The organism is Hippea alviniae EP5-r, assembly GCF_000420385.1.
GTDB lineage: Bacteria > Campylobacterota_A > Desulfurellia > Desulfurellales > Hippeaceae > Hippea > Hippea alviniae.
The window spans coordinates 979,946-1,035,747 of record NZ_ATUV01000001.1 but is presented as its reverse complement, the minus strand read 5'-3'; the positions used below and the strand labels follow the sequence as shown (position 1 = coordinate 1,035,747).

Here is a 55,802-nt window from a genome sequence, read left to right as displayed (position 1 = left end):
CAGATGCATTTTAGTTTAAGGAGTGATGAGCGGGTTGTTCTGTTTGAAGAGACGGACATTCGCTATTTTAAGCCCGATGAGAGATTTGACTTTGCATCTATTGATGTAAGCTTTATTTCGCTAAGACTTGTGCTTAAGCCTGTGAAGGATTTACTTAAAAATGGTGCTGAAGTTGTTGCTTTGATTAAACCACAGTTTGAAGTTGGAGTTGGTGGAACAAAGAAGGGTATTGTTAGAGATGAAGATAAAATAAAGGGCGTTATTAATGATATAAAAAATTTTGCTAAAGCGATTGGTTTTGAGTATAAAGGGTTAATTGAATCACCCATTAAGGGTAAAGAAGGCAACAGGGAGTTTTTAATCTGGCTGAAAAATGGATAATATTTTGGCTTTTGTTGGTTCTTTAGCTGAAAAGTATGGCTTTTTTGTCTATCTTGTTGTGTTTTTTGTCTCTTTTTTTGAATCATTCTTTATAATTGGTGAGTTTGTGCCGGGTGCTGTTTTTGCCGTAGGCAGTGGGTATGCTGCAAGCAAAGGTTTGTTGAATATTTATGCTTTAATTGTTTTTGGTTCCTTGGGTGCTATAGCTGCAGATTTTGCAAGTTTCTATTTGGCTTTTCTGTTTTACGATGAGATAAAGGATAAACCGTTCTTAAAAAGACATAAACAGGCTTTCGAAAAGGGTGTTGATTTTTTTGAAAAGTTCGGCGGTGTAAGTGTTTTTGTTGGCAGGTTTGTTGGTGCTTTAAGGCCTGTTGTTCCATTTGTTGCTGGAATTTTCAGAATGAATCCGTTGCACTTCTCATTTTGGGCTATTTTAAGCGGCATTTTGTGGGGCATTGCCTATTTTGGCGCAGGTTTTCTCTTTGGTAATAATATAGACATGATAAGCTCTCTGTTTAGAAGATTTAATCTGATTTTGATTGTTTCTGTCTCTGTGTTGGTTTTTGTTTATCTTTTGATAAGGGGAGAGGGTGATTGATTATCTCTTTGTTGTTTTGATATCGTTTTTTGCATCAGGCATTGGCGCTTTGCTTGGCATAGGTGGTGGCGTTATAATGGTGCCGCTGTTTGTTTTATTTGTTAAAATGCCTATACAAAATGCCGTTGCTATAAGTTTGTTTACGATTGTTGGCACAAGCACACTTGTGAGTTCCAAGTTTATAAAAAATAAGGCATTGAATTTGGAATTGGGTTTGTCTCTTGAACTTGCAACAACAGTTGGTGCAATAGGTGGCAGTTTGATAGCTTTAAGGCTTACCCATCGTACTCTATCTTTGATGTTTGGTCTGTTTCTCTTTTTTGTTTCGTTTTCAATGTTTAGGAAGGTTAAAGAGACAGATACCAAAGCTGGAAAATACTCCTATTTTGATGAGAAGGAGAAAAAAGAGATATTCTATGATGTTAAAAATATGCCTGCTGCCTATCTGCTTTCGTCTGTTGCTGGTTTGGCGTCTGGTATGTTTGGCATAGGTGGTGGTGTTTTAAAAGTGCCGCTACTTGTTAAGGTTTGTAAAATTCCAATCAAGGTTGCAACGGCTACAAGTGGCTTTATGGTTGGTATAACGGCATCTGCTGCTGCTTATGTCTATTTCTCAAAAGGAAGTCTCAACCCATATTTTGCATTTTTGGGTCTTGTCGGCTCGCTGTTGGGTTCTAAATGCGGTGTTGTTGTGCATTCAAAGATAAAAGCGGATTTATTAAGGAAGGTTTTTGCTTTTTCACTTATAGCAATAGCACTCTTTATGATTGCAAGGGCGTTGTAATGAGAGAGCTATCCTTTCTATTTAAAGTTGTGTTTTTTGCAAGCTTTAGCTTGCTCGGTGTATCCTTTTGTATGCATGTTTTAGGTTATGATGTTAAGCTGTTTGCTAAGTCTGGAATAGTGGTTCTTCTGCTTTCGCCTATTTTAACGGCTCTGTTTTCGGCTTACTCATTTGCAAAGGATAAAAACATAAAAGCCGTTCTTCTCTCTCTTCTTCTTATACTCGTCTTGATTTTGAATGTTGTGATTAGCTAAAAAAGGGAGCTTAAAGCTCCCTAATTAGATTTCGAATGACTCGCCTGGATTTATGATGATGACTTCTGCTTTGCTGCCAACAAGCTCTTTGAATTTATTTGGGTCTTGTTTAATTAAAGGCCATGCAAGATAGTGCATTGGCATAACCTTTTTTGGTTTTAAGAACTCAACAGCCTTTGCTGCATCTTCAGGTCCCATTGTGAAGTTATCGCCAATAGGTAAGAGTGCAAGGTCAAGTCCAAGTTCACCTATCAGTTGCATGTCAAGGAATAATCCTGTATCACCTGCATGATAGATCTTTTTGCCGTCAAGTTCAACAACAACGCCACAAGGATTGCCCGTGTATATTATGTTGCCGTTGTCTTCAATTACAGCACTTCCGTGATGTGCAATAGTCAATTTTACCCACAAGTCGTCGAATTTGTAAGAGCCGCCTATGTGCATCGGATGAACATTCTCAACGCCTTTGCTCTGGCAATACATTGCAAGCTCGTAGGGTGCGATTAATGTTGCTTTTGTTCTTTTTGCTATATCTATTGCATCGCCTAAATGATCTCCGTGTCCATGCGTTACGATTATGTAGTTTACATTAATATCTTCTGGTTTTGTATCCTTTACATCTGGGTTGCCAGTGATGAATGGGTCGATTATTAGCTTTGTTTTAGAACCTTCGATTAAAATGGTTGAGTGTCCTATCCATGCGATTTTTGGCATAGCTCACCTCCTTCAGTTAATTTTTCTAACCTTTATAATATCCCGTTTAAGTTAAATATCAAGTCCATCTAAAAAATCTATTTTTTTATAAACCTGCTGCCCGGTTTCTCAAGTGGAATACCTTTTTTGCACAGCGGGCAGTTATCTGGTTCGTAATTTTCAATTTTTAGCTTAATTAAAGGGAAGTAATCTATGCCTTTTGGGTCGAAATTGCCGCCTCTGTCAACTAATGCGCCTACGCCAACGATGTTGTCTGTGTATTGCCTTACGACATCCAATGTTTCATTTACGCTTTTTCCTGTAGTTACAACATCTTCAACGACTAAAACCCTTTCGTTTTTGTCGATTGTGAAGCCTCTCCTTAAGGTGAGCTTGCCGTCAACACGCTCTGCGAATATGCTTCTTACATTGTTTCCCAAAGCCCTTGCAACATCGTAAGAGACTAAGATTCCACCCATTGCTGGTGCTATAACGACATCGATCTCTTTATCCTTGAAATACTCTGCGATTGAAGAGCATAAAAGCCATGCGTCGTGTGGATACTGCAAAACTAAAGCGCTCTGCAGATAAAACTCACTGTGCAAGCCACTCGATAATAAGAAGTGTCCCTGAAGATATGCGTTTCTTTTTTTGTAAAGATTTAGTGCTTCATCTTGTGTTAACATCTTCTATCTCCTTTCTAATTTTTTCAAATGCTTCTTTTGGATTTTCTGCTTTGTAAATTGGTCTTCCAATGACCATATAGCTGCTTCCTAACTCTATTGCGTCCTTTGGTGTTGTTACTCTCTTCTGATCACCCTTGCTTGCCCAAGCTGGCCTTATGCCCGGTGTTACGATTGTGAAGTAATCGCCAAAATTGTCCCTTAACATCTTTGTCTCTTTTGCTGATGCTACAAGTCCTTTTATGCCAGCTTTTTTGATGTTTTCTGCAAGTTTTAGCACAGTCTCTTCAACTGTTTGATTTATAAACATGTAATCCTTTAGGTTGTCGTTGTTAAAGCTTGTAAGAACGGTAACTGCAAGGATTAAAGGACCCTGTTTTGAGTGTTTGTCTTCAAACTCCTTTACTGCATCGCAGGCTGCCTGCATCATCTCAATGCCGCCAAATGCATGAATTGTCAGCATATCAACACCGAGTTCACTTGCAGCATAAACGCTCTCTTTGACTGTATTTGGTATGTCGTGATACTTTAAATCTAAAAAGAGCTTTTTGTTTCTCTTTTTTATCTCATCAATTAATTTTGTTCCGTATGCTGTGAAGTTTACTGCACCAAGTTTAAACCATACAGCATTTTCTAATGAGTCAATCAGGTTTAGAATTTCGTTAAATCCTCTTAAATCTAATGCTGTTATTATTTTCTCATTCGCTTTCATTTTCCAACTCTCCTTTGTAAACTCTGTCTAATATTGCATTTACCAAAGCCTTCGATGAGTCTTTTGAGTACTCTTTTGCTATATTTACATACTCGTTGATTGTAATTATAGGATGTGCCTGTTTTAAGAATAAAAGTTCGTATATACCAACTCTGAGAATTGCCTTGTCAATTAAAGACATTATGTCATCGCCAGATTTTGCATATTTTTTTATTAAAGAGTCTATATAAAGCAGGTTCTTTAATGTTCCTTTTATCAGCTTTTTTGTTAGCTCTTTCTCATTCTCTTTTTTTGGATGACCAACAAATTCTATGAATGAGTCTATATCGTCTTTATTGTCAAACTCTGTTGAGTATAGGTAGTGGACTGCCGTTGCTCTTGCTTTTCTTAAAGACATGTCTATATGTTTCTGTATAGGTTAATCATCTCAAGCAGAGAAACCATAGCATCAAATCCTTTGTTGCCCATTTTTGTGCCTGCTCTCTCTATTGCCTGTTCAATTGTGTCTGTTGTTAAGACACCGAATGAAATCGGCATCTTGCTTCTTAAGGAAACCTGGGCAATTCCCTTTGCCGTCTCATTTGCTACAAAATCGAAGTGCGGTGTTGAGCCTCTTATTACTGCACCAAGACACAATATACCGTCGAAGTCCTTATCTGCAAGTTTTGATAGAAGCATTGGTATCTCAAAGGCACCGGGAACCATATAAACAGTTAGGTTTTTCTCATCTCCGTTGTGTCTAACAAACGCATCGACTGCACCATCAAGCAGTTTCTGAGTTATGAAGCTGTTAAATCTGCTTACAATAACCGCAACTTTTAAATCTTTTGCATCAAGCTTTCCTTCAATGATATTCATTTTCTTCTCCTTACACTTTTGTTAATAAATGGCCCATTTTTTGCTTTTTTGTCTCAAGATAACACTTATTAACGGCATTGGGTGGTATCTCTATTGGCACTCTTTCAACGATTTCAAGCCCATACCCTTCAAGTCCTATTATCTTTTTCGGGTTATTTGTCATGAGTTTTATCTTTCCAACGCCTAAATCAACCAAAATCTGAGCACCTATGCCGTAATTTCTTAAGTCTGGTTTAAAGCCCAATTTTATATTTGCTTCAACAGTGTCGTATCCCTGGTCTTGCAAAGCATAGGCTTTGATTTTGTTTGTTAGGCCTATGCCTCTTCCTTCTTGCTGCATGTATAAGACAACGCCTTTGCCTTCTTTTTCCACCATTTCCATTGCTGCATGCAGCTGGTCTCCACAATCGCACCTTAGTGAACCTAATATGTCTCCGGTTAGGCAAGATGAGTGAACCCTTACAAGTGTCGGCTCGTTTTTGTTTATTTTGCCTTTAACAAGAGCGACATGCTCAAAATCATCAACCTTACTTTTGTAAACGATAATTTTAAAGTGGCCATATTTTGTTGGCAGGTCTGCTTCTGCTGTTCTCTCGATAAGTTTCTCTTTTTTTAGCCTGTATTCTATTATGCTTGCAATTGTTATCATCTTTAGGTTGAATTTTTTGGCTATCTCTTCAAGCTGCGGCCTTCGTGCCATCGTTCCATCATCATTCATTATCTCACAAATCACAGCAGCTGGGATTAGTCCTGCCATTTTTGCTAAGTCAACGCTGCCTTCTGTATGTCCTGCTCTGACTAAAACGCCGCCTTTTTTGGCTTTTAATGGGAAGATGTGGCCTGGCTTTACCAAATCTTCTGGTTTTACATCTGGCCTTATTGCGGTCTGGATTGTTGTTGCTCTATCAAATGCGGATATGCCTGTTGTCACACCAAATTTAGGATGAGCATCTATTGAGACGGTGAAAGCCGTCTTGAATTTATCATTTTCATCAACTGTCATTAGTTGCAAATCTAATTTTTCTATCAGCTTCTCATCCATCGGAAGGCAGATTAATCCACGACCGTATTTTGCCATGAAGTTTATTGCTTCTGGTGTTACAAATTGGGCTGCCATTACAAAGTCGCCTTCGTTTTCTCTATCTTCATCATCAACCATTATAATCATCTTACCAGACCTTATCTCGTTTATGGCTTCTTCGACAGTTGCAAACATTTCGCTTCTCCTTCCTTTTTCTAAAATCGCACCATTTTATAAAAGGTTTTCGATTGTTTCAATAAAAACAGCAAAGACGATTAAATAAAACCGTGCTCCTTAAGAAACTCTTCGGATATTTGATTATTTTTTGCTTTTACAAACTTCTCAACATACTTTCCGATGATGTCTGTCTCTATGTTTACTGCGTCTGAAGGCTTTTTAAACTTTAGGTTTGTGTGCTCAAATGTGAATGGTATGATAGCGACGCTTAGTCTGTCAGGTTTTAGGTCTGCTATGGTTAGGCTTATTCCATCTATGCAGATTGAACCCTTTTCAACACTGTGCTGAAATGTATAACCATCAATTTTTATCGATAGAATATAAAAATCTCCTGCTTTTGTTATATTTTCTATTGTTGCTGTTGTGTCAACATGACCTAAAACAATGTGTCCATTTAGCCTTTCGCTTAACTTTAGAGCCCTTTCAAGATTAACCTTACTGCCGATGTTTAATTTTCCTAAATTTGTTCTTTTTATCGTTTCAAAACTAACATCAACGCTAAAGGTTGACTGAGTTTTATCTGTTACCGTTAGGCATGCACCATTTGTTGCGACACTATCGCCTTCTTTTAATTCTGAAGACAGAAACGATTGTATTGTCAATCTTATGCCGTTTTGAATGGTTTGAATGTTTTTTATCTCTCCAACATCTTCAACTATGCCAGTAAACATTAGAAGTATCCTTCAATTAGAAAATCTTTTCCGATTCTTTGGCATCGTGCATCCTTTAGCTGAATGGCATCTTCTATAGAAGATGGAGCTTCACATCCTGCAACATTGAAAGCACCGTATGAACCTGCTATCTTTGGAGCATAAAAGAGATAGGCTTTATTGTAAAGTTTGTGTTTTAGAAAATAGCCGTGTGTTCTGCTGCCACCTTCAACGACAACAGAGCAGATTTCACTTTTTAGAAGTTTTTCTGATAGTTCTTTTGGTTCGAACTCGCCTTTTTCATTTAAGGAACATTCTATAATGTTAACATCCATCGCTTTTAGTATTCTCTTTTTTGCACTGTCTGACTCTTTTGTTGTGATTATATAAACATTTTCTGGATATTCGGACAAAAGTTTTGCTGATACAGGAATTCTTAGATTTGCATCTAATATAACCCGTTTGGGTTGTTTGTATCTCGGGATACGACAGGTTAGGAGTGGGTCGTCCATTAAAACCGTATTGATGCCAACGAGAACGGCGGAGTGGGTTCCTCTTAATCTGTGTGTAAACCTTCGTGCAAGCTCGCCTGTTATCCATTGAGATATGCCGCCTTTTACGGCAATTGAGCCGTTTAGAAGCATAGCTGCCTTCATTATAAAGAACGGCTTTTTGTTGACTATGTTTTCTATGAATATCTCGTTTAGTTTTTTTGCATCTTCTTCTAAAACGCCGACTTTTACTTCTATACCGGCTTGTTTTAGTCTCTCTATGCCGCCACTTGCTTGTTTGTTTGGGTCTCTCATTCCTATGACGACACGCCTTATGCCGCTGTTTATTATAGCAATAGAGCAGGGTGGTGTTCTACCGTAATGGTTGCACGGTTCAAGGTTTACATATATTGTGGCATTTTTTAAATCGTTTTTATTTTTTACTGACTTTATTGCCACAACTTCGGCATGTGGCAAGCCTGCTTTTTTGTGATATCCTTTGCCGATAATCTTGTCATCTTTTACGATTACAGCACCAACCAGTGGGTTAGGGCAAGTTTTACCCTTTGCCTTCTTTGCCAGTTTTATGGCTTCTCTCATGAAAAATTCATCTGTTTTTCTCATCTTGCAACCAAAATACTAAATGTGGATTAAATTGTCAATTCCAGAGTAAATAGTGTTTGAAAAAGTAATTATGATTGGTATAATCTTCACCAAAAGGAGCAACCTATGCAAACCCGCTATTTTCGTGGCGAAAAACTCATAGACAGAGACAACGAAATAAACTTCTTCCTTGATTGGTTTAGAAGTTTACCCAAACTAATCCTTTGGGTTTATGGCCCAAAATCTTCAGGCAAAACAACACTCATTGAGTATGTTGTTGAAAAAGAGTTATTTGAAGATTTTGAGAACTTAAAACCCAAAGGTAATTGGTGGGTGAAGTATATAAACTTAAGAAGATATCTAATAAGCAATTACTCAAGTTTTATAGAAGCAATACTAACACCAGAGAAAGATGACAAAGGCAAGAAAGAAGAGAAACTCTCAGCAAGCTTCAATATTGGAGTATTCAACATAAAAGCAGAACTGCTAAATGAAGTAAAAAACAAAGAGAAAGACTTATTCAAAGTTCTAATGGAAGAGATACAAAACAGAACAAAGAAAAACAGACAACCTATAATCATCATAGACGAAATCCAAACACTTGAAGATATATACATAAATGGAGATAGAGAACTACTCAAAGAGTTCCTAAACTTCTGTGTCTCTTTAACAAAAGAGACACATCTGTCTCATGTTGTTATCCTAAGCTCAAACACTGTGTTTATAGATAGGATTTATAATGATGCAAAATTGAAGAAGACAAGTAAATTCTTCAAGGTTGACCATCTTGATAAGAGTATAGTTGTAGAGTGGTTAAGTTCTGAAGGATACACAGAAGAAGAGATAAATCTTATCTATGACTATCTTGGTGGTTGTATTCCAGATATACAAAGAATGATGTTTGAGAAGAAAGAGTTTAAGACATTGAAAGAGTATTTAGAGCATAGGGCGTTTTTGGCATATACTGAGATTATGCACTTTCTGAATTTCTCAGGTAAGATAGACAAAGAAGAGAGAAAGTTGTTCTATGATGTTTGTAGAGAAATTGTTAATAAAGGCTATTTTGAGCCAGATAACGATAAATACAGAACAGTTATTGAGAAGTTTGCAGAAGTTGAGATACTCTTCTATGACCCACTTGACTTGAAAGTCAAAGGCAACAGCAGGATTTATGAGAAGGGAATGGAGAGATTAGAGTTGTAAAATAGGTGAATTAATATGGCTTTTGTTCTTTTAACTGGTGCAACAGACGGCATAGGATTAAAGAGTGCTGAAGAGTTTGCAAAACTCGGTATAGACTTAATCATTCATGGCAGGAGTAAAACGAAGCTTGAAAACATAAAAGAGAGACTGCTTTCGCTAAATCCATCGGTAAAGGTTTTAACGCTTAAGGCGGACTTTTCAAACCTAAGTGAAACAAAAGACACTTTTGAATGTATCAAAAGTGAAAAAATACATACACTTATAAACAACGCTGGTTGCTTTGACTCAAAAGGCGTCATTACAAAAGATGGATTTGGTTTAAGCTATCAGGTTAATCATCTTGCTCACTTCTTAATAACACATATTCTACTTGATACCCTAATAAAAAACGCACCTTCTAAAATTATTATTGTCTCTTCAATGGCTCATGCTTCAAGTGTGAATTTTGAAAAGATAGAGAAGAAAGAGTTTTCCTATTCACATGAAGGATACTCATGCTCCAAGTTATGCAATATTCTCTTTGCGTTTAAGATGGCTCGACTTTTAAAACATAGAAATGTCTCCGTAAACTGCCTGCATCCGGGTGTTATAAATACAAAGCTCTTAATTGAAGGCTGGTCTGCCTGTGGTTTAGATTTATCTTCTGCCCACAAAATGATAATGTATGCTTACAACCTGCAAAACAGTGTAAGCGGTGAGTATCTAAAAGATTTTGAAATTGCAAGAGCCACTCTTTTTGCTTACGAGATTAAAAATCAAGATATATGCTACAAAATAGGGCTTAAACATTTGGAAGGTTATCTCAACGGCACAAAGGCAAATCCATAAAACTCTTCTTTTAGAAGGTTGCCATTTTTTTTCTCTATAAGGAATATCGACGATTCTATCGGTATAACCATTCTGCCACCTTCTTTTAAAGCGTTTGTTAGTTCTCTTGGCAGTTTGTATGCAGATGCAGAGACTAAAATTCTATCAAACTCTTTCTCATCTGGCGGCAGTTTATCGGCATTGTAAATCTCAACATTGTCAAAATTATATTTTTTTAGATTATCCTTACAAAACTCAACAAGCTCTGGGATTATCTCAACACCTATTACCTTGCCCTTTTTGGCTATACTTGCAAGAAGTGCTGTTGTATAACAGCTTCCACATCCAACATCTAAGATTATGCTATCTTCCAAAGGTTGCAAAAGCTCAAGCATAAATGCAACGGTATATGGCTGAGAGATAGTTTGCTCATGTCCTATAGGCAAGGGTCTATCTTCGTATGCATGCTCTTTGAATGCCTTTCTTACAAAATCAGCCCTATCAACCTTCTCAAACGCTTCTATAATTCTTTTTGTCTTTAAAACCCTTCTATATCTTTTTAAGTGCTCAACCAACTCATCATTTGTGCTCATCATCGTTAAAATATTAAGCCTTGCTTACAATAAGTCAATATTTGACATATCACTGTTAAATTTTATATTATTTTTTAGAATAATATTTACAAAAAAGGAGGACAACACTATGACAGAAGAGTTAAAGGATGTAGCTGCTGATGAGAAAAACGCAAGGATTGTCTATTATCTATACCTTGCATCGTTGGTTGTTGGAATTACGGCGATAGTTGGTGTTATTATGGCTTATGTTAACAAAAATGAAGCAGCAGACTGGGTAAAAACCCATTACAGATTTCAGATTAGAACCTTTTGGATAGGACTTGCCTTTGGTTTAGTCTCTGCTCTACTTTGCATTGTTATAATTGGGTATCTGCTTCTTATTGGAGTTGCCATCTGGTTTATCTTTAGGTGTGTGAAGGGCTTAACCTATCTTGAGAAGAAGCAACCCTATCCTGACCCTGAAACCTGGCTTGTCTAAAATATAAACCCGCCGTTTGGCGGGCTTTTTTATCCGAAACTCTCGTGTTCCGTTCTTCTTATTATCTCATCCTGCAGTTTTTCGTTTAAATGGCAGAAATAGTCGCTATATCCTGCAACCCTGACAATCAAATCACCGTATTTTTCTGGGTGTTTTTTTGCATCTTTTAAAGTCTCTGCGCTTACGACATTGAACTGAACATGATGTCCATCAAGCGTGAAGTATGTTCTAATCAGCTTGACCATTGCATTAATGCCCTTTTCGTCTTTCAATAAGTCTGGTGTGAATTTTATATTGAGAAGTGTTCCACCTGTTTTTATGTGGTCCATTTTTGCTGCGGATTTTAAAACAGCCGTCGGGCCATTTTTGTCCATTCCCTGAACGGGCGATATACCTTCTGAGATTGGTTCAAACGCTTTCCTGCCATCGGGTGTCGCACCGATTTTTGAGCCGAAATAGACATGAACCGTTGTTGGAAGCATGTTTATCCTAAACTGACCACCCTTGTATGTTGGTCTGCCGTCTATGTTCTTGAAGAACTCTTCAAATACTTCTCTCATCAAGCTATCTGCATAATCGTCGTCGTTTCCGTATTTGTGTGTTTTGTTTAGAAGAATCTGTCTTTGAATCTCGTATCCTTCAAAGTTTTTATCAAGCATCTCTTTAAACTGCTTTGGAGTGAATATTCTATCTTCAAATACCGTCTGCTTTATTGCGGCTAAAGAGTCTGTTATCGTTCCTGTGCCAACGCCCTGAATGTATGATGAGTTATACCTTGCACCGCCGTTGTAATAATCTTTGCCCTTCTTGATGCAATCGTCTATCAAAATTGACAAAAACGGTGCCGGCATGTGCTTTGCGTAAATCCTTTCGATTATCAGGTTGCCTTCAATTTTTATGTCAATAAAGTATTTGAGTTGCTTTTTAAATGCGTTCATTAGCTCATCGAAGCTTTTGAAATCTTCAAAGTTGCCCGTTTTTAGTCCGATTTGCTTACCTGTAAGCGGGTCTTTGCCGTTGTTTAGTGTTATCTCAAGCACTTTCGGAATGTTGAAGTATCCTGTTAGAGTATAATTCTCTTTGCCAAACGCCCCGGATTCAACACATCCGCTTGTGCCACCACATCGTGCATCGATGATATCCTTGCCCTGTCTTAAAAGCTCCTGCACGACGGCATCTGAGTTAAATACAGATGGCTGACCGAAACCCGTTTTTATTATGTCAATCGCCCTTTTTATGAAAGCATCGGGATTTTTCTTGCTTACATGAATTGAAGCATTGGGCTGGACGAGTCTCATCTCTTCGATAACATCAAGCAGAAGATAGCTCAACTCGTTTACATTATCTGAGCCATCTTCCTTTATGCCCCCTATGTTTATCTGGGCAAAATCGGTGTACGTTGAACTCTCTTCAGCCGTAACGCCAACCTTTGGAGGTGCAGGGTGGTTATGGAACTTAATCCACAGACACTCCAAAAGCTCTTTTGCTTTTTCCTTTGTTAGTCTACCTTTCTCTATGTCCTTTTTGTAGAACGGATATAGGTGTTTATCCAGCTTACCGGGACTAAAGGCATCCCAGCCGTTGAGCTCCGTTATAACGCCAAGATGAACAAACCAGTAATACTGCAATGCTTCGTGGAATGTGTCTGGCTTGTATGCTGGGACTTTTTCGCAAATTCGGGCAATCTCAAGCAGCTCTTCTCTTCTTTTTGGGTCTTTTTCTTCTTCTGCAAGCTCTCTTGCCTTTTCTGCATGCCTTTTTGCAAACTCAATTAAGGCATTTGCCGCTATCTTCATTGCTTCGAGCTCTTCTTTCTTATCCAAAGCTTCAGGGTCATGTTCAAAGTCAAGATTTTTAATTGACTCATCAATCTCCTTTATAAAATCCAGCATACCCTTTTTGTAAATTTTCCCATCTAAAACTGTATGACCTGGAGCCCTCTGTTCCATAAACTCCGTAAAGACACCAACTTCAAATGCATCAATCCAGCGCTGCGGCACGGATTTAAATATCATCTCTCTAATTGTTTTACCTTCCCAGTAAGGGATTATCTCTTTCTCATAAATTTCAAACACTTCGTCTGAAACCTTGTATGAGACTTTTGGTCTGTTGTTTAGGGCTTCTAAGTCTTCCCTTTTATGAAGTGTTATCTCTGGGTATGTCGGCGTTGCTTTTGGTGCTTCCCCTCTTTCACCGACTATGAGTTCGCCATCGCCTATATAGATTGTCTTGTGCTTTAAAATATACTCAAATGCCTTCGCCCTTTTGATAGGAATAGAAGTCTCTTTGCAGTTTTTGTAAAACTCTGTTAAAAGTTTTGCCCTTTCAACTGATACTCTCTCAACGGCTTCGATTGACTGCCTTCTGAGTTTTTTGATACGCTCGTTCATTCCACGCTCTTCTTTTACTATCTTTGTGTAATCTATGATTTTGCAGCTTGTGTTTTCCATAGCTAACCTCCTATATTCACATTAAAACCTGCATTTTTGAATGTTTCCTTCAGCCCTTCCATCTGTTCATCCGTTGGCTTTTTTATATCTGAAAGCATAAATGGTATTTTTAGTCTTCTGTATTTATCGACCATCATCGAATGATAGGGAAGAAGGCTCACACTCTTTATGTTTTTTAACTTTTTTAAAAACTCAATAGTCCTTCTGATATTCTCTTCATCGTCATTGATTGTTGGAATAATAGGAATCCTTATATCCGTCTTGCCACCGTTTTTATCAAGTTCTTCTAAATTTTTCAGTATCAGCTCGTTATTAACGCCAGTGTATCTTTTGTGTTTTTTTGAATCCATAATCTTTAAATCGTATAGGTATGTATCACAGAACTCAATCGTCGATAAAAGCTTTTTGGTCTGTGTATAACCTGTTGTATCAATGGCTATATTTAACCTTTCCTGTTTCAATCTTTTTAAAAGCTCCATCAAAAACTCATACTGCATAAACGGTTCGCCGCCTGAAATTGTTATACCGCCACCATCTTCAAAAAACGCCCTATCTTTTAGAAGCTCTTTTGTTAACTCTTCAACATCATAAAATTTTCCGATTACTTCAAGTGCATTTGTCGGACAATTCTGCCAACATTTGCCACACATCGTGCATCTTTTTGTGTTTATCTCAATCTTATTCTCAATAAACTCGATTGCATTCTCTTCACAAACGGCTCTGCAGGTTAAACACCTTATACACCTATTCTCGTAATACATAATCTCCTGATACGGCTTTTGGCTTTCGGGATTATGACACCAGAGACATCTCAACAGACAGCCTTTGAAAAATACCGTTGTTCTGATACCTTCACCGTCGTGTATCGAATATCGCTTTATATCAAAAATCAAGCCTTTTATTGGGTTTTTCATTTTACTGCCTCACCTTTTAACTCTCTGATATCTGATATATCACAGAATTAACAAAAAGTCAACAAAAAATGAAAATTATTATTTGTTGCCATTGAGAAAATCCCTGATTTTGTATATAGTTTATGGGTAAAATGCAAGGCAGGGGAGTTGGTTATGTATGAGAAGATAAAAGCTGCGGCTGATGTTTTGAAAGAGAAGTTTAAAAAGGTTGATGTTGTCATAGTTGGCGGGACGGGAATTGATATAAAGCTCGAAGCTGAAAGGATTGAAGAGTTGCCATACTCGAATGTTCCTTATATGCCTGTGCCTTCGACTAAGTCGCACAAGGGATATTTTGAACTTTTTAAAAGGAACGATTTAAGCATAGTTGTTGCTCACGGCAGGTTTCACTATTATGAGAGATACACGATGCAGGAAGTTGTATTCATGGTAAGAGCTTTGGGTGTTGCAGGTGCAAAAATCGTTATACTGACGAATGCCGCAGGCGGGCTTAATCCAAATTTCAAAAAAGGCGATTTGATGATCGTTAAAGACCACATAAATATGATGGGAGCCAATCCTTTAAAAGGTGATAACATTGATGAGTTGGGCGAGAAGTTTCCAGATATGAGCAAGCCTTACACCATCAAACATATAGAAAAATTTAAGGAAATTGCTCTAAAAAAAGGAATAGATTTAAAAGAAGGTGTCTATGTAGGCGTTGCTGGGCCTTCAATGGAGACGCCAGCAGAAACCCGTTTCTTTAGAATGATAGGCGGTGATGCGATAGGTATGTCAACGGTGCCTGAGATTATAGCTTTAGCTCACATGAACATTGATAGGGTTGCAATATCTGTTATAACGAATGTAAACAAGCCAGACTGTATGGAAAAAGCAGAGATTGATGATGTGATAAAAGCCGCAAGCAGTGCAAGTGAAAAGCTGAGCACGCTTATAAACGGATTTTTGGAGGAGTTATGCTTTTAATCAAAAACGGCTATTGCATAAATTCAGAAAAGGAAGGGTATTTTGATATACTTGTTGATGGCAATAGAATAGTCAAGATTGATAAGGATATAGAAGGCGGTTTTGATGAGATCATAGATGCCAAAGATTGTGTTGTTATGCCGACATTTTGCAATGCCCATACGCATCTTGCAATGAGTCTATTTAGGGGGCTTGCGGACGATTTAGAGCTTATGGACTGGTTAAACAATCATATCTTCCCTGCTGAAGCTAAGTATGTGAATAAGGATATGGTTTATATCTGCTCGAAACTCTCCATGCTTGAAGGTATAAGGTCAGCAACGGGTTGCTTTGGTGATATGTATTTTTTTGAAGAAGAAGTGGCAAGAGCTGCAATTGAGATAGGTGTTAGAGCGATAATCGGTGAAGGTATTATTGACTTTCCAACGCCGGATTGCAAAAACCCAAAGGAAGCAGTAGAAAAGACAAAATCTTTGAAAGAAGAGTTTAAAAATAGCGAGCTTGTAAAGGTTAGCTATGCGCCACATTCGACATATACGCTCTCTGAAGACACGCTTAAAATGGTAGCAAATTCCTTAGATGAAAATGATATTGTCCAGATTCACATAAACGAGAGCGAAAGAGAAGTTGAACTTGTGAAATCCCAGAAGGGCAAAAGACCGTTGGAAGTGTTAAATGATGCAGGACTTCTAACGGATAGGACATTTATGGCTCACTGTGTTGCAACAGACGATGAAGAGATAGAGCTTATAAAAAATAAAAATGCGAAGGTAATCAATGTGCCGCAGAGCAATTTTAAGCTTGCAAGCGGTATTGCTCCAATCTGCAAGATGGTAAAGATAGGCATTGATGTTTATATAGGAACAGATGGGCCTGCAAGCAACAACAATCTTGATATGATTGAAGAGATTAGAACATCGTCGCTTGTCCAAAAAATTAAGTTTGGCGAGAAGGCGATGGATTCAAAAACTATACTGAAACTTGCATCAAACTTTAACGGTTTGTTCGACGGTATTGGCTATCTAAAAGAAGGCAATTTGGCTGATATAGCCGTTGTCAGCCTTGAAGGGATAGAGTCTGTTCCGATTTACAATCCGTACTCGTTTATTGTTTATGCTTTGAATTCTCGGGATGTTAGAGATGTGATTGTAAACGGCAGAGTTATACTTAAAAACAGAGAGTTTGTTGATATAGATGAAGAAGAAGTCAAGTTTAGGGTAAAAGAGCTTTCTAAATCGCTTGGTGGATTATGATTGTAAAATCGTTTGCAAAGATAAACTCTATTCTTGGGATTCTAAGGAAAAGAGATGACGGATATCACGATATATTTAGTATAATGCATAAGATAAACCTTTATGATGAGATTGAGATTGAAAAGAACAGTGGCGGGCTTTATGTTGAGACAGATATTGAAGAGCTTAACAATAAAGGCAATTTATCCTATAAGGCTGCAGAGCTGTTTTTTAAAAAGGCATCAATAGAGCCGCAGGTTTCCATCTATATAAAAAAGCATATTCCTATAGGTGGCGGATTGGGTGGTGGCAGTTCGAATGCTGCCTATACGCTTAGGGCTTTGAATGAGATGTTTGATTATCCGTTGAGTATTGATGAGCTTTTTGAACTTGCTTCTAAAATTGGCAGTGATGTTGCGTTTTTTATCGTTGACGGCTCGGCTATTGCAGAAGGTAAGGGTGAAAGGATAGAAAAAATAGACTGCGACTATGAAAATCATAAGGTTCTTCTTGTTGTGCCTGATTTATCGATATCCACAGCCTATGTTTATTCAAAATTCAAGTTGACAAACCCAAAAGGCATAAATAAAATGGCAATTACTGTTAAGGGTGGATGCAGGATGTCCACTCTAAAGCAACACCTTCACAACGACCTTGAGAGCGTTGTGCTGAAGGAGTTTGGTCTTTTAAAAGAGATAAAAGAAGAGATGATTAAGAGCGTCGGTAATGGGCTTGTTTCTGGAAGCGGCAGTAGTATATTTTCAATTATCGGTGCGGAGGTGTTGCGGAAGGGTAGGGAGTTGAAAGAGTTTTTCAAGGAGAAGGGTTTTTTCTGTGAAATTTTTGATTTTGCTTAAGAAATCTTGAGGTAAGGAAGGTAGCATTTATGGAGATCACAGAAGTAAGGGTAAGCCCAATCGAGGGTGATGAGAAGTTGAAGGGTTTTGCAACGGTAATCTTTGACAATGAGTTCGTTGTAAGGGATTTAAAAATCATTAGCGGCCAGAAGGGTCTGTTTGTTGCCATGCCTTCAAGGAAGATGAAGGATGGCAGCTTTAAGGATGTTGCTCATCCATTGAACAATGACATGAGACAGAGACTTGAGAAGGCCGTTTTGGAAGAGTACGAAAAGGCCAAAGAAGCAAAGCAACAGGAAGAGCAGCAGTAATTTAAATAACAATCAATTAGCCGCAGGCTAAGGCTTGCGGCGTTTTTTGATTACTGGGGCGTAGCCAAGCGGTAAGGCAGAGGACTTTGGATCCTCGATCGCTGGTTCGAATCCAGCCGCCCCAGCCATTTTTATTTATGAGGGGTAAAAAGGGTATGTCTCAGCTTAAATTGATAAGTGGAACAGCTAATAAACTGCTTGCCGAAGAGATTTCCAATTACTTGGGCATTCCATTGGCAAAGGCTCAAATCTCCCGTTTTAGCGATGGCGAGATATATGTTCAGATAGATGAAAGCGTAAGAGGGGCTGATGTATTTTTGATTCAATCGCTCTCTTCACCTGTGAACGACAATATTATGGAACTTCTGGTGACGCTCGACGCTTTAAAAAGGTCGTCTGCAAGTTCCATAACCGTTGTTGTTCCATATTATGCCTATGCAAGGCAGGATAGAAAGGTTTTACCGCGGGTGCCTATATCGGCAAAGCTTTTGGCTGATCTTATTACAACGGCAGGTGCAGACCGTATAATGTCTATGGATTTACATGCAGGCCAAATTCAAGGGTTTTTTGACATACCTGTTGACCATCTCTATGCTGCACCAATAATGCTTAAATATATCAGAGAAAACATAGGAACAGAGAATATAGTGATTGTATCGCCTGATGCTGGTGGTGTTGAAAGAGCAAGGTATTACGCCAAAAAGTTGGGTTGTTCTATAGCTATAATAGATAAAAGAAGGCCAAAGCCCAATGTTAGTGAGATAATGCACATCATAGGTGATGTAAAGGGTAAAAAGGCAATTATTGTTGATGATATAGTTGATACTGCAGGCACACTGACAAACGCTGCAAAAGCTATAAGCGAAGAGGGAGCAGAAGAAGTCTATGCCTGCATAACACATCCTGTTTTGAGTGGAAATGCTATTGAAAAGGTAAATAATTCACCGCTTAAAGAACTTGTTGTCACGAACACGATAACATTTAAGAAACCCGTTCCGACAGATAAGATAAAGGTTCTTTCTGTGGCTGAGATTATAGGTGAAGCCATAAGAAGGGTTTTCCATAAAGAGTCATTAAGCGTAATTTTTGAATAAAAGAGAAGAGGTGGTAGGCTAAAATGATTATCACGGCAGAGAAAAGGGAAGCAGGAACGCAGAAGGCTAAAAGATTAAGAAGAGAAGGTAAAATTCCAGCTATTATTTATGGAGCTGATATTGAAAATCAGCCTATAGCTGTTGACAGGTCTCAATTTATGGCTGCCATAAGAAGGAGTCGCAGAAACGATAAATTCGAACTGCAGGTTGAAGGCGGCGAGAAATACGAAGTAATAGTAAAGGAAGTTCAGTGGCATCCGGTTAAAGATGAAGTTGAGCATGTTGACTTTTACAAATTAACTGAAGGAAGGCCTGTTGTTGTTGATGTTCCTGTTAAGGTTGTTGGTGAGTCAAAAGGCGTCAAGATGGGTGGTGATTTGTATCAGCCACGAAAGAAGATTAAGGTTGAAGCACTGCCTGAAGCCATACCAAATGAGATAGTTGTTGATGTTACAGAGCTTCAGATAGGCGATGTCGTTCATGTTTTTGACCTTGATATGCCAGAAGGCGTGAAGGTTAAATCGTCTAAGAACTTCACGGTTGTTGCTATCTTAGGTAAAGCATTAGAAGAGACAACTGAAGAATCCGAAGAAGAGGAAGAAACCGAAGAATAGCCTTTAATGGATTGGCTTGTCGTTGGGCTTGGTAATCCAGGGAGGGAATACGAACTTACCCCACACAATGTTGGGTTTATGGTTTGTGATTCCCTCTCTTCTTTTTTTAAGTTTGATTTTTCCTTAGAAAAAAAGTTCAAAGGGCTCTTAGGGGAGTTTAGAATAAAAGATAACCATATAAGGGTTTTAAAACCATTGACTTATATGAATTTGAGTGGTGAGAGTGTATATCTTGCGCTTAATTTTTTTAAAATTTCCTTAGATAATCTTGTTGTTATCCATGATGATTTGGATTTGCCGCTGGGCAGGATAAGAATAAAAAAGAACTCATCAAGTGGTGGACATAAGGGCGTTCAATCTATCATTGATTTAGTTGGCAGTAAGGATTTTATTAGAGTAAGAATTGGTGTTGGAAGAGAAAAAGATGCTGCAAGGTATGTTCTTTCAAGGTTTTCTGAAGATAAGCTTGAAATGTTGGATAGAGTGATTTTAACATCGACAGATGCGGTAGTAGATGTTATAATTAAAGGATTAAATTACTCTATGAGCAAATATAATGGTTTGAGTATGGAGGTATAAAGTGAAAGAGTATAATGTTGCAGTTGTTGGAGCCACAGGTGCTGTAGGTGAAGAGATGATTTTGACTTTGGAGCAAAGGGATTTTCCTGTTAAAAGTTTAAAGCCATTGGCTTCTGATAGGTCGTTAGGAAAAACTGTAAAATTTAAAGGAGAAGAGATACCCGTTGAAGTGCTTGATAAGGACTCTTTTAAGGGAATAGATATAGCTCTGTTCTCTGCCGGTGGAAGTGTTAGTGGTAAGTTTGCTCCGATTGCAGCAGAGAGTGGCGCAATTGTTGTTGATAACACGAGCTATTTCAGAATGGAGAAGGATGTTCCTTTGGTTGTTCCAGAAGTTAACCCAGAAGATATAGCTCAATACAAAAACAGAGGAATTATAGCCAACCCGAACTGTTCAACAATTCAAATGGTTGTTGCGCTAAAACCAATTCTTGACAATTACGGCATTAAAAGAATTGTTGTTTCAACATATCAGGCGACATCTGGAGCAGGAAGAGCAGCGATGGAAGAGCTTGTTGAACAGACGCGCGCCTGGTTTGAGTTTAGATATGATGAGTGCAAACCAAATAAGATTCCAAAAAAGATAGCATTTAACTGCGTTCCGCACATAGATGTTTTCTTTGACAACGGATACACAAAAGAAGAGATGAAGATGATAAACGAAACAAGAAAGATATTCCATAAACCGGAATTGCCTGTTACGGCAACATGCGTAAGAGTTCCAGTATTTAGGGGACATTCTGAATCTGTAAATGTTGAGACAGAAAAGCCTTTTGATTTAGATGAAGTGAGAAAGTTGCTCGATAGTGCACCTGGTTGTAAAGTTGTGGACAATCCTAAGGAGTTGGAGTATCCTACACCTATAGACGCAGCAGGTAAAGACGAGACATTTATAGGTAGAATCAGAAGGGATGAATCTGTTGAGAACGGTTTGAATTTGTGGGTTGTATCTGATAATCTAAGAAAAGGTGCTGCTTTGAATGCTGTTCAGATTGCTGAGATTTTGATTAAAGAGTATTTATAAGGAGGCGTTATGAACGGTAGTGTTTCAATTAAGAAGATTCTCGCTCCGACGGATTTTTCGGAAGCTTCAGTATATGCTTTAACCTATGCAAAGGCTATAGCTGAGAAGTTTGATGCAAAGTTGTATCTGTATCACTGTATAACGGACATAAACAGCTATGTAGGTTATGTGCCATCTTTTCCTTCCGAAGAAGTGATAAAAGGTTTAAGAGAAGATGCTATAAGACAGATGGAGCATTTGAGAAACAGATATAACCTTAAAAATGTCGAAGATGTGATAGAAATAGGCGATGCTGCAAAAAGGATTGTTGAGTTTGCAAAGCATAACGAGATAGATTTAATCGTAATTGGAGCTCACGGTAAGAGTGGCATAGAGAGATTTATGTTTGGCTCTGTCACAGAGAAGGTGATGAGAACAAGCGATATTCCCGTTTTAGAAGTAAAAGCTCCACACTAATAAAATTAGGGGGGGCTTAAGCCCCCTTCTTTATTTTTTCTCTTCTTCTTTCTTTGACTCTTCAATAATTTTCTCTGCTATCTGTGGTGGCACTTCTTCATAGGTTGAGAACTGATACTTGAAGAAACCACGACCGCCAGTTAAAGACCTTAAAGATGGTGCATACTCTAAAATTTCTGCTTCTGGCACAAGAGCTCTTATGCGTTGATATCCCTTTTTCTCTTCATATGGTTCCATACCCAAAACTCTGCCGCGCCTTGAGTTTAAATCACCTATAACATCGCCCATCGTCTCGTCAGGCACATACACTTCCATCTCAACAATTGGTTCAAGCAAGACGGGTTTGCATTTTACTACACCTTCCTTGAATGCTATTGAACCTGCCATTTGGAATGCCAAATCGCTCGAGTCAACAGGGTGATATTTACCGTCTATTAGTCTGATTTTGATGTCTATCATCGGATAGCCAGCCAATATTCCCTGTTCCATTGCATTTTTGATGCCTTTTTCTACTGATGGTATAAACTGTTTTGGTATTGCACCACCAACGATTAAATCTTCAAACTCGAAACCTTTGCCTCTTGGGAGTGGTTCTATTTCGATTGTGCAGTCGCCAAACTGACCATGACCACCTGTCTGCTTTTTGTATCTTCCGTGAGATGTTGTTTTGCCTTTTATTGTCTCTTTGTATGCAACTTTTGGTTTCTTCAATTCAACTTCAACGCCGTATTTTTTCTTTAGCCTTGATACAACCGTCTCAAGGTGCAATTTACCCATTCCTGTTAGTATAAACTCACCCGTCTCGTTGTTTCTTGTAAATGATAATGTTGGGTCTGACTCTATAATCTTGCTTATTGCTGCACCAATTTTTTCTTCGTCTCCCTTGCTTGAGCCGTAAATTGCTGCAGATATGTATCTTAACGGCATCTCAACAAAGTCGCATTTTACTTTTGAACCCTTGTTTGCAAGTGTATCGCCTGTCTGGGTTATTTTTAGTTTTGCAACAGCGAATATGTCGCCTGTTGTTGCTTCTTCTATTTTGGAGAGAGTTTTACCCTGCATAAGGTTTATCGTGCCAAGTCTCTCTTCTTGGTCTTTTGTCGTGTTGTAATATGTTGTATCTGCCTTAAATGTGCCTGAGCAGACTTTAATCAGACTGATTTTGCCCATCTGTGGGTCGTTGTATGTTTTAAAGACCAAAGCTGCATCTTCATCGAATGCTTCTTCTGGTGCTGGCAAGAGTTCCACTATCTCATCAAGCAGCTGCATTGTTCCGTAACCTTTTAGAGCAGAACCGATAAGCATCGGATATAAAGAGCCTTCTTTTACAGCTTTTTTGAGTGTTTCGTTGATGGTTTTTTTGTCTAACTCTTCACCTTCTAAATACTTCTCCATCAACTCATCATCATAGGTTGAAATCTCTTCAACCAATTCCATATACTTCTCTTCAAGCTGGTCTTCTAAGTCTGACGGTATGTCAATCTCTTTGCCTTCGAAGTCAAATGCCTTCTTAGATAGAATATCGATATATCCTGTGATGCTGTTATCTTTAAAGATTGGCAGATGAAGAAGAAATGCTTTTTCTGAAAGGTTTTCTTTGATTGATTGAAGTGTTTTGTCAAGGTGTATGTCTTCTTTGTCTATGCCGTTTAAGAAGAATAGTGTTGGTTTTTTCTCTCTCTTTATTTCATCAAGCAGTCTTTCGTTCTGAGCATCAGGACCATCTTTTATGTCTATTAACATTACAGTGCTGTCTGCTGCCTTTATGCCGCACAGTGCATCCGCTATGAAATTATGATACCCTGGTGTGTCTATTAGATATATTCTGTGTTTTTTGTGGTCTGTATATCCGACTGCAAGCTGAAGTGAGATTTTTCTTTCGATCTCTTCTGAATCAAAATCCATTACTGTATTGCCTTTGTCTGTTGAGCCTTTTCTTGTTATCTTTTTCGTCTGAAATAGGATATCTTCGCATAGGGTTGTCTTGCCACAACCACCTGAGCCACATATTGCGACGGTTCTCTTTTTGGAGATATCAACAGCCATTTGAGTTTTACCTCCTTGTTTTTATAGACAATCCTTTATCTTATCTTTGTAATTTTCTTCTGTTTTTAATGCTCTGAGTTTTAGGCTTCTCTCTTTATACTCTTCAAGTTTGTTCTCTTTTGATTTTATATGTTCAAGCCATGAGTTGACCCAATCTTTATATTCTGGGTGATTCTGGCTATTGCTTTTCATTATTGAGTCTTGCAGGTTGTATCCGACAATGATGTCAGTAATGTCAAGTGTATCATTGTAATCAACGAAGTATGCTTCTGTGCCTGTTATTGAATAGACACCGGGTGCTATCTCAACGCCCTGAGTGTTTTCGACCTTATAATAACCAACAACGATATGTTGAACATCTTTTTGATAGGGTTTATAAATTGCTCTAAAGAGAATGTATATCTGGTCGTAGAGCTGTTTCTCTAAGATTTTCTCAACTTCTTCGAAGTAAAATACATAGTCCAATTTTCCGTCGGCGTTGAATCCTTCAAGGTAAGGGCCGTTTTCGTATTCACCTTTTCTTAGTGGGTTTAATCCAAGAATGTCTCTCAAAATAAGATTTTGATTGCCAACAACTTCGTTGCACTCTTCCTTTAATCCCGGAAGAGCAAAAAATGGCACGCAGATAGTTAGTGTCTCCATTGGCATATACTCCTTTCTTTGTTTTGGTGGTTTGACATGATAACCTTAATAGATTTTTGAAAAACCATTTCACTTATAAATATAAATTAAATGTGATTTTATATCAAGAAGTTTTAACTCTCTTCAGGAATCCCTACTTCAACACCTTCTCTTCACTTTTATACCAGGGTGGAGAAACTATGCATAGAAATACAAAGTCTCTGTTGCTTTTATTCTCTGCCCATTGGATTACATTTGGTGCTATGTAGATTGCCATGTTTGGCTTTGCTTTAACTGTTTTGTTGCCAATATGCAATATGGCTTCGCCTTTTAGAATGTAATACACTTGAGCGCTTTTTGTGAGTTTATGCGGTTCTGTTTTTGAGTGTGGTTTTAAGGTTATGTAAGAGGTTGAAAAACCAGGGTTTACTCCATCGTTTTTTGGATGTATCACTTCTCTTACCAAGAATCCACCACCATAAACCTTCTGCGGGCATTTAAGGGCATTTTTTACGAGGAATTCAGGTTGTTTCGATTTTCCAAAAGCAGGGACGCTTAGAAATATTGCTGCAATTAAGACTAAAAATTTTTTCATTTTGCACCTCCTTCTTTTTCTTTTTTTGTTTTTAGGATAAAATATTTTTTAAGTCAAGCAGGTTGATAAATTAAAATTAGCCTTGAATTATTGGAAGTATAACAGTATAGTATAGGTATCTCCGAGCCTTTTAGCCTAAGGCAAGAAGCTATGGCTAAAGGCCGATAGGGTATAAGTGGAAACGCTTATGCCTCCCGATTTTTTGGAAAGGAGAGTGCCCTTGAATTTAGAAATCTTGTTAACTATAGAAGGGAGAATCAAAAAATGAGTATTTTGGAAGAAGCTCTTTTTAAATTTAAGGAAATTGTCGAGAATCATGGATTGTTGAATAAGAAAATACAGATTAAAATGAGACCTTTAAAGCCAGAAGAAGCCATAGGTAAACCAGAAAGGGACGATTTTCCTCTTCTTAAAGGTAAAGAAGTGCTTATAGAAGCTGATTTCTTATCTGCTAAAGGACAGGCATTTACCGACGAGCCGAGCGATTTTGAAGGTTATATTGAAGATGTATTAAAGCTTTCACTTTCAACGAACAGAAATAGAGCCGTTGTTGTTGCCACTATTAACGCTGTTTTAAGGCATTTGAATATGACATGGGGAACTATTCACTGCAAGGATGAAGAGCCGTCTCAATGTGCAGCTGAAATGGCAGAGAGATTTTACAGGAGATGGGGTAAAAATACAACTATAGGTATGGTTGGACTTCAGCCTGCCCTTGCGGCTTCCATGATAACTGTTTTCTCAGCTAATAATGTAAAAATAGCCGATTTAGACGAAGATAATATTGGAAAGGATTTTAATGGTGTGAAAATTTTAGACGGCAGGGAATTTTCAAAAAAGGTTGTTGCAGAGAGCTTCGTTGCTTTAATCACAGGCTCAAGTGTAGTAAACGGCACGATTGATGAGTTAATAGGAGTATCTAAAATGGACAACAAAAACAGAATCGTTATATTTTATGGAACGACAATAGCAGGCGTTGCAAGTTTGCTTAATTTAAACAGGCTCTGCTTTAAGTCTCATTAGTGAGTTTACTTTCGAATTTTTCCATATCTTCTTTTGTGCCAACGCAGATTAGGGTTGAGCCTTCTTCTATTACGCAATTTGCTTTCGGGTTAAAAATAGTCTCTTTGTTTTTTGTTATCATGGCAATTATTATGATATTGTAATTGCTTCTTATATCTGTATCTTTAATTTTTTTGCCTGCATAGGGCGAATTTTTGCCTATATAGAACTCACCCATCTCAATGGTTCTATCTGATTGCATTACTATAGAAACGAATTCGGCTGTTCTGGGTGAAATAAGCATTCGGGATATGTCGTATCCGCTTGATTGATATGGTGATATGGTTTTTGCGCCCAATTTTATGAATTTTTTAACTGAATCTTCTGAGTTTGCTCGTGCAACAGCTAAGATGTTTCTGTTCTCATCTTTTGCCGTGATTAGTGTATATAAGTTGTCTGCGTCTGAATCCATTACTAAAGCTATACCCTGAGCCTTGTCAACCCGTGCTTTTTTTAATATCTCTTCTTCTGTTGCGCTGCCTATTATTGTTAGATATCCTTCATTTATTGCTTCATGGGCTTTTTCTGAGTCTTCTTCTATTATTACAAAAGGTTTTTTAAATCTTTCCATTTCCTTTGCTACAACTTTGCCGACCCTTCCATATCCGCAGATTATGAAGTGATTTTCCAACTTTTTTATCTTTTTTTCCATGATTTCCTCCACATTGAGTTTCATGTTTATAATTTTATCCGTAAATGCGCTGGAGACAATACCTGTAAGTAAAGCTATGCCTGAGATACCCATAATCATTAAAAACGATGCAACTATTCTTCCTGTTGGAGTTGTTGGAACAATGTCTCCATATCCGACGGTTGTAAATGTAACTATGCTCCACCAAATTGCGTCGAATAGATTATGAATTTTCGGATTATGACCGCCTTCTGCGACAAATATGATAATTGACGATGCTATGATTAAAAATGTGAAGATTATAAAGACTGTTGATATTTCAAATGCCCTTTCGCTGATGCCTTCCATAACGCCCTGAAAACTTCGGCTAAAACGGGCGCCTTTTATAACCCTTGAGATTATTATGAGAATTCTGTAGGGGTAAGGCAGGCTGGTGTAAGGTATGAGAGCGATTATGTCTGCTATTGTTGATGGAAGAGTGAGATATTTTAGTATGCTTATTGCGTTTTTCTGCTTTCTCTCTTCAACAACCATCAATGTCCTTATGAATAAATCAAATGCAAATACCAAGATTGTGAATATCTCTATGTATCTGTAAAGGGTTGGAGAACCTAAGTATATGGGTATTGCCTTGTCATATCCAACGATAGCAATGAGTGATAAAGCAACAACAAACATCATAAAAAAGCGGTAAAATGACGATGATATGGTTTCAGCAAAAAATGTTTTTCTTATGCTTATTTTTACATCCAGCTTCATGGGAAAAACATTATACTAAATTTTGAAAAGTTTAGTCCAATTATTTGGTTTGATAGAATAGTAAACAAAAAAACGGATTATTTATTCCATCATAGCACCCAAATGAGCTTTTATTTTTGTTGCATTGGATAGGGCTCTTATCTATAATTTGTCAGTATGAAGGTTCATGCTGAGTGTTATCACTGCTTTATATCGCAGGCTACAAGAACGGCAAGATTGTTTTATGCAGATAGAGAGCATCTTCTAAAGCCTGCTATGGAAGTTGTTAAGGTTTTGCAGGATATAGATGTCAATCTGCCACCGCCTATTATTAGCGAAAAGGTTTATGGAACGATAAGAGAAACTTTGGGAATAGACGACCCTTATAAGGAGATAAAGAGAAAGTATAACGATATAGCCTTAAAATACGAGAATTTTGCAAAAAAGGAGATAGAAACTTCAGAAAACCCTTTGCTTTTTGCTATCAGACTTGCTTTAGCTGGCAATATCATAGATTTTGGGAGCGAAGTCGGAACGATTAACCTTGAGAAAACAATAGATGATGTTGTCCATAATCCGCTTGACCTTACGGATTTTTCGCTTTTTGAGAAGAACTTAAAAAATGCCAAAAATATTGTTCTGCTTGCCGATAATGCAGGCGAAATCGTATTTGATAGGATTCTGCTTGAAACGATAAATAAACTGTATCCGGATAAAAAGCTTTATGTGATAGTCAGGGGCGGCCCAATAATCAATGATGTTACGAAAGAAGATGCAATCTATGTTGGAATGGATAAGGTGGCTAAAGTTGTCGATTCGGGAGAGATTATACCCGGATTCTGGCCTGATATGGCAAAACCAGAGTGCAGAAAAGTTTATGATGAAGCCGATATAATCATCTCAAAAGGGCAGGGCAACTTTGAAACATTAAGCGAGTTTGAAGATAGCCGCGTATATTTTCTATTTCTTGTGAAGTGTGGTGTTGTGGCGAGTTATCTCGGATTGAAGAAGTTTTCTAAGATATTTATCAGAAACGACTCACGATGGGAAAAACTGCGGGTGTAGATGAAGCGGGAAGGGGTCCCTGGGCTGGGCCTGTCGTTGCTGCATGTGTTATTCTAAACAAGGATATCCCACAGCTTGACGAGATAAACGACTCCAAAAAACTCACGGAAGCAAAAAGAGAAGAGTTATACGAAATTATCAAGAAAAACTCCATATATGGCATAGGCGTTGCATCAAACAAAGAGATAGATAAATATGGCATAGTAAAGGCCGTTGAGCTTGCCATAAAAAGGGCGATAAATGTGATGAGCCAAAAGCCTTCTTTTCTGCTTATAGACGGAAGGGATAAGTTTGATTTGCCTATTCCTTATAAAAGCATAATTGACGGCGATGAGAAGGTTAAAATGATTGCTGCAGCATCAATTATTGCCAAGGTGTGGCGAGACAGATACATGAAACTTGTTGCCGACATCTATCCTGTTTACGGATTTGAAAAGCATAAAGGATACGGCACAAAGGCTCACATAGAAGCACTGAAGGAGTATGGGCCTTGCGAGATTCATAGATTCTCTTTTAAGCCGATTAAGAAGATTGTTGAAGAAAGAAACAAAAAACCAAAGCTGCTTCTTCATGCCTGCTGTGCTCCGTGTGCAACAAGCGTAATAGAAAGGTTAAAAGAGAATTACGAGCTTGAGATATTCTTTTATAATCCCAACATACACCCTAAAAGAGAGTATGAAATCAGACTAAATGAGATAAAAAGATTGTGTGATTATCATAAATTGAAGCTGCATATAGGCGAATATGAGCCAAAGAAGTGGGTTGATATGCTTAAGGTTTACAAAAATGAGCCAGAAGGCGGCAAAAGATGTGTGCTCTGCTATGCCGATAGAATGAAAAAGACGGTTAAGCTGGCAAAAGAGCTTGGATTTGACTATTTTACAACGACACTTTCTGTTAGCCCTTTAAAAAAATACGATGTAATAAAGAAAATAGGCGAGAGTTTGTCAAAAAAATACAATATAAAATTTGAAGATACGGATTTTAAAAAGAGAGATGGTTTTAAGCGCTCTTCTGAATTATCAAGACAGTTTGGTTTTTACAGGCAGGATTACTGCGGATGTGTCTATTCAAACCTTGAAGCGAGAAGGAAGAGAAAATCTAAAAAGGGCTGTACTTAAGTTTTATTTAACAGTTCTAAAGTAGAACTGTTGGAGTAAAAAATAGTTCTAATATAGAACTAAATTGTTGATTTTATTAAGAAAATGTTTTAAATTAGAACTATGATAAGTGAAATTATTGAGCGATTTGAACTCACATTAGAACGCTTAAAGACATATTTACCAGAAAGAAAAAGGCCTTATTTTGATACAATAAAGATAAACAATATAAGAGGTGCTCTCGTATATGGTTTGCGTGGCGTAGGTAAAACAACTTTTCTTATTAGTAAAATTGCGGATTCTGAGTTAAATTTTCTTTATATGAGCGCTGATAACCCTACTATATCGCATATTCCACTTTACGACCTTGTAAGTGCCATTTTTAAAAAGGGTTATGATGGAGTTGTGATAGATGAAATTCACTATGCAAATAGGTGGAGTGAGCATATAAAGGCTCTTTATGACGATTTTCCTGCGAATTTTATTTGGATAAGTGATAGTAGCAATTTGATTTTAAAAAGAGCAGTATCTGATTTGTCAAGAAGATTTGTTCAATTTCGTATACCTTTGCTGTCTTTTAGAGAGTATCTATTTCTTTTGACGGGAAAATTATTTGATAAGATTGACCCTTTTAACCTAAACAGAAGAATTTTTGTGGAGCTGAAAGGTTTAAATGTTCTGAAACTGTTTTCTGAGTATATAAGATTAGGTATAAGGCCCATATTTTTGGAAGGTGAATATTGCCTAAGATTAAAAGCTCTTCTTGAAAAATCTATATATCACGACATTCCATTTTATGTAAATACCATACAGGACAATCATCTAAGAGTTATGAACGCCATTGTTGGATATTTAGTTAGCTCTCCATCTCCTACTTTAAATATATCTTCCATGTGCAGTCAGTGGGGAATTGGTAAAGAGAAGCTTTATGATTTGCTATATGTTGCTGAGCATTCAGAATTGCTTAATATAGTTAAAAAAAAGAGTAAGACAACTTATACAAAAGGAGCAAAAATTTTTCTATCAGACCCTTCCGTGTATGCGTGTTTTAATGGAAATAAAGGTAGTATGAGAGAGGCTTTTGTTGTTATGAGTTTGAAAGAGCGATACTCTATTTTTGCGAGCAAGAATGAAAGGGAATGCGATTTTATTGTTGACGGCATTAAAATTGAAGTTGGTGGGAAAGGTAAAAAGCTTAAGGGTGCAGATTTTGTAATAAGTGACGAGATAGACCTACCGGTGAAGAACAAGATTCCGATGTGGGTTTTGGGTTTTGTTTATTAATGCGGGGAGGAGAATATGACAGAAGAGCAGATTGATAAACTTGCAAAAAGATACGGTTTTGAGATTATCCAGACTCATATATCTTGGGTGCTTTTAGGCAAAAGTAAGGTTTACAAAATTAAAAAACCTGTTGATTTTGGGTTTTTGAACTATACAACGATTGATAAAAGGCTTGAGTTTTGCAAAAAGGAAGTGGAGCTAAACAGAAGATTGGCAGAAGAAATTTATGAAGGTGTAAGCACGATAAACGAAGAAAACGGAGAGCTTTTTATAGACGGAGACGGTAAGGTTGTAGATTATGCCGTCAGGATGAAGAGAATGCCACAGGATAGGATGATGGATGTTCTGATTGAGAGCGACCTTATAACGGACGAAGAGATAGAAGCTTTGGCAAAAAAGATTGCCGAATTCCATAAAAAAGCAGAGACAAACGATTATATATCTTCATTTGGCAGCATAAAGACGAATAAGTTTAATACCGATGAGAATTTTCAGCAGACTGAAGATGCTGTTGGCGAGTTTATAACCCGATTTCAGTATGAGAGTTTGAAAAAGTTTACTGACGAGTTTTATAAAAAGAATAAAGAGTTGTTTGATAAGCGCATAAAAGAGACAAAAATCAGGGATTGTCATGGCGATATGTATTCGAGAAATATCTGCATTGTTGATAAACAGAGGATTTTTATCTACGACTGCATTGAGTTTAACGAGCGTTTTAGATATTCCGATGTTGCAAGCGATGTGGCTTTTCTGCTTATGGACCTTGAAAATTTAGGAAGATGGGATTTATCGGATAAATTTTTGAAGTTTTACCTTGAGTATTCAAAGGATAGCTCTTTAAATGATATTCTTGATTTTTACAAGATTTACAGGGCTTATGTCAGGGGAAAGATTGCATTTTTTCAAAACAATAAAGAAGAAGCAAACAGGTATTTTGACCTTGCTTTTGGTTATCTGCCTGATGAGTATAAACCAAAGGTGCTTGTTTTTAGCGGTTTGAGTGGCTCTGGCAAAAGCACGGTGGTTTTGGAGTTATCAAAGAGATACGGCTTTGTCGTTTTATCAAGCGATGTGATAAGAAAAAGGCTTGCCGGTCTGTCTTTGGATGATAAGGAGATGGTTTCGTTTGGCGAAGGAATTTACTCAATGGAGATGACAAGGAAAACATACTCGAAGATGTTTGAAGATGCCTATCAGCTTGTAAGGATTGGGAAAAGCGTTATTCTTGATGCGACTTTTTTAAGAAGTTCGTCAAGAAAAGCAGTTGAGAAGCTTTTTAAAAGGCTTGGTATAAAACCTGTAATTGTGTTTTTTGATATAGATGACAAGACAGCAAAAAAGCACTTTGAGAAGAGGGAGAAAGAAGAGTCTGTCTCAGATGGCAGGTTTGAAATATACCTAAAACAGAAAGAGATACTTGAAAAACCCGAAAATGCGATTACTGTAAATGCAAATTGGAGTGTTGAGAAAATTGTAAGTTTTATAGGGGGGTGTTATAAATGAGGCTGGGAGTTAACATAGACCATGTGGCAACAATAAGGCAGGCAAGAAGAACAACAGAACCAGAGCTTATCTATGCTGCTTTGCTTGTTCAGGAAGCTTTGGCCGACGGCATTACGATGCATTTAAGGGAAGATAGGCGGCATATTCAGGATAGCGATGTGTATCAGGTGAAGAATATTATAAAGATACCGTTGAACCTTGAGATGAGTTTAAACGAAGAGATAGTTAATATCGCTTTGGATGTTGTTCCACATCAGGCAACGCTTGTGCCAGAAAAAAGGGAAGAGATAACAACCGAAGGCGGGCTGGATGTTCAGTCTAATTTTGATAGGGTTAAGGATGTTGTCAAAAGATTGCACGATAAGGGTATTTTAGTGAGTCTGTTTATAGACCCAGAAGAGTGGCAGGTTGAAGCATCAAAAGAGACGGGTGCAGACGCTATTGAGCTTCATACGGGAAGTTATGCAAATGCCAAAAATGAAAGAGAAAGAGAGCTTGAACTCGAAAAGCTCATAAATGCGGCAAAATACGGCAAAAAGTTGGGTTTACATGTGCATGCAGGACACGGTCTAACTTATGAGAATGTAAAGCCCGTTGCTGCAATTGAAGAGATAGAAGAGCTAAACATAGGCCACAGCATAATTGCAAAGAGCGTGTTTGTCGGCATAAAGGAAGCCGTAAGGCTTATGAGACAGTTGATTTATGAGGCAAGATGGAAGTCGGTATAGACATAGAAGAAGTTTCAAGGATAAAAAAAGCTTATGAAAAATGGGGCAATAGATTTTTAGCTCGTATTTTCAGTAAGTCAGAGATAGATTACTGCTTTTCAAAGTCGAACCCTTATCTATCTCTGTGCGGCAGGTTTTCAGCAAAAGAGTCAATAATAAAAGTTGTTGGTGGTAATCTGAGTTTTAACGAGATAGAGATATTAAACAACAAAGATGGAAAGCCGTATGCCAAGATAAAGGGCAAAGTTGCAGATAACATAAAAATCTCTATAAGCCATACGAAAAATTATGCAGTTGCCGTTGCCGTTTTAAATGAGTGAGATAGAAGCGTATAAAAAGCTAAACGATATACTGAATTCTTTAAATCCATACTCGATGAAACTCGGGCTTGAAAGGGTGGAGTCTTTTTTAAAAAAGATAGGCAACCCGCAAAAAGCGTTTGAGTCTGTTCTGATTGGCGGAACAAACGGCAAAGGCAGTGTCTGTCAGTATTTGACGGATGCTTTTGTCGACAAAGGCTATCTGTGCGGAACATATACATCACCACACCTTATTCAGTTAAACGAGCGTTTCAGGATTAACTCAAAAGAGATTGATTACTCGACGCTGCTTGATTATGCCAAGTTTATTGAGAGTGTAAATTTTGAAGGTTTAACCTATTTTGAATTTTTGACGGTAATGGCTTTTTTGATTTTTAAGGATTTTGGTATCGATGTGGCTGTTTTGGAAGTTGGAATGGGTGGTGAGTTTGACGCAACGAATGTGGTAAATCCTATGTTGAGCATTTTGACTTCTGTTTCATTAGACCATACGGAACATTTAGGTGATACGCTTGAAAAGATAGCTCTGACAAAGTCGAAAATAATAAAAAAGGTTGGAGTTGTTGGCAAAAATCCGAAGGAAGTAATTGATACGATTAAAGATAGTGTAAGTGTGCCTTTGTATTTTGTTGACGATGAGTATTTGAAAGAAGCCAAAGCTTTAAAACCGGATGCCGTAAATCCGAACAACGTTGCCTGTTTCCTGCTTGCATGCGATGTGCTAAATAAACATTACGGCATCAAGCTTAATAAAAGCAGTGTAAAGAAGAGCTATTGGCGTGGAAGGTTTGATGTTTTCAGCGTTGAAGGTAAAACGGTAATCGTTGATGGTGCACACAACAGGGCAGGGGTTGAAAATCTTTTAAAATTGCTTGAAGGGAAAATTGACTTTGAAAACTCATGCTTGATTTTTGCGACCTTAAAGAGTAAGGATTGGAAAAGCAATATCTCTCTATTAGCGGACAGATTTAAAAACATAAAGCTTCCTATGTTGAAGTACAGACTTGCAGAAAAGCCAGAGAGTATAAAAGAGTTTTTAGAAAATTCAAGCTATAAAACCAGTGTTGAGATATTTGAAAGCGTAAATCAAGCTCTGGAAAGTGCTTTGGATTCGAATTTTAAGTCAGTTGTGATAGCCGGGTCTTTGTATCTTGTGGGTGAGATATTGGCATGTAATCTTAATCTGGAAAGTTAATAATGGAGATTAAGTGCTTTAGAAAGCAAGAAGCTCACTTTACTCTCATCACATTTTGGGAGAGTTTGGATGCTATCAAAAAATTCGCCGGCGAAGATTACGAAAAGGCTAAGTATTATCCAGAAGATAAAGATTTTTTGCTTGAGTTTGAAGAGAAGGTGATACATTACGAAGTTTTTAGTGAGCATCAGAATTTATGAGAAAAAAATGAAAAATTAAAACTATAAAGTGAAAAACAAATGAATAAGTGACCAAGAAGATAGGTTAAAAAAGCAGGAGTGGTGAGCTTGGATACTCACCTTCACACTCCCGCATTGGAAAGACGACATATTTTATAACTATTAAAAAGTAAATACATAATAAAAGTAAATACATAATATAAGAATAAAAATATATAAAATTTATTCATGACCACCAGATACTCCTCCACCAGAACTTCCGCCACTACTTCCGCCAGCAGAACCAGAGGAGGAACTTGCGGAAGAAGAGGAACTTATTAGTACCTACTCCTCCACCGCCGTATTGGTGGTTTTGAACAAATCTAAATAATACATCTGTTAATGGTTTTAAGTTCATGTCTTTATTACCATTGTCTATAATGTAACCTAAAACAGAATTCTCAAACATTCTTGGGTAATTTTTATTTATAACTTTTCCATCTTTTACAAAGTAACAATTTGCACCACCACAGAATACAATCTTATTAATTGCATTTTGGTTGTAAGTTACACCACCAAAGTATGAATCTATACCAAAAATAAATGGATTTCCTAAATGTCCATACTTTTCATTAAATTTTCTAATATCTTTACCATCATAATTTGCCATGTAAACAAAAGTTGGCATATCTACTTCTGCTGTGTAATTTTTAACAATTTTAGAAACATCTACCTTTTTTCCATTAGGAAAAACTGCATAAATGTCTCCTGCATTAGCCTTTGATACACCAATTCCTAACACTGCAACAACAGAGACAGAAAACAACAACTTCTTCCCTGCAAATGAAAAAGAACTTCTCCTTTCCTTTTTCATCTTTCTCTCCTTCTCCCTTAATTATTTTTTGGCATTCTAACTCGGGGGGTGATGTCAAGGGAAAATTGTTGGTTTAGGGATTTTTCTTGCAAACTCTTTTAAACTCTCTGTATAATAAACACAAACTGACTAAAAGGAGCAACTCATGAACACAAGAACCTTCAGAAACGAAAAACTCATAGACAGAGACAACGAAATAAACTTCTTCCTTGATTGGTTTAGAAGTTTACCCAAACTAATCCTTTGGGTTTATGGCCCAAAATCTTCAGGCAAAACAACACTCATTGAGTATGTTGTTGAAAAAGAGTTATTTGAAGATTTTGAGAACTTAAAACCCAAAGGTAATTGGTGGGTGAAGTATATAAACTTAAGAAGATATCTAATAAGCAATTACTCAAGTTTTATAGAAGCAATACTAACACCAGAGAAAGATGACAAAGGCAAGAAAGAAGAGAAACTCTCAGCAAGCTTCAATATTGGAGTATTCAACATAAAAGCAGAACTGCTAAATGAAGTAAAAAACAAAGAGAAAGACTTATTCAAAGTTCTAATGGAAGAGATACAAAACAGAACAAAGAAAAACAGACAACCTATAATCATCATAGACGAAATCCAAACACTTGAAGATATATACATAAATGGAGATAGAGAACTACTCAAAGAGTTCCTAAACTTCTGTGTCTCTTTAACAAAAGAGACACATCTGTCTCATGTTGTTATCCTAAGCTCAAACACTGTGTTTATAGATAGGATTTATAATGATGCAAGATTGAAAGAAACAAGCAGATTTTATAAGGTTGACCATCTGCCTAAGGATATAACCGTTGAGTGGTTGAGCTCTGAAGGGTTTAAAGATGATGAGATAAACTTAATATGGGACTATCTCGGCGGCAGCATTCCACAGATACAAAGACTCATGATGTTTAGAAAAGAGTTTAAGACATTAAAAGAGTATTTAGAACACCAGGCGTTTTTGGCTTATTCGCAGATAGTAATGTTCTATCATCAAGGTAAGTTTCCAAAAGAAGAGATAGAAATATTTGAGAATATTTGCAAAGAGATTTTAAACAATGGCTCATTTGTTCTTTCAAAAGACAGAGATTCAAAATACTTAGAAGTCATCTCCAAGTGGGCAGAAAAAGAGATACTCTTCTTTGACCCGCTTACATTGGAAGTTAAAGGAAATAGCAGGATTTATGAGAAAGGGATGGAGAAGTTGGAATTATGAATTTTGGATTCTGAATTTTGAATTAAGGATTTGAGTTTTTTGATGTGTTGGTAATGAGATAAAAATGTAAGAGCTGGCATAAAGCCAGCCCTTGTTTTTTACAATCCGCACTCTTCTCTTTTTAAGAGCCACTCCCACTGTTCGTCAACCTGTCTCTGGAACTCTTCTATTACATGCTCATTGCCTTTTTTGAACAGGTGAGCGAATCTTCTCTGTGGTTTTAGATATTCAACGACGGGTAATTTCTTTTGTGGCTTGTAGTTTATCTTTATCTTGCCGTTCTCAACTTCGTATAGCGGCCATACGCATGTATCAACGGCAAGTTGAGCTATCTCGATTGCTTTTTCTGGTGGGAATCCCCAACCTGTGGTGCACGGCTCTATAACATTGATGTATGTTGGGCCGTTCACATCCAAAGCTTTCTTTACCTTGTTCATTAAGTCTCTCCAGTTTGATGGAGAAGCCTGTGCAGCATAAGGCAGGTGATGTCCTTCAATTATACTCATTATGTCTTTTCTTGGTTGCTCTTTTCCAAATTTTACTTTACCATTTGGCGAAGTCGTTGTTGAACCACCAAACGGTGTTGCGCTCGACCTTTGATTTCCTGTGTTCTGATAAGCGTTGTTGTCATTACAGATGTATAAGAATTGATGACCTCTTTCTATTGCACCCGAAAGAGCTTGTAAACCAATGTCGTATGTTCCACCATCACTTGCGATAGCTATAAACCTTATATCTTTTTTTACTTTTCCTTTTCTTTTCAAAACTCTATACATTGTCTCTACACCAGCTATTGTGCTTGCCGCATTTTCAAATGCCGTATGAATCCATGGCACATTCCAGCTTGTGTAAGGATAAAGTCCTGTTGAAACTTCAAAGCACCCAGTTGCTGCAGCTATAACTATGTCATATTTGTCTGTATCTGCTGCTGCAAACACTTGTCTCATTATAACAGAGTGAGTACAACCAGGGCACAATCTATGTCCGCTAACAAGTCCTTCTTTTTTCTTTGCAAGTTCATTTAACAGAGCCATTTATTACCTCCACTCTCCTCTAAGGTTCAGGCAGTCAAACTGTTTTTCGATTTTACCCGTTTCAACTATTTTTTTGAGCCTATCAAATACTGAGTTGATGTGGATAGGTTGCGTATCTCTTCCACCGAGACCATAAGTGTAATTTATTATTGGAGCTCTTGTTGGTGTATCATACAGGGCACTTCTTATCTCGTTGAATAAAGGACCGCCCTGAGCACCAGCAGGTGATACTCTATCCAAAATAGCTATGGCTTTAGCGGATTGAAGAGCATCTGCAAGCTCCTTGTATGGGAATGGCCTGAATAGTCTTATTTTTAGTAAACCAACTTTCTGACCTTCTTCTCTTAGTTTATCGACAACATCTTTTGTTGTTCCGCATACAGAACCTGCTGCAACTATTACGAGTTCAGCATCATCAAGCTTATATGCTTCATATAGTCCGTATTCTCTGCCGAACACTTCGCCAAACTCTTTTCCAACTTTTGCAACAACATCCTTAGCTGCAAGCAAGCCTTTTAATTGGCTCATCTTATGCTCAAAGTACCAGTTTGGTGGAGCCCACGCACCATGAGTTACAGGGTCATCTGTATTTAAGAGTGGAAAGAGAGGTTTATATTCTCCTATAAAATCTTTAACAGCTTTATCATCTTCCATTTCCCATATCTCAATCGCATGGGATATATTAAAACCATCCATGGCAACAAGCGCGGGGGTCATTACATCCTTATTTTCTGCTATCTTTACAGCTTGAATTAGACCGTCATACGCTTCTTGTGAATTCTCAGCTATTATCTGAATCCAACCAGTATCTCTTCCGCCCATTATATCTGAGTGGTCTCCATGAATATTTAACGGAGCTGATAAGGCTCTTGCTACAACGGCCATCACTATTGGTAATCTCATACCGCTTGCGATGTAAAGCATCTCCCACATTAAAGCGTATCCGTTTGCACTTGTTGCAGTCATAACCCTACCGCCTGCTGCTGCAGCACCAATACACGCACTCATTGCAGAGTGTTCGCTTTCGACCGTAACAAGCTCCGTATCCATTTCGCCGTCAGCTATAAATTGAGCTACTGCCTGTGGAATTGGAGTTGAAGGCGTTATTGGAAAGGCTGCAATTACATCTGGCTCTATCTGTCTTATAGCGTGAGCTGCAGCCTCGTTTCCTGTCAATGCTACTTTTTTACCCATTTATTTCCTCCTAACGCTTTTACTTGGAAAAAACTTCCTTTCTTAATTCTTCTTCTGTTTTACCTTTTGCTTCTGCTTCTAAAACCATTTTTAAAGATTTTGGTTTGCTTGGACACTGCTCAACGCAAATGCCGCAACCTTTGCAGTGGTCATAGTCTATTCCAATCATTTTACCTTCTTCGTTTGTTAAAATTGAGCTATCTGGACAATAAACCCAACAGAACATGCATTGAATACATGTATCAGGATTCCATACGGGTCTTTCAACTCTCCATGAGCCTGTCTCGTAATTTTTTGAATTGCCGGGGTCTTTTATTGCACCGCCAATTAAGACTTCATCCCAATTAAGCAATTTTTCGCTCATTTATTTTACCTCCTCATATGCTTCTTCTATGGCCTTTTTGTTGCCTTCTATTATTTTCTCTGGGAATTTTCCGGCTTCTTTAAGTAATTCAACTACTCCGTTTGCTACCTGTTCTTTTGTAAATAAGCCTGTTATTTTTGCTAAGGCTCCTATCATTGGAGTATTTGGTATAGCTCTACCCAATGCTTCTATACTTATCCTATTCGCGTCTATTACATACACTTCGTAATCTTCAAGACCCAACTCCTTAACAACTTCATCTTTTGGAAAAGCTGTATTAATTATAACTTTTCCATCTTTTTTTAATCCTTCTTTTACATCAACAAGGCCCATGAGTGTTGGGTCGAGAAGTAAAACGATATCCGGTTCCATGTATTCAGAGTGGTCTCTTATGGGTTTCTCGTCAACCCTTGTAAACGCTACGACAGGTGCTCCTCTCTTTTCTGCTCCGTAAACTGCAAATCCTTGAGCATAAATGCCTTCTTCCTGGGAAATTAATTCGGCCAGTGTTTTTGCAGCCGTGACTGCTCCTTGACCAGCTCTTCCATGCCATCTAATCTCCAACTTTTTGGACATTCTTAAACCCCCAAACCGTAATTTGTGAAAGATTTATGCAACAACCCTTGATTTAAATGCTTCTATTAAAGTTTTTTGATCTATATAATTGATATTTGCACCAATGGGTATGCCGCTTGCCACCTTTGTTATTTTTACACCTGTTTCCTTTAACTTCTCTTTAATGTATTGCATGGTTAATTCGCCTTCTGTTGTAGAACTTAGAACAAGAATTAGCTCCTTTATGCCTTCTTCTTGCACCCTTTTAGCTAAATATTCTATTCTCTTTATGGTATTGTCTATGTCGTATATAGGCGAAATAACTCCCCCCAAAACGAAGTATGAACCATTATACACATCTGACAATTCTATTTCAACTAAATTTTCAATTGTCTCTACTACACATATTGTTGTTTTATCACGGGTGTCATCATTACATATATCACATATTCCATCTGGATTTGTTGTAATATTAAAACACTTTTTACAGATATTTATATTTTTGGATAGTTCACTTAAGGAGTCTATCAGTTTGTTTAAGTTGTCTTTGTGTTCGGCAAGCCACAACGCATATCTTTTTGAATTCTTTTCGCCTATACCCGGTATTTGTGATAAATATAGTGCTACCGTTTCTACTAAATTTTTCTCCTTCATCAAAACATGCCTGGTATGTTTAAACCACCCGTAAGAGCTGAGATTTTTGCTTCCATATTCTCTTTTGCTTTTCTTACTGCTTCATTTACACCGGATAGAATTAAATCTTCCAATGTCTCTATATCATCAGGGTCAACAATCTCTTTTGAAATCTTTATACCAACGATCTCGCCAAGGCCGTTGGCTTTGACTGTTACCATTCCACCGCCAACACTTACTTCCACAGTCTCTTTTGCAGCTTCTTCCTGTGTTTTTGCTATCTGCTGTTGAATCTTTTTTGCCTGAGCCATCAATGCATTTAAATCCATTCCACCGAAGTTTTTAGCTGCCATACTATCTCTCCTTTCTAAACCTTAATTAATTATAGATTATTTTTTTAATTTTTCAATATTTATTATTTTACCACCGAAGGTTTTAAGCAATATATCAACAGCTGATTGATTGTTTGTTTTTTTGACTTCTTCTTCACTATAGGGTTTATTTACTGTATTTTCTGCTGCTTCCTTTTTGGGTTGAGTTGTTTGTGGCTTGACAGTGGGTATATTGATTTGACTTATATTGCCTTCTGAAAGTTTCTTTATTAGGCTGTCTATCTGTTCTAAGCTATTGGTTGCTATGGCTTTTTGTGTTGCGACAATCATTGAAGGTAACTGCTCTATTATCTTTTGTTTTATATCAACCATAGCTTTATAAAATATATTTAGAAGGGCTGTCTTTTTTTCTGTGTTTATATCATCCTTTTCTATAAGGGTATCTAAAATCTGTCTGCAGAATACTTCCAAATCCTTCGACTCGTTATCCAATCTCTTTATTATCTCTATCGCTTCTTTGGAATTTTCACTCATTATACTGCTTAGGTAATCTTCAACGGTGTTTGTTGTTGATACTCCAAGCACAATTGATACATCTTCTTTAGTTATCTTTCCTTCTGGTTTGTAAGATAAGCATCTGTCTAAGTATCCTTCCGCGACTCTTAATGAGCCGTTACTTGCATAGGCTATAAGTGAAACTGCTTCGTCTTCTATATCTATTTTTTCTTGTTCCGCTATATACTTCAGTTTTTTTTCTATCTCTTCTTTTGGTATGCGTTTTAAGTTTAATATCTGACAGCGCGAGAGTATCGTATCTGGAACCTTCTCTATGGAAGTTGTGGCAAATATGAATTTCACATAATCGGGCGGCTCTTCTATTGTTTTCAGAAGAGCGTTGAATGCTTCTTGGGTGAGCATATGAACTTCATCGATGATATATATCTTAAAGCGTCTTTTTAAGGGTGGATATTTAACGCTTTCTATGATGGCTCTTGCATCTTCAACCTTTCTATTTGATGCTCCGTCTATCTCTATAACATCAACATCTTTGCCTATCGAAATGGCTTTGCATGCTTCACACTCTCCGCACGGTTCAACTGTAGGCCCATTTTTGCAGTTTAGAGATTTTGAAATAATGCGGGCAAGCGATGTTTTGCCTGTTCCCATAGGGCCGCTAAGCAAAATAGCATGATGAACTTTACCCGTTTGTATAGCATTTTTTAGGATTTGAACGGCGACTGGCTGGCCGACAACTTCGCTTAGTTTGGAAGGTCTATATTTTCGTGCAAAAACCTTATACATCTTATCTCCCTTAGCGATGCCCAACGGGCAGGACATTGCACGCTCACACAACCCTACCTACCGTTGCTCCCTTCCGGGCCTGGCGGGGTTCAGTAGGGAGTGTGTCGCACAAGCCCACCACGCTGGACATCGCTAAAAGAAATATTTGGCGCGCCCAGGAGGACTTGAACCTCCGACCCCAAGAACCGCAATCTTGTGCTCTATCCAGCTGAGCTATGGGCGCCGATTTTGTTTGCCATAAAAAATGGCGGAGAGGGCGGGATTCGAACCCGCGGTAGGGCTTTTAACCCTACACACGATTTCCAATCGTGCTCCTTCAGCCAGGCTCGGACACCTCTCCGCTTTGCGCTTACGATACTAACAGCATCTGTTTAAAAAGTCAAGAGTGCAGATTTGTAAGTTATTTTATTGAGTGTTTTATCATAGAGATTAAGAAAAAGATAAAAAATCCTGCAGTTAGTCCAAGGAGAAGTTCTGATACAAGTGGTATATTTATCATGGTTAGATTGTGAAATAAGGGAATTCTATGCAGATAAATACCACCGCCAACTAAAATCATAGCGGCTGTTCCTATGACAGAGAGAAATTTTATTGTTTTGGGCAGAAGTTTTATTAAAAACATGCCGAATTTTTCTAAAAATCCATCAAACTTCTCGACCAAAAACAGTCCTATATCGTCCATTCTTATGATTAGTGCAACCGTTCCGTAAACACCTGCTGTTGCAAAAAGAGCAGCTACTGTTGTTGATGCAACCTGAACTAAGAATGGTTTATCCTGAACACTTGCAAGTGAGATGATAACAATCTCAAGTGAGAGTATGAAATCAGTTAAAATGGCGGATTTTATCTTCTCTTTCTCGCTTTTTGGTGCAGATTTTTTCTCTTTATGCTTTAGAAAGTCAATGACATTCTCAACACCTTCAAAACTTAGGTATGTTCCACCTATTATCAAAAGTGGACTTATAATCCAAGGTATAAAGTATTTAAGGAGAAATATTAAAGGCAAGATAATCAGTTTGTTTAGAAGTGAACCTTTTATGATTGCAATTATTATCGGTATCTCTCTGCTTGAGCTTACGCCTAAGGTTTTCTTTGCGCCAACGGCAAGGTCGTCACCCAAGATTACGGCCGTCTTTTTTGTTGTTATTTTGGCTGCAGTTGCGACATCATCTAACAGGTAAGAGATATCGTCCAATAGAGCAAAAAATCCAGAGGGCATTACAACAAGTATATGCTATCTGCAAACTCTACAGCTTCAAAATAGTTAAGGTTTATATTCTGCGGGATTAGGTCGAATTTATCCATAATCTCTTTTGCCTTGTCGAAGTCGCCTTTCTCGTAAAGCTCGATAAAGTTTAAGAGTTCTCTAAATCTGTTATCTTTGCCAAGCAGGGCTTCTTTTATCTCTTCTTCTAAATACTCAAATTCGCTCAAAGCCTTTTCCATGGTTACGCCAAGGAGTGAGTCTATTAAAGAGTACATGCCAAGCATATAGGCATCTTCTTCATCTATAGAGAAGTTTTTTGCAAGCAGAGATGCAAATTTTGCCCTTACGGTTGAGAGTATTACAAGCTCTTCTGGTTTGTTTTCTGCAAGTTTAGAGATATACAGGATATTCAGCCATTTTTTTGTTTTGTCTGTTCCAAGCAGAGAAACGGCATTTTTTACGCTTGTTATCTTTGTCTTTAAACCAAAGAATGGTGAGTTTACAAGTGCTAAGATTTTTGAATGCAGGTAAAAATCGCCGCTTATGAGTTCAATTAAATCTTCCATCTGACTTGACGGGTCATTTACTATTTTTAAAGCCTTTAGAAGGTTTGCTTGATACGGTGATATATCCTTTTTTGACTCTATCTCTGGTTTTTCAAAGAAAAAACCCTGAAAATAGTCAAAGCCTAAATCGAGTGCGAATTTGTAATCACTTTCGGTTTCCACCTTTTCTGCAAGTAATTTTAGATTGTATTTTTTGTATTTTTTTAATTCTTTTTTTATCTCTTCTTTCGAAAGCTCTAAAAAATCAATCTTTATGATATCGGCCAATTTGACAAGTTCTTGCAGGTTTTCTTCAAATACGAAATCGTCAAGTGCAATTGTATATCCGTTTCTTTTTGCTTCTTTTAATGCTTCGATAACTTCCTGCTTTGCTTTTACTGTCTCTAATACTTCTATGACTATTCTCTCTTTTGGTAGTGTTTCAAACAGTTTTTCTATAATCAAGTCTTCAGTGAAGTTTATAAAAATCCTTCCCTGTTTTGCTATCTTATTTAAGCCAAGACTCAAAAAGGTGTTTACTATAACCCTTAATGTTGCTGTATCTCCATCTAAATTTGTTTGAGAAGTCTTTTTTGTTATGTTTTCCCTGTATAGAAGCTCATATCCAAAAACTTTTCCCTTTCTGTCAAGTATTGCTTGTCTCCCAACAAGGAAATCCATCTTTTGCTCCTTTTAAGGTGTTGATAGGTATTGTTCAAGGCTCATGGTTTCGTAGGATTTTGAGAGTATGAATTTAAACACTTTGCTTAAGGTGTCTGGTTTTAGGTATCCTGGTATGGTTAGAATGGGTTTTAGGTGTTTATCTGTAAATACGATAAATGGTGTTGAACCCCTAAATCCGAAGGTGACGGCTATGTCTCCAGTGTCTAATTTCAAAGTGCCATTTTTTGTTGGCAGTATGTAATATCTGTTTTGATTCACATGAATAAAATATATCGTGAATGATTTTTTAAGTTTTGCAAGCTTGTCATTGTTTTCTAAGTCGTTGTGCAGTTTTTTGCAGTAATGGCATGTTGTGCTATCGAATATCAGAATTGTTGGTTTGTTGTGTGTTTCTATTTTTATTGTCTCTTTACTCTCTTCTTTTGAGCATGAAAATATGGCAATTGCAACCAACAAAAAAGCGACAAACAAAAATTTTCTCATACCAACTCCCTTCTATTGCTATTCTAAAAACCAACTTTTGTCAACTAAAAAAAGTAATGAAAAACCCAGTCCAATCTCCCATGTTTTATAAACCAGATGCCGCTGTATTTCATAACTTCTTTGATTTTCTTTCTCTTTGATGGTGCATAACAGTGAACTTTGCAATGTTTACACTGCGGTTTTGGGTCTAAAGGGCAGTTGTAAAGCTTATTTAGAGAGTATTGAAGTAAATCATAACACTCTTTACATAAACCGTCTTTATACTCTTCAACGCCCTTTTTTAGGTGATTTTCCCTGCAGTAAACTTCTATAAACTTACGCAGTATCTTCTCGTCTCTCTTTATGCGTTTCTCTTTTTTCACAGATGTTTATAAGCTTTGTTGCCAATGTCCGTTCTGTAATGCATTTTGTCAAAATGAATCAGTTTTATTGCATCATATGCCTTCTGTTGGGCTTTTTTAAACTCTTTATCTATTCCAACAACATTTAAAACCCTTCCGCCGTTTGTTAGAACTTTGCCATTTTCGAGCTTTGTTCCTGCGTGGAATACAATGACATCGTCGAGTTTTTCAACTTCGTCTAATCCCGTTATCTCTTTTCCTTTTTCATAATTTAAAGGATATCCACCACTTGCAAGAACGACGCTAACAGCATAAGCGTCTTTCCATTTTAAAGAGTGTTTATTTAGCGTGCCATCGATAGTTGCAAGCATAATCTCAACTATGTCGCTTTCAAGCAACGGCAGTATCGCCTGTGTCTCTGGGTCTCCAAACCTGCAGTTGAACTCAAGCACATACGGTTTGTTCTCTTTTATCATCAAGCCAGCGTATAAAACACCTTTGTATTGAGAGTCTTCGTTTTTCATTCCTTCGATAGCTTTTTTCATTATGTTATCGATTATATACTGCTTTAGCTCTTCGTTTACTATTGGTGCTGGAGCATAAGAACCCATGCCGCCGGTGTTTGGCCCTTCATCGTTGTTGAATACGGGTTTGTGGTCTTGTGCGGCAATCATCGGTAGTATGTGCTCTCCGTCGGAGAAGATTAAGAAGGATGCTTCTTCGCCTTCCAAGAACTCTTCAATTACTACTCTTTTGCCTGCCTCCTTGAAGCGCTTTTTTATGAATATATCTTCTAAGGCTTTGAATGCTTCTTCTTCTGTTTTTGCCACCGTTACGCCTTTGCCCGCTGCAAGTCCATCTGCTTTTACAACGATTGGCGCACCGACCTTTTCTATATAGGCTTTTGCCTGTTCGTAATTATCAAAAACTTCATACTCTGCTGTTGGTATCTCGTATTTCTTGAAAAACTCTTTGGCAAACGATTTGCTTGCTTCAATTTGTGCAGCCTGTTTTTTTGGGCCAAATGCCTTTATTCCCTTTTCTTCGAGTTTATCGACAATACCTTCTGCCAAAGGGTTTTCAGGTCCAACAGCAACAAGCTCTATTTTATTTTTTAGGCAGAAATCAACAATACCGTCTATATCTTCTGCTGATATATCTATGTTTTCTGCTATTGCTGCCGTTCCTGCATTGCCGGGCAGACAGTAAAGTTTATCGCACAGCTTGGACTCTTTTATCTTGTATGCCAAAGCATGCTCTCTTCCACCGCCACCTACAACGGCTATTCTCATATTTCCCCCTTTATACATTGAACTTGTTGACTGCTTCTGAGACTCTCTGAGCCATATCTTTCAGCTCAACAGATGCCCTTGATACATCTTCTGCCGCTTTTGCATTCTCTTTTGCTGCTTCTGTAACTTCTCTAACCTGCGAATCTATCTCTGCAACTGTTGCAGATATCTCTTCAATAGCTGCAGAAGTTGAAGAGATTTCTTCTATTGTCTGGTTTGTTCTCTCTACAACTTCGTTAATGTGTTCTTTGTTCTCTTGTATTGCTTTTGCTTCAGAGAGGATGCTATCTTGTGTCTCTTTTGTCTTTTGTATAGACTTCTCAACATCTGTTTGCATCTTAACTATCATGCTTCTTATCTCTTCTGTTGAGCTTTGAGTCTTCTCTGCGAGTTTTCTTACTTCATCTGCAACAACGGCAAAACCACGACCAGCTTCTCCTGCTCGTGCAGCTTCGATTGCAGCATTCAAAGCTAAAAGATTTGTTTGGTCTGCAATATCACTAATAACATCAACTATCTTGCCTATGTTTTTGGAAGACTCTCCAACTATGTTTATCTGATTCATTGTCTCTTCTGCTAATTTAGCGTTGATTTCCATGTTTTTGACTCTCTCTTCTATATCCTGAATCATCTTCTGGTTTACTTCACCGATTGTTTGAGCAAGGTGTGTTACATTTTCAGCTGACCTTGCAATGTCATCAATTGCCTTTGTCGTGTCGTTTATTGCATGGACAATCTCTTCCATGCTGCGTGTTGTCTGCTCGTTCGTTGCACTCATCTCAACAGCTGCAGAAGATAGGCTTGCAGAGTGGCTTACCATTACATCTGTTGCCTGCTTTATGTTCTTTATCATCTGTTCTAACTCTTTTGCCATGTCGTTCAGGTCTTGTTTTAGTTTTCCTATCTCGTTTTTGGAGTCTATGTTGAATCTTATGTTGAGATTGCCTTTCTTGAATTCGTTTATTACTTTGGAGACTTCAAGTAATGGATTTAGCAGATAACCTTTTATAATGGTGAAAGCAAATATTATGATTGCAGTTAAGATTACATAAATAAAAATTGTAATTATTAGGGTTGAATTTAGACTTGATTTTATTTTTCTCATTGAGCTTCTCATTATTGATATTCTATTGTTAGTTAGGTTTGTTATCTGAGCATCTATTGAGTTTGTCATTTTGTCTATACTCTCTATCTCGCTTCTTTTTATTTCTTTTGACTCTATCGAGTTTTCGACTTGTTTTACCGCAATAGTTAGTTGATTGTCTATTGTTTGTTTTAGAGAGCGTAATGCAGCTATTTCAGAATTTGAAAGCATGTTCCCAAATGTTGATATGTTTTTGTCTATTAGTTCGTCTACTTTGTAGAAGTATTTCTTTGCTTGATTGAGCAGATTTTTGTCTGAAAGGGAGTAGGCTTTGAGGAGAAGTTTTTCACCTTTATTAAAATTATGCTCTATTTGGTGATAAAGTGATATCTGCCTTAAATCTCGATAATACATTGAATCTATCTTGCTTTTATTGGAGTTAAAGGCAGAGAGCGTATAGAAGAATACTACCAGTAAACCAATAAAAATTAATATAAACGAGCCAAGAGTTAGATTTTTGACTGAGATGTTTTTCATAACCCACCCCCTAAATTTTTTTGTGAAAAAATTTAATGCTTAATTTTCCATTTTCAAGTTAAAATCCACCGTTGTATATTAGATAAGCACCTGCTGCCATTAAAGCCCAGCCAGAGGCTTTTTGAACAATATCAGGTCTTTTGAGTATTTTTGAAATTTTAAAGAAGTAATTAATTGAAAAAGAAAATATGAGAAACGGAAGACCTATGCCCAAGGAGTATAAGAGCAACAACAGAGAGCCTTGTTTGACGCTTGCTGTGTCTGCTGCGAGTATTAGTATAGATGAAAGGATAGGACCCACGCAGGGACTCCAACCAAAAGCAAAGATAATTCCAAAAACGAACGATGATAGTATGCTTGCTGAATGAAAACATGTGGTGAATTTTTTTGTTTTTGACATAAAGCCAATATTTAAAATACCTGCAAGTTGTAAACCAAACAAGATAACTATTGCACCAGATATACGAGCGAATAGTATTTTATTTGTTAAAAGAAATGTTCCGACACTGCTTGACACTATGCCCATACTTATAAATATTATGGAAAATCCTAATATAAAAGCTGTCGTCCTTACGAATATATTTAATGGACTTATGTCTTTTGAGTTTTTTAATTCTTCCAAACTATAACCTGTTACAAATGAAATATAAACAGGAATTAACGGAAAAATGCAAGGAGAGAAAAAGCTTGTTAAGCCACCTATAAATGCTCCCCACATTGAGCCAAGATTCACATTAGCCTCCACCAAAAATTGATGCAAAGAATCGGGCGATTGGATTTTCCCGAATCTTTATATTTTCTTTAAACATGTTATTTATAAACTTTTTCATAGATATTGTAAAGGCACTATTGGGATAGAGTTCAGCTATTGGTTTCTGTTGCTTTACTGCTGCGGGTAGGTTTTTATCAATTAAAGCGTATCCTGAGCTTTTAAACTCTTTGTTTAGAAACTTTTTGCATATCTTGTTGAGATTGTTGAATGTATTTTCTGCTTCTTGTTTATTTTTTGCCATATTCACGAATACGCTGACTTTATCTTTTTTGTAATTTGTCGAAGTTATTTTTAGCATTGCGTATGCATCTGCCAATGCTGTTGGCTCGGGCGTTGTTATTACAACAATCTCTTCTGAGCTTTTTAGGAAGAATGTAACCTTTCTTGATATACCTGCACCTGTGTCGATAAGGAGTATGTCAGTCTCTTTGGTTATATCTATCAGCTCGTCTTTTATCTTTGAAAATATTGGCTCGTTGATATTTGCTATCTCTTCTATACCACTGCCTGCAGGTATCACTTGGAAATTATCATTTACCTTTATCATTATCTCTTTGAGTTTTTTACCGCTCTTTACGACATCGATTAAAGAATATTTGCTTTTTAATCCAAGCAGTATATCTATGTTTGCAAGGCCTAAATCTGCATCAAATACGACAACCTTTTTCCCTATGCTACTTAAAAGGTATGCGATATTTGCAACCATATTTGTTTTGCCTACACCACCTTTGCCACTTGTAAATGCTATAACCCTGTATCTCTTTTTGTTCTCTTTATTCTTTTTTTCGACCATCTCTCTTAACTTTTCAGCTTGGTCAGCCATTTTGGACTCTCCTTTTTACGATTAAGGATGAGATTTTTAAAGGCTCTGCTTCCATGATATCATCCGGCACATCCTGTCCGTATGAGACCCAAGCCACGGGTTTCTTTAGCTTTACGACCAAGTTTAACATTGTTCCCGGTGTCTTTGTCTCATCTACCTTCGTGAATATTAAGTCGTTTATCGGAAGTGTTGAGAATTGTTTGAATGTATTAAGGCAGTCTTCTTCCTTTGTGTTTATTGCAATTACAAGCGACAGATGAAGCCTTGTGTCTCCTTGAAACATTCCAAAAATCTCTTTGAGCCTTTTTATGTCGTTAGGACTTCTTCCGACGGTGTCAACCAGCACGACATCCGTGTCTTTCAGCTCTTCGATGGCATTGATAAAGTCTTCCTTTGTTATGCTTACAATTGCTGGTATGTCCATTATCTTTGCATAGTTTAAAAGCTGGTCAACTGCTCCGATTCTGTATGTGTCTGTTGTTATTATGCCAACCTTTTTGTCCATTTTTAGCTTGTAAATAGCCGCAAGTTTGGCCAAAGTTGTTGTTTTTCCTACACCTGTTGGCCCTAAAAGAACGATATTTTTGTTTGTTGGTATGCTTTTTTTGAAGAATTGAGACAATACAGCCGATAGATACTCTTTCACATACTCTTCATCGTTTAGTCTGGTTTTGTCTATGGTTTTGTAAAGTCCAATAGCTATTTTGTATGCATATTTTCTCTTTATTCCTATCTCACACATATATGTGAAGTATTTATTCATTCCAAGTGGTATCTTTGATATGTCAACATCATTATCCTTTTTTACATAGTTTATGGCTGTCTTTAGGTCGTTTAGGTCGGCTTTTATATCGCTTACGAGCTTTTCTATACTCTCTTTGCCTGCCGATACGATAAGCTGCTCTAATTTCTTTACTCTCTCTTCAAGTTTCTCTGTTTCGCTCTGTTTCTTTTGAGAAAACTCTACTTTGGCATATTTTTTAGCGACAGCTTCAAAACTTCTGTTCTGTTTTGGCGGTTTATCGTCAACAGCTGCTGTTACTTCGTATATCTCTTTTTTAAAGAAAGAGAAGAATCCGCCTTTTTTTACCTTTTTTGATGAGAGTATTATGGCATCTTCGCCCAATTCAGCCTTTATCTTTTTTAAGGCTTCTTGAACGGTGTTTGCTCTGTATGTTTTTACTATCATAACTCAATTGTTCCTACGCTGTTTATCTGAATGCCTTCGGCTATCTCAGCGTATGAGATAACCGGAATTTTCGGGAAAAACCTTTGCAAGAATCCTTTAAAGTATCTTCTTATTTTGGGTGATGTCAAGATAATTGGCTCTATGCCGTTTTCAACAACTTCAGATATTACCTGTTGGGTTTTTTCTATCAACTTTTCGCTTATGTTTGGTGGTAAGTCAAGATATGTCATTCCGTTCTGTTCCTTTAAGTTCGCATTTATTATACCGTCAACATTGCTTCCCAAAGTTATAACATTTATCGTGTTGTTCTCATCTTTGTATTTGTTTGATATGTGATTTGCAAGCGCCATTCTTACATACTCTGTCAACACATCAGGGTCTTTTGTGTAAACGGCATAATCCGTTAGGGTTTCTGCAATTGTTATCATGTCTTTTACCGGCACACCTTCACTTAGAAGATTTTTAAGTATTTTGTGTATCGTGCCTAAGGGTAATTGATTTGTTAGTTCTTCTATAATCTTTGGATACTCTTCCTTTATTGTGTCGAGAAGTTTGCTTGCATCTTGACGGGTGAATATGTCGGATATATGTGTTTTAATTATCTCAGTTATGTGTGTGATTATAACGGTAACAGGGTCGACAACTGTGTATCCTTTAACAATTGCTGTGCTTTTGATTGAACCGTCAATCCAGATGGCATCAAGTCCAAAGGCAGGCTCTTTCGTTGGTATACCTTCTATGTCTGAGCCGCCGCCGGGTTTCATTGCCAAAAACTTATCAGGATAAACCGTGTATCGTGCAACTTCTATGCCCTTTATTAAGAAGACATACTCATTTCTGTCGAGATTTAAATCGTCTCTAATCCTGATCGATGGCACAATAACACCAAGCTCTGAAGCTATCTGTTTGCGCATTAACTTTATTCTCTTTATTAAGCCACCGCCATTTTTTTCATCAACAAAGCTTATTAGTCCATAGCCTATCTTAAGTTCCAGTAAGTCAACCTTTACGGCTTCTTCTATATCTTCCATTGTTATCTCTTCTTGCGGCTGTTCTTCTTCGGATTCTTCAAGTTCTTTGGCTTCTTCTTTCTTTTTCTTTTGGGCAGATATGGAGTATGCTATGCCCGCAAGTATTAAAGCAAGCGTTGTTAGATGGAGTGTTGGCATTCCGGGAACAAGTGATAAAACAATCAGCACAACAGCAGCAATATAGAGAGTTTGATACTGATTTATAAGCTGATTTACTATATTTTCTGATAAGTTCACTTCTTCTGAGCTTCTTGTGATGATTATACCTGCCGCTGTTGATACGGTTAGAGCAGGAAGTTGGCTTACAAGACCATCGCCGATGGTTAAAACTGTGTATCTGCTTGCAGCAGCCGATAAGCTCATGTGATGCTGCAGGACTCCAATAATTATACCGCCGATAATATTTATTGCCGTTATTAATAAACCTGCTATAGCATCACCGCGAACAAACTTACTTGCACCGTCCATTGCGCCATAAAAGTCAGCCTGACGAGCTATCTCTTCTCTTCTTCTTCGAGCTTCCTTCTCATCTATCAGTCCTGCGTTTAAATCTGCATCAATGCTCATCTGTTTTCCTGGCATTGCATCGAGAGTAAACCTTGCTGCAACTTCTGCTACCCTGCCTGCACCTTTTGTGATGACAACAAAGTTTATTATGACAAGAATGATAAATACGATTAAGCCAACGACATAGTTTCCGCCAACAACGAAATATCCAAATGTTTCTATCATCTTTCCTGCTGCTTCGGGTGTTTGACTGCCATGCAGGAGTATTGCCCTTGTTGTTGCAACATTTAGAGATAGCCTAAAGAGTGTTACGGCAAGCAGAATCGATGGAAATGTTGAGAAATCCAGCGGTCTTGGAACATATACGCTTATGAAGAATATAAGCAGAGCCAAAGCAAATGATGTTGAAACCAAAAAATCTATAATAAATCCCGGTAGTGGTATGACTAAAACGGCGAATATTGCTATTACTGTTAAGACGACACTAAAGTCGCTGAGTTTTATGTTTTTTATCGCTGCCCTCCTTCTTCTGCTCTCAAAATTAACATTATAGCATCTTTGTTGTTATTTTTCATGGTATTCGTTAAACAGCTTGCATGCTTTCTGGGATGTATAGATGCTTAAACCGTATGTGAATATGTAGCTTACAATTACTGAAGCTGTGAGTGGTATAATTAAATCTGTTTGAGACAACTCAAGAACAAGTACTATTGCGGCAAGTGGTGTTTTGGCAACAGCGGCTAATGATGCAGCCATTCCTGAGAGAGCAAACAGGGTTAAGTTTTCGCCAAAGACTGTTGCCATTATATTGCCCAAAAGTGCACCCATTATAAGCGACGGTAAGATTAATCCGCCAGAAATTCCAAACCCTATTGTTAGAGACACGCTTGCCATTGTTAAAAATAGCATTATCAGGGCATAGTAAGGGTTAAGTGTTAGATTTGCTATGTTGCTTAAAGCCTTGTAATTTACGCTTGCGTTGAGCAGGTCTATAGAGTTGTATTTTGCTATTATGAAAATAAAGGGCAGGGCAAAAACAACACCAATCAAAGGTCTCAGTATAGGCCTTGCAAAACCAGATAAGCAGTTTGAAAGATGAAAGATTGTGATGAAGATATATGCCATAATTGATATTACAATGCCAAGAACCATAAGAAGAAATAGTGAGTGTATTGAGTATGATATATTGGCAGAGCTTATGCTTACAAGACTATGTTTGCTTCTAAAAAAAGAAAAGACCATATAACTAAATATTGATGCTATCAGCGTTTGTGGGAAGAACTCATACTCCATATCCGATGTGTATCTTATCTCCAATGCAAAGATTGCACCACCTAAGGGCGCCTTTAAAAGGGCTGATGTAAATGCACCTGCACCGATAAGTGCGACTCTATCTTTTAGGGAATTATCTATCTTAAATAGCTTTGATAGGTATAGAGAGAGTGATGAGCCGATGAAGAATGATGGCCCTTCTCTGCCTGCTATGAATACTCCAGAAAGTGCCAAGATGCTTATTAGTGTTTTTTTAATCAGTTTAATAGGTGGTGCAGCTTCTTTTAAGTGGTTTAGGATGTAATTTATGCCTGCACCTGCTATTGATGTATCCTTCTCTATGAGTATGCCCGTTGTAATGGCGACAATTATGGGAAAAAGGATTAAGGCTGTTTTGTGCGAGATAAGAAAATTGTTTATTTTTACAACAGCTATGTCGAATCCTGCCGCAACCAATCCTATAATTGTGCCACATAGAATAGAAAACGGTATCCATTTCAATGTTTGAATAACTATATACGCCCAGTTTATATGGGTGCATTTGGCTGTCTGTTTACAGGTTTTTAAGCTTTCTCTTATTTTTGGAAGAGACATAAATTTTTACCATTGCATCGCCCACAGAGACAATAACAGGGCCAAGAATAATTCCTATAGGGCCAAAAACAATAACAGAGCCTAAAATGGCAAAAAAGAGAATCATAGGATGTATGTTTATCTTGCTGCTAATTATCAGTGGTCTTACATAATTATCCACAAGGCCTATTGCTGCAACACCCCAGACGAGTATGAATATACCTTTTACGATTGAACCTTCAACAAACAAATAAATTCCTACGGGAAGCCAAATGATTGCTGTTCCAACCAAAGGAACAAAGCTAAACATAGCAATGAGAAACAGCCATAGGAAGAATGCGTTTAAGCCAACAATGAGAAAGCCCACCGCACCAACGGTTCCTTGAATAAGTGCCGTTAATACGCCGCCTAATACAGTTGCATTAATGCTGTCCCTTATGGATTTTAGTATTTTATAGAAGCCTTCTTTATCGTCCACTATATTTGAAAGATACTCTAAAAACTCTTCGTTGTCTCTGATTAGATAAAAGGCGATAATGAATGAAAATAGAAAATTGGCGACGATGCTGTAGGTTTGAGAGAATATTGCACCTATGTTTTTTGTTATTAAGACACCTGTGTTTTGCAGAAGCGAAAATATAGCTTCGTCGATTTTATCAATGTATGGAGCAAAAACCTTAAGTTTTGAGAAGTTTTGCAGTTTCAAAAGTAGGCTTTCGAATGCAACCTTTATCTTGTCTATATTGCCTATGAATTTTTCTGTTTCGTTAACCATGATATATACGGCAAGGGTTATTGGCAGGGCTATAATCAAAAGCACAATAATTATGCTTAAAAATGATGCTATGTTTCTATTTTTTAAGGATTTTTTTATCTTGTCGAATATTGGATAAAATACAATGGCTATTGTTATTCCCCAGACAAAGGATTTCCAAAACGGCAGCATTATAGTAAAAAACGCTATGGTTACGATTATCAGAAAAAAGGCAATTATACTTGATCTCATATCAGCCTATGCACCCTTGCATATAGTTTTGCCCTTGTTGGGCTTTTGTAAATTTTTAGCCGTTTTCTTAACCACTCTGTACTTCTTACTTCAACTCTTGGAAGAAGATAAGGGTATGTATCTTTAAAAACCAGACCGACGTTGAGCGTAAGCGCAGCTTTGTATGATTGATTTATAAGTTCATATATAACATCGACATCGTAATGTCCCCACGGATAGCAGAAGAAGTCAACCTGACTGTTGAGTTTCTCTTCTATTATGCGTTTTGACTCTGCAATTTCACTTTTTATGCGTTTAAGTTTTTCTTCTTTTGTCTCGTATTCTATTTTCATCCCATTTTTTTTGATGAAGTTTTTATACTCCTTT

At 37.5% G+C, this 55,802-nt stretch carries 62 protein-coding genes, 3 tRNA genes, 1 other RNA gene and 1 riboswitch (2 of these 67 running past the window's edge); of the genes, 27 read left to right on the top strand and 39 right to left on the bottom strand.

Annotated features, from left to right (window positions below):
* The 4 genes in view from tlyA to G415_RS0105375 are tightly spaced (each overlapping or abutting the next) and all read left to right on the top strand, a layout consistent with a single transcriptional unit that may run on beyond the window.
* Positions 1-381: the 3' portion of a 23S rRNA (cytidine-2'-O)-methyltransferase TlyA gene (tlyA, locus tag G415_RS0105390; protein ID WP_022670588.1), read on the top strand. The gene continues 330 nt to the left of window position 1, outside the view; only the last 381 of its 711 coding nucleotides appear in the window; its start codon lies off the left edge, out of view; its stop codon occupies positions 379-381.
* Entirely contained in the window at positions 374-982 is a 609-nt protein-coding gene (locus G415_RS0105385; RefSeq protein WP_022670587.1) for a DedA family protein, read from the top strand. Before tlyA ends, G415_RS0105385 begins: the two co-directional genes overlap by 8 nt.
* Positions 975-1,766 carry a sulfite exporter TauE/SafE family protein gene (locus tag G415_RS0105380; RefSeq protein WP_022670586.1) on the top strand — a complete coding sequence of 264 codons (792 nt, stop codon included), beginning with the start codon at positions 975-977 and terminating at the stop codon, positions 1,764-1,766. The genes G415_RS0105385 and G415_RS0105380 overlap by 8 nt, the downstream gene beginning before the upstream one ends.
* Complete coding sequence (locus G415_RS0105375) at positions 1,766-2,020, top strand: DUF1634 domain-containing protein (protein WP_022670585.1); 255 nt, start codon at positions 1,766-1,768, stop codon at positions 2,018-2,020. Before G415_RS0105380 ends, G415_RS0105375 begins: the two co-directional genes overlap by 1 nt.
* A 24-nt stretch (positions 2,021-2,044) precedes the next feature.
* Here the strand turns inward: G415_RS0105375 and G415_RS0105370 are convergent, their stop codons facing one another.
* The 8 genes from G415_RS0105370 to ribD all read right to left on the bottom strand — a co-directional run bounded on the left by G415_RS0105370 (position 2,045) and on the right by ribD (position 7,989).
* Entirely contained in the window at positions 2,045-2,734 is a 690-nt protein-coding gene (locus G415_RS0105370) for a metal-dependent hydrolase (RefSeq protein ID WP_022670584.1), read from the bottom strand.
* Between the two features lie 77 nt (positions 2,735-2,811).
* Entirely contained in the window at positions 2,812-3,399 is a 588-nt protein-coding gene (gene pyrE, locus G415_RS0105365; RefSeq protein ID WP_022670583.1) for an orotate phosphoribosyltransferase, read from the bottom strand.
* On the bottom strand, positions 3,383-4,108 hold the full coding sequence (gene pyrF / locus G415_RS0105360) for an orotidine-5'-phosphate decarboxylase (RefSeq protein WP_022670582.1): 726 nt from the start codon (positions 4,106-4,108) through the stop codon (positions 3,383-3,385). Before pyrF ends, pyrE begins: the two co-directional genes overlap by 17 nt.
* Positions 4,095-4,505, bottom strand: a complete 411-nt coding sequence (gene nusB, locus G415_RS0105355) for a transcription antitermination factor NusB (RefSeq protein WP_022670581.1) — start codon at positions 4,503-4,505, stop codon at positions 4,095-4,097. Before nusB ends, pyrF begins: the two co-directional genes overlap by 14 nt.
* A gap of 2 nt (positions 4,506-4,507) precedes the next feature.
* Entirely contained in the window at positions 4,508-4,966 is a 459-nt protein-coding gene (ribH, locus tag G415_RS0105350; RefSeq protein WP_022670580.1) for a 6,7-dimethyl-8-ribityllumazine synthase, read from the bottom strand.
* 10 nt (positions 4,967-4,976) lie between these two features.
* Positions 4,977-6,182 (bottom strand): bifunctional 3,4-dihydroxy-2-butanone-4-phosphate synthase/GTP cyclohydrolase II, encoded by a 1,206-nt coding sequence (locus G415_RS0105345; protein ID WP_022670579.1) that lies wholly within the window; start codon positions 6,180-6,182, stop codon positions 4,977-4,979.
* Positions 6,183-6,262: 80 nt separating this feature from the next.
* Positions 6,263-6,895: a riboflavin synthase gene (locus tag G415_RS0105340; protein WP_022670578.1), complete on the bottom strand. Its 633-nt coding sequence runs from the start codon at positions 6,893-6,895 to the stop codon at positions 6,263-6,265.
* The gene (ribD, locus tag G415_RS0105335) at positions 6,895-7,989 is read right to left on the bottom strand and encodes a bifunctional diaminohydroxyphosphoribosylaminopyrimidine deaminase/5-amino-6-(5-phosphoribosylamino)uracil reductase RibD (protein ID WP_022670577.1); all 1,095 of its coding nucleotides are present in this window, start codon (positions 7,987-7,989) and stop codon (positions 6,895-6,897) included. The genes G415_RS0105340 and ribD overlap by 1 nt, the downstream gene beginning before the upstream one ends.
* Positions 7,990-8,094: 105 nt before the next feature.
* Here ribD and G415_RS0105330 point away from each other — a divergent pair, with 105 nt between their 5' ends.
* Positions 8,095-9,171 (top strand): ATP-binding protein, encoded by a 1,077-nt coding sequence (locus G415_RS0105330; RefSeq protein ID WP_022670576.1) that lies wholly within the window; start codon positions 8,095-8,097, stop codon positions 9,169-9,171.
* A 15-nt stretch (positions 9,172-9,186) separates the two neighbouring features.
* The gene (locus G415_RS09960; protein ID WP_022670575.1) at positions 9,187-9,999 is read left to right on the top strand and encodes an SDR family NAD(P)-dependent oxidoreductase; all 813 of its coding nucleotides are present in this window, start codon (positions 9,187-9,189) and stop codon (positions 9,997-9,999) included.
* On the opposite strand, the gene pcm is transcribed toward G415_RS09960, so the two are convergent.
* On the bottom strand, positions 9,969-10,574 hold the full coding sequence (pcm, locus tag G415_RS0105320) for a protein-L-isoaspartate O-methyltransferase (RefSeq protein WP_022670574.1): 606 nt from the start codon (positions 10,572-10,574) through the stop codon (positions 9,969-9,971). The two genes, G415_RS09960 and pcm, sit on opposite strands and share 31 nt — an antisense overlap.
* A gap of 106 nt (positions 10,575-10,680) precedes the next feature.
* Between pcm and G415_RS0105315 the strand changes: the two genes are divergently transcribed.
* Positions 10,681-11,031, top strand: a complete 351-nt coding sequence (locus G415_RS0105315) for a DUF4870 family protein (protein ID WP_022670573.1) — start codon at positions 10,681-10,683, stop codon at positions 11,029-11,031.
* Positions 11,032-11,060: 29 nt separating this feature from the next.
* Here G415_RS0105315 and hypD read toward each other — a convergent pair whose 3' ends face one another.
* Positions 11,061-13,481 carry a trans-4-hydroxy-L-proline dehydratase gene (gene hypD, locus G415_RS0105310; RefSeq protein ID WP_022670572.1) on the bottom strand — a complete coding sequence of 807 codons (2,421 nt, stop codon included), beginning with the start codon at positions 13,479-13,481 and terminating at the stop codon, positions 11,061-11,063.
* Positions 13,482-13,483: 2 nt separating this feature from the next.
* A complete protein-coding gene (locus G415_RS0105305) occupies positions 13,484-14,395 on the bottom strand; it encodes a glycyl-radical enzyme activating protein (RefSeq protein ID WP_022670571.1) in 912 nt (303 codons plus the stop codon).
* A 153-nt stretch (positions 14,396-14,548) separates the two neighbouring features.
* Here G415_RS0105305 and G415_RS0105300 point away from each other — a divergent pair, with 153 nt between their 5' ends.
* From G415_RS0105300 to G415_RS0105255, 10 genes are all read left to right on the top strand, one after another.
* Entirely contained in the window at positions 14,549-15,361 is an 813-nt protein-coding gene (locus G415_RS0105300; protein ID WP_022670570.1) for a purine-nucleoside phosphorylase, read from the top strand.
* Complete coding sequence (locus G415_RS0105295; RefSeq protein WP_022670569.1) at positions 15,352-16,614, top strand: amidohydrolase; 1,263 nt, start codon at positions 15,352-15,354, stop codon at positions 16,612-16,614. The genes G415_RS0105300 and G415_RS0105295 overlap by 10 nt, the downstream gene beginning before the upstream one ends.
* Positions 16,611-17,450 carry a 4-(cytidine 5'-diphospho)-2-C-methyl-D-erythritol kinase gene (gene ispE / locus G415_RS09955; protein ID WP_022670568.1) on the top strand — a complete coding sequence of 280 codons (840 nt, stop codon included), beginning with the start codon at positions 16,611-16,613 and terminating at the stop codon, positions 17,448-17,450. Before G415_RS0105295 ends, ispE begins: the two co-directional genes overlap by 4 nt.
* Positions 17,451-17,479: 29 nt before the next feature.
* Positions 17,480-17,761 carry a septation regulator SpoVG gene (spoVG, locus tag G415_RS0105285; RefSeq protein WP_022670567.1) on the top strand — a complete coding sequence of 94 codons (282 nt, stop codon included), beginning with the start codon at positions 17,480-17,482 and terminating at the stop codon, positions 17,759-17,761.
* Positions 17,762-17,815: 54 nt separating this feature from the next.
* Positions 17,816-17,889 (top strand) — tRNA-Gln (locus G415_RS0105280).
* Between the two features lie 27 nt (positions 17,890-17,916).
* A complete protein-coding gene (locus G415_RS0105275; RefSeq protein ID WP_026939600.1) occupies positions 17,917-18,855 on the top strand; it encodes a ribose-phosphate diphosphokinase in 939 nt (312 codons plus the stop codon).
* Positions 18,856-18,878: 23 nt separating this feature from the next.
* The gene (locus tag G415_RS0105270) at positions 18,879-19,469 is read left to right on the top strand and encodes a 50S ribosomal protein L25 (protein WP_022670566.1); all 591 of its coding nucleotides are present in this window, start codon (positions 18,879-18,881) and stop codon (positions 19,467-19,469) included.
* 6 nt (positions 19,470-19,475) lie between these two features.
* Positions 19,476-20,048: an aminoacyl-tRNA hydrolase gene (pth, locus tag G415_RS0105265; protein WP_022670565.1), complete on the top strand. Its 573-nt coding sequence runs from the start codon at positions 19,476-19,478 to the stop codon at positions 20,046-20,048.
* A 1-nt stretch (position 20,049) separates the two neighbouring features.
* Positions 20,050-21,072 (top strand): aspartate-semialdehyde dehydrogenase, encoded by a 1,023-nt coding sequence (locus G415_RS0105260; protein WP_022670564.1) that lies wholly within the window; start codon positions 20,050-20,052, stop codon positions 21,070-21,072.
* 9 nt (positions 21,073-21,081) lie between these two features.
* A complete protein-coding gene (locus tag G415_RS0105255; RefSeq protein WP_022670563.1) occupies positions 21,082-21,528 on the top strand; it encodes a universal stress protein in 447 nt (148 codons plus the stop codon).
* A 30-nt stretch (positions 21,529-21,558) separates the two neighbouring features.
* Here G415_RS0105255 and fusA read toward each other — a convergent pair whose 3' ends face one another.
* The 3 genes from fusA to G415_RS09950 form a co-directional block, all read right to left on the bottom strand.
* Entirely contained in the window at positions 21,559-23,574 is a 2,016-nt protein-coding gene (fusA, locus tag G415_RS0105250) for an elongation factor G (protein ID WP_022670562.1), read from the bottom strand.
* 21 nt (positions 23,575-23,595) lie between these two features.
* Positions 23,596-24,216 carry a hypothetical protein gene (locus G415_RS0105245; RefSeq protein WP_022670561.1) on the bottom strand — a complete coding sequence of 207 codons (621 nt, stop codon included), beginning with the start codon at positions 24,214-24,216 and terminating at the stop codon, positions 23,596-23,598.
* A gap of 133 nt (positions 24,217-24,349) precedes the next feature.
* The gene (locus tag G415_RS09950) at positions 24,350-24,790 is read right to left on the bottom strand and encodes a cupin domain-containing protein (protein WP_022670560.1); all 441 of its coding nucleotides are present in this window, start codon (positions 24,788-24,790) and stop codon (positions 24,350-24,352) included.
* Positions 24,791-24,897: 107 nt separating this feature from the next.
* A riboswitch (molybdenum cofactor riboswitch) is annotated at positions 24,898-25,019 on the top strand.
* A gap of 35 nt (positions 25,020-25,054) precedes the next feature.
* Between G415_RS09950 and G415_RS0105235 the strand changes: the two genes are divergently transcribed.
* A complete protein-coding gene (locus tag G415_RS0105235; RefSeq protein ID WP_022670559.1) occupies positions 25,055-25,813 on the top strand; it encodes a Rossmann-like domain-containing protein in 759 nt (252 codons plus the stop codon).
* Here the strand turns inward: G415_RS0105235 and G415_RS0105230 are convergent.
* Positions 25,800-27,242, bottom strand: a complete 1,443-nt coding sequence (locus G415_RS0105230) for a potassium channel protein (RefSeq protein ID WP_022670558.1) — start codon at positions 27,240-27,242, stop codon at positions 25,800-25,802. The two genes, G415_RS0105235 and G415_RS0105230, sit on opposite strands and share 14 nt — an antisense overlap.
* A gap of 156 nt (positions 27,243-27,398) precedes the next feature.
* On the opposite strand from G415_RS0105230, the gene G415_RS0105225 reads away from it, so the two are divergent.
* From G415_RS0105225 to G415_RS09940, 8 genes are all read left to right on the top strand, one after another.
* Positions 27,399-28,286, top strand: coding sequence for a damage-control phosphatase ARMT1 family protein (locus G415_RS0105225; protein WP_022670557.1), 888 nt, complete (start codon positions 27,399-27,401; stop codon positions 28,284-28,286).
* A complete protein-coding gene (locus tag G415_RS10955) occupies positions 28,265-29,407 on the top strand; it encodes a ribonuclease HII (RefSeq protein WP_022670556.1) in 1,143 nt (380 codons plus the stop codon). The genes G415_RS0105225 and G415_RS10955 overlap by 22 nt, the downstream gene beginning before the upstream one ends.
* 102 nt (positions 29,408-29,509) lie before the next feature.
* The gene (locus G415_RS0105215; protein ID WP_022670555.1) at positions 29,510-30,670 is read left to right on the top strand and encodes an ATP-binding protein; all 1,161 of its coding nucleotides are present in this window, start codon (positions 29,510-29,512) and stop codon (positions 30,668-30,670) included.
* Positions 30,671-30,685: 15 nt separating this feature from the next.
* Positions 30,686-32,173, top strand: coding sequence for a bifunctional aminoglycoside phosphotransferase/ATP-binding protein (locus tag G415_RS09945; RefSeq protein WP_022670554.1), 1,488 nt, complete (start codon positions 30,686-30,688; stop codon positions 32,171-32,173).
* On the top strand, positions 32,170-32,901 hold the full coding sequence (locus G415_RS0105205) for a pyridoxine 5'-phosphate synthase (RefSeq protein ID WP_022670553.1): 732 nt from the start codon (positions 32,170-32,172) through the stop codon (positions 32,899-32,901). The genes G415_RS09945 and G415_RS0105205 overlap by 4 nt, the downstream gene beginning before the upstream one ends.
* Positions 32,886-33,221: a holo-ACP synthase gene (gene acpS, locus G415_RS0105200; RefSeq protein ID WP_026939598.1), complete on the top strand. Its 336-nt coding sequence runs from the start codon at positions 32,886-32,888 to the stop codon at positions 33,219-33,221. Before G415_RS0105205 ends, acpS begins: the two co-directional genes overlap by 16 nt.
* On the top strand, positions 33,214-34,416 hold the full coding sequence (locus tag G415_RS0105195) for a bifunctional folylpolyglutamate synthase/dihydrofolate synthase (RefSeq protein ID WP_022670552.1): 1,203 nt from the start codon (positions 33,214-33,216) through the stop codon (positions 34,414-34,416). Before acpS ends, G415_RS0105195 begins: the two co-directional genes overlap by 8 nt.
* Positions 34,417-34,418: 2 nt before the next feature.
* On the top strand, positions 34,419-34,616 hold the full coding sequence (locus G415_RS09940; protein ID WP_022670551.1) for a hypothetical protein: 198 nt from the start codon (positions 34,419-34,421) through the stop codon (positions 34,614-34,616).
* 244 nt (positions 34,617-34,860) lie between these two features.
* Here G415_RS09940 and G415_RS0105185 read toward each other — a convergent pair whose 3' ends face one another.
* Complete coding sequence (locus G415_RS0105185) at positions 34,861-35,448, bottom strand: hypothetical protein (RefSeq protein ID WP_022670550.1); 588 nt, start codon at positions 35,446-35,448, stop codon at positions 34,861-34,863.
* A gap of 145 nt (positions 35,449-35,593) precedes the next feature.
* Here G415_RS0105185 and G415_RS0105180 point away from each other — a divergent pair, with 145 nt between their 5' ends.
* Positions 35,594-36,676: an ATP-binding protein gene (locus G415_RS0105180; RefSeq protein WP_022670549.1), complete on the top strand. Its 1,083-nt coding sequence runs from the start codon at positions 35,594-35,596 to the stop codon at positions 36,674-36,676.
* A 98-nt stretch (positions 36,677-36,774) separates the two neighbouring features.
* Here G415_RS0105180 and G415_RS0105175 read toward each other — a convergent pair whose 3' ends face one another.
* From G415_RS0105175 to G415_RS0105070, 23 genes are all read right to left on the bottom strand, one after another.
* Positions 36,775-37,710 (bottom strand): thiamine pyrophosphate-dependent enzyme, encoded by a 936-nt coding sequence (locus G415_RS0105175; protein WP_022670547.1) that lies wholly within the window; start codon positions 37,708-37,710, stop codon positions 36,775-36,777.
* Positions 37,711-37,713: 3 nt separating this feature from the next.
* Positions 37,714-38,904: a 2-ketoisovalerate ferredoxin oxidoreductase subunit alpha gene (gene porA, locus G415_RS0105170; RefSeq protein WP_022670546.1), complete on the bottom strand. Its 1,191-nt coding sequence runs from the start codon at positions 38,902-38,904 to the stop codon at positions 37,714-37,716.
* Between the two features lie 19 nt (positions 38,905-38,923).
* On the bottom strand, positions 38,924-39,268 hold the full coding sequence (locus G415_RS0105165) for a 4Fe-4S dicluster domain-containing protein (protein WP_022670545.1): 345 nt from the start codon (positions 39,266-39,268) through the stop codon (positions 38,924-38,926).
* A complete protein-coding gene (locus G415_RS0105160) occupies positions 39,269-39,844 on the bottom strand; it encodes a 2-oxoacid:acceptor oxidoreductase family protein (RefSeq protein WP_022670544.1) in 576 nt (191 codons plus the stop codon).
* Positions 39,845-39,877: 33 nt separating this feature from the next.
* The gene (recR, locus tag G415_RS0105155) at positions 39,878-40,477 is read right to left on the bottom strand and encodes a recombination mediator RecR (protein ID WP_022670543.1); all 600 of its coding nucleotides are present in this window, start codon (positions 40,475-40,477) and stop codon (positions 39,878-39,880) included.
* A complete protein-coding gene (locus tag G415_RS0105150; RefSeq protein WP_022670542.1) occupies positions 40,477-40,809 on the bottom strand; it encodes a YbaB/EbfC family nucleoid-associated protein in 333 nt (110 codons plus the stop codon). Before G415_RS0105150 ends, recR begins: the two co-directional genes overlap by 1 nt.
* A gap of 36 nt (positions 40,810-40,845) precedes the next feature.
* Positions 40,846-42,090, bottom strand: coding sequence for a DNA polymerase III subunit gamma/tau (dnaX, locus tag G415_RS09935; RefSeq protein WP_022670541.1), 1,245 nt, complete (start codon positions 42,088-42,090; stop codon positions 40,846-40,848).
* 21 nt (positions 42,091-42,111) lie between these two features.
* Positions 42,112-42,211: signal recognition particle sRNA small type (ffs, locus tag G415_RS10950), an RNA gene on the bottom strand.
* 25 nt (positions 42,212-42,236) lie between these two features.
* Positions 42,237-42,313, bottom strand: a tRNA-Arg gene (locus G415_RS0105140).
* A gap of 22 nt (positions 42,314-42,335) precedes the next feature.
* Positions 42,336-42,430: transfer RNA gene (locus G415_RS0105135), tRNA-Ser, on the bottom strand.
* 60 nt (positions 42,431-42,490) lie between these two features.
* The gene (locus G415_RS0105130; protein ID WP_022670540.1) at positions 42,491-43,309 is read right to left on the bottom strand and encodes a DUF808 family protein; all 819 of its coding nucleotides are present in this window, start codon (positions 43,307-43,309) and stop codon (positions 42,491-42,493) included.
* Positions 43,309-44,523 (bottom strand): EAL and HDOD domain-containing protein, encoded by a 1,215-nt coding sequence (locus G415_RS0105125; RefSeq protein ID WP_022670539.1) that lies wholly within the window; start codon positions 44,521-44,523, stop codon positions 43,309-43,311. The genes G415_RS0105130 and G415_RS0105125 overlap by 1 nt, the downstream gene beginning before the upstream one ends.
* Positions 44,524-44,535: 12 nt before the next feature.
* Complete coding sequence (locus G415_RS0105120; RefSeq protein ID WP_022670538.1) at positions 44,536-45,009, bottom strand: thioredoxin family protein; 474 nt, start codon at positions 45,007-45,009, stop codon at positions 44,536-44,538.
* 44 nt (positions 45,010-45,053) lie between these two features.
* Positions 45,054-45,371, bottom strand: coding sequence for a nitrous oxide-stimulated promoter family protein (locus G415_RS0105115; protein ID WP_022670537.1), 318 nt, complete (start codon positions 45,369-45,371; stop codon positions 45,054-45,056).
* Positions 45,368-46,642, bottom strand: a complete 1,275-nt coding sequence (gene purD / locus G415_RS0105110; RefSeq protein ID WP_022670536.1) for a phosphoribosylamine--glycine ligase — start codon at positions 46,640-46,642, stop codon at positions 45,368-45,370. The genes G415_RS0105115 and purD overlap by 4 nt, the downstream gene beginning before the upstream one ends.
* 10 nt (positions 46,643-46,652) lie before the next feature.
* Positions 46,653-48,263, bottom strand: coding sequence for a methyl-accepting chemotaxis protein (locus tag G415_RS0105105; protein ID WP_022670535.1), 1,611 nt, complete (start codon positions 48,261-48,263; stop codon positions 46,653-46,655).
* A gap of 58 nt (positions 48,264-48,321) precedes the next feature.
* Positions 48,322-48,996, bottom strand: a complete 675-nt coding sequence (locus tag G415_RS0105100; RefSeq protein WP_026939597.1) for a cytochrome c biogenesis CcdA family protein — start codon at positions 48,994-48,996, stop codon at positions 48,322-48,324.
* Position 48,997: 1 nt separating this feature from the next.
* Positions 48,998-49,858 carry a MinD/ParA family protein gene (locus tag G415_RS09930; protein ID WP_022670534.1) on the bottom strand — a complete coding sequence of 287 codons (861 nt, stop codon included), beginning with the start codon at positions 49,856-49,858 and terminating at the stop codon, positions 48,998-49,000.
* Complete coding sequence (flhF, locus tag G415_RS0105090) at positions 49,851-51,047, bottom strand: flagellar biosynthesis GTPase FlhF (RefSeq protein WP_022670533.1); 1,197 nt, start codon at positions 51,045-51,047, stop codon at positions 49,851-49,853. The genes G415_RS09930 and flhF overlap by 8 nt, the downstream gene beginning before the upstream one ends.
* Positions 51,044-53,053: a flagellar biosynthesis protein FlhA gene (flhA, locus tag G415_RS0105085; protein WP_420319351.1), complete on the bottom strand. Its 2,010-nt coding sequence runs from the start codon at positions 53,051-53,053 to the stop codon at positions 51,044-51,046. The genes flhF and flhA overlap by 4 nt, the downstream gene beginning before the upstream one ends.
* 96 nt (positions 53,054-53,149) lie before the next feature.
* Complete coding sequence (locus G415_RS09925; protein WP_022670531.1) at positions 53,150-54,451, bottom strand: chloride channel protein; 1,302 nt, start codon at positions 54,449-54,451, stop codon at positions 53,150-53,152.
* Positions 54,411-55,436: an AI-2E family transporter gene (locus G415_RS0105075; RefSeq protein WP_022670530.1), complete on the bottom strand. Its 1,026-nt coding sequence runs from the start codon at positions 55,434-55,436 to the stop codon at positions 54,411-54,413. The genes G415_RS09925 and G415_RS0105075 overlap by 41 nt, the downstream gene beginning before the upstream one ends.
* Positions 55,433-55,802 carry the end of a polysaccharide deacetylase family protein gene (locus G415_RS0105070; protein ID WP_022670529.1) on the bottom strand. 674 nt of this gene lie beyond the right edge of the window, so the window shows 370 of its 1,044 coding nt (coding positions 675-1,044); its start codon lies off the right edge, out of view — the gene reads right to left on this strand; the stop codon is at positions 55,433-55,435. The genes G415_RS0105075 and G415_RS0105070 overlap by 4 nt, the downstream gene beginning before the upstream one ends.

Excerpts from the sequence above, each read along its gene's own strand:
- G415_RS0105385 (WP_022670587.1), top strand. The coding sequence starts at position 374 with ATGGATAATATTTTGGCTTTTGTTGGTTCTTTAGCTGAAAAGTATGGC.
- G415_RS0105375 (WP_022670585.1), top strand. The coding sequence starts at position 1,766 with ATGAGAGAGCTATCCTTTCTATTTAAAGTTGTGTTTTTTGCAAGCTTT.
- G415_RS0105370 (WP_022670584.1), bottom strand. The coding sequence starts at position 2,734 with ATGCCAAAAATCGCATGGATAGGACACTCAACCATTTTAATCGAAGGT.
- pyrE (WP_022670583.1), bottom strand. The coding sequence starts at position 3,399 with ATGTTAACACAAGATGAAGCACTAAATCTTTACAAAAAAAGAAACGCA.
- pyrF (WP_022670582.1), bottom strand. The coding sequence starts at position 4,108 with ATGAAAGCGAATGAGAAAATAATAACAGCATTAGATTTAAGAGGATTT.
- nusB (WP_022670581.1), bottom strand. The coding sequence starts at position 4,505 with ATGTCTTTAAGAAAAGCAAGAGCAACGGCAGTCCACTACCTATACTCA.
- ribH (WP_022670580.1), bottom strand. The coding sequence starts at position 4,966 with ATGAATATCATTGAAGGAAAGCTTGATGCAAAAGATTTAAAAGTTGCG.
- G415_RS0105345 (WP_022670579.1), bottom strand. The coding sequence starts at position 6,182 with ATGTTTGCAACTGTCGAAGAAGCCATAAACGAGATAAGGTCTGGTAAG.
- G415_RS0105340 (WP_022670578.1), bottom strand. The coding sequence starts at position 6,895 with ATGTTTACTGGCATAGTTGAAGATGTTGGAGAGATAAAAAACATTCAA.
- ribD (WP_022670577.1), bottom strand. The coding sequence starts at position 7,989 with ATGAGAAAAACAGATGAATTTTTCATGAGAGAAGCCATAAAACTGGCA.
- G415_RS0105330 (WP_022670576.1), top strand. The coding sequence starts at position 8,095 with ATGCAAACCCGCTATTTTCGTGGCGAAAAACTCATAGACAGAGACAAC.
- G415_RS09960 (WP_022670575.1), top strand. The coding sequence starts at position 9,187 with ATGGCTTTTGTTCTTTTAACTGGTGCAACAGACGGCATAGGATTAAAG.
- pcm (WP_022670574.1), bottom strand. The coding sequence starts at position 10,574 with ATGATGAGCACAAATGATGAGTTGGTTGAGCACTTAAAAAGATATAGA.
- G415_RS0105315 (WP_022670573.1), top strand. The coding sequence starts at position 10,681 with ATGACAGAAGAGTTAAAGGATGTAGCTGCTGATGAGAAAAACGCAAGG.
- hypD (WP_022670572.1), bottom strand. The coding sequence starts at position 13,481 with ATGGAAAACACAAGCTGCAAAATCATAGATTACACAAAGATAGTAAAA.
- G415_RS0105305 (WP_022670571.1), bottom strand. The coding sequence starts at position 14,395 with ATGAAAAACCCAATAAAAGGCTTGATTTTTGATATAAAGCGATATTCG.
- G415_RS0105300 (WP_022670570.1), top strand. The coding sequence starts at position 14,549 with ATGTATGAGAAGATAAAAGCTGCGGCTGATGTTTTGAAAGAGAAGTTT.
- G415_RS0105295 (WP_022670569.1), top strand. The coding sequence starts at position 15,352 with ATGCTTTTAATCAAAAACGGCTATTGCATAAATTCAGAAAAGGAAGGG.
- ispE (WP_022670568.1), top strand. The coding sequence starts at position 16,611 with ATGATTGTAAAATCGTTTGCAAAGATAAACTCTATTCTTGGGATTCTA.
- spoVG (WP_022670567.1), top strand. The coding sequence starts at position 17,480 with ATGGAGATCACAGAAGTAAGGGTAAGCCCAATCGAGGGTGATGAGAAG.
- G415_RS0105275 (WP_026939600.1), top strand. The coding sequence starts at position 17,917 with ATGTCTCAGCTTAAATTGATAAGTGGAACAGCTAATAAACTGCTTGCC.
- G415_RS0105270 (WP_022670566.1), top strand. The coding sequence starts at position 18,879 with ATGATTATCACGGCAGAGAAAAGGGAAGCAGGAACGCAGAAGGCTAAA.
- pth (WP_022670565.1), top strand. The coding sequence starts at position 19,476 with ATGGATTGGCTTGTCGTTGGGCTTGGTAATCCAGGGAGGGAATACGAA.
- G415_RS0105255 (WP_022670563.1), top strand. The coding sequence starts at position 21,082 with ATGAACGGTAGTGTTTCAATTAAGAAGATTCTCGCTCCGACGGATTTT.
- fusA (WP_022670562.1), bottom strand. The coding sequence starts at position 23,574 with ATGGCTGTTGATATCTCCAAAAAGAGAACCGTCGCAATATGTGGCTCA.
- G415_RS0105245 (WP_022670561.1), bottom strand. The coding sequence starts at position 24,216 with ATGGAGACACTAACTATCTGCGTGCCATTTTTTGCTCTTCCGGGATTA.
- G415_RS09950 (WP_022670560.1), bottom strand. The coding sequence starts at position 24,790 with ATGAAAAAATTTTTAGTCTTAATTGCAGCAATATTTCTAAGCGTCCCT.
- G415_RS0105235 (WP_022670559.1), top strand. The coding sequence starts at position 25,055 with ATGAGTATTTTGGAAGAAGCTCTTTTTAAATTTAAGGAAATTGTCGAG.
- G415_RS0105230 (WP_022670558.1), bottom strand. The coding sequence starts at position 27,242 with ATGAAGCTGGATGTAAAAATAAGCATAAGAAAAACATTTTTTGCTGAA.
- G415_RS0105225 (WP_022670557.1), top strand. The coding sequence starts at position 27,399 with ATGAAGGTTCATGCTGAGTGTTATCACTGCTTTATATCGCAGGCTACA.
- G415_RS10955 (WP_022670556.1), top strand. The coding sequence starts at position 28,265 with ATGGGAAAAACTGCGGGTGTAGATGAAGCGGGAAGGGGTCCCTGGGCT.
- G415_RS0105215 (WP_022670555.1), top strand. The coding sequence starts at position 29,510 with ATGATAAGTGAAATTATTGAGCGATTTGAACTCACATTAGAACGCTTA.
- G415_RS09945 (WP_022670554.1), top strand. The coding sequence starts at position 30,686 with ATGACAGAAGAGCAGATTGATAAACTTGCAAAAAGATACGGTTTTGAG.
- G415_RS0105205 (WP_022670553.1), top strand. The coding sequence starts at position 32,170 with ATGAGGCTGGGAGTTAACATAGACCATGTGGCAACAATAAGGCAGGCA.
- acpS (WP_026939598.1), top strand. The coding sequence starts at position 32,886 with ATGGAAGTCGGTATAGACATAGAAGAAGTTTCAAGGATAAAAAAAGCT.
- G415_RS0105195 (WP_022670552.1), top strand. The coding sequence starts at position 33,214 with ATGAGTGAGATAGAAGCGTATAAAAAGCTAAACGATATACTGAATTCT.
- G415_RS09940 (WP_022670551.1), top strand. The coding sequence starts at position 34,419 with ATGGAGATTAAGTGCTTTAGAAAGCAAGAAGCTCACTTTACTCTCATC.
- G415_RS0105185 (WP_022670550.1), bottom strand. The coding sequence starts at position 35,448 with ATGAAAAAGGAAAGGAGAAGTTCTTTTTCATTTGCAGGGAAGAAGTTG.
- G415_RS0105180 (WP_022670549.1), top strand. The coding sequence starts at position 35,594 with ATGAACACAAGAACCTTCAGAAACGAAAAACTCATAGACAGAGACAAC.
- G415_RS0105175 (WP_022670547.1), bottom strand. The coding sequence starts at position 37,710 with ATGGCTCTGTTAAATGAACTTGCAAAGAAAAAAGAAGGACTTGTTAGC.
- porA (WP_022670546.1), bottom strand. The coding sequence starts at position 38,904 with ATGGGTAAAAAAGTAGCATTGACAGGAAACGAGGCTGCAGCTCACGCT.
- G415_RS0105165 (WP_022670545.1), bottom strand. The coding sequence starts at position 39,268 with ATGAGCGAAAAATTGCTTAATTGGGATGAAGTCTTAATTGGCGGTGCA.
- G415_RS0105160 (WP_022670544.1), bottom strand. The coding sequence starts at position 39,844 with ATGTCCAAAAAGTTGGAGATTAGATGGCATGGAAGAGCTGGTCAAGGA.
- recR (WP_022670543.1), bottom strand. The coding sequence starts at position 40,477 with ATGAAGGAGAAAAATTTAGTAGAAACGGTAGCACTATATTTATCACAA.
- G415_RS0105150 (WP_022670542.1), bottom strand. The coding sequence starts at position 40,809 with ATGGCAGCTAAAAACTTCGGTGGAATGGATTTAAATGCATTGATGGCT.
- dnaX (WP_022670541.1), bottom strand. The coding sequence starts at position 42,090 with ATGTATAAGGTTTTTGCACGAAAATATAGACCTTCCAAACTAAGCGAA.
- G415_RS0105130 (WP_022670540.1), bottom strand. The coding sequence starts at position 43,309 with ATGCCCTCTGGATTTTTTGCTCTATTGGACGATATCTCTTACCTGTTA.
- G415_RS0105125 (WP_022670539.1), bottom strand. The coding sequence starts at position 44,523 with ATGGATTTCCTTGTTGGGAGACAAGCAATACTTGACAGAAAGGGAAAA.
- G415_RS0105120 (WP_022670538.1), bottom strand. The coding sequence starts at position 45,009 with ATGAGAAAATTTTTGTTTGTCGCTTTTTTGTTGGTTGCAATTGCCATA.
- purD (WP_022670536.1), bottom strand. The coding sequence starts at position 46,642 with ATGAGAATAGCCGTTGTAGGTGGCGGTGGAAGAGAGCATGCTTTGGCA.
- G415_RS0105105 (WP_022670535.1), bottom strand. The coding sequence starts at position 48,263 with ATGAAAAACATCTCAGTCAAAAATCTAACTCTTGGCTCGTTTATATTA.
- G415_RS09930 (WP_022670534.1), bottom strand. The coding sequence starts at position 49,858 with ATGGCTGACCAAGCTGAAAAGTTAAGAGAGATGGTCGAAAAAAAGAAT.
- flhF (WP_022670533.1), bottom strand. The coding sequence starts at position 51,047 with ATGATAGTAAAAACATACAGAGCAAACACCGTTCAAGAAGCCTTAAAA.
- G415_RS09925 (WP_022670531.1), bottom strand. The coding sequence starts at position 54,451 with ATGTCTCTTCCAAAAATAAGAGAAAGCTTAAAAACCTGTAAACAGACA.
- G415_RS0105075 (WP_022670530.1), bottom strand. The coding sequence starts at position 55,436 with ATGAGATCAAGTATAATTGCCTTTTTTCTGATAATCGTAACCATAGCG.